This is a genomic window from Acidimicrobiia bacterium (assembly GCA_035471805.1).
Taxonomy (GTDB): Bacteria; Actinomycetota; Acidimicrobiia; order Spongiisociales; family JAHEDJ01; genus JAHEDJ01.
In genome coordinates, this window is the sequence record DATIPS010000029.1 from 1 (window position 1) to 56,058 (window position 56,058).

The window sequence follows — 56,058 nt, forward strand, 5'->3', positions numbered from 1 at the left end:
ACGCTCGGCCAATCCCACCCAACAACTCTCAAGGTGGGGCGACCGCCGGCCGAAATCTAAAGGAACCGACGAAGGATTGTGATGCGTCGACTCGTACCCATCGTTGTGCTGGCCCTTCTGATGACCGGCTGCAAAGTCAAGGTCGATCAAGGATTCGAGCTCAACAGCGACGGATCAGGAACGGCCACCGTCGTCTTCGGATTCGACGATGAGCTGACGGAGATGATCGGTTCCTTCTCCCCCGACGACGACCCCTTCGCCCAAATGGCGTCGGATCTGCCGGCCGGTTGGACCTCATCCGATTGGTCGGAAGGTGAGTTCACCGGCCTCGAGACAAGCACGAGCTTTGCAGACCTGGCCGAACTGCGGTCGATCGCCGCACTGGTGTTCAGCGGCGAGGACGGCCTCTTCGACAGCTTTCTACTGGAGGAAACGGGCGAGGGCGGATTCCGCCTCGACGCGAGGATGAGCGGACAGTCGCTCGAGGAAGGCCTTCAGGGAATGGAGGGTTTCGACCTCGGGGGATCCATTGGCGAACTGTCCGAGACTTTCTTCGATGCAAACATAACGGTGAAGTTCCCCGGTGAGGTCGTGAGCCACAATGCCGACGTTCAAGAGTCCGACGGCACGCTCGTGTGGAAGGTTCGACTAGCCGACTCCGGGCGGGCGATCACCGCGGAGTCCGCTCCCGGCGGGGGTTTGCCTCTCGTTCCCATCGCAGCGGGCGGCGCGATCGTGCTGGGGATATTGGCCGTATTCGTCCTGAGAAAACAACGACCCGGTGGGTCCGTGATCGTCAACGACGACGAAAGGTCCGCGGAGCCGATCGGCGAACCGGCAGGCGGACCGATCGACGGCGATCCGTTCGCCTAGCCGGGTTCAAACGAAGCTGAAGGAGCCCACCCATTCACCGTCTTCATAGTCGATTTCAAGGTGATGAGGAATCAACCGTGAAGTGTCGACCACGGGCATGTCGACCACGCATGGCGAACCGTCGCCTTCCTGCGGTGCACAGAGTTCGAAGAGAACGGGACGCACGATGATCGACAGTTTCTCATTGACGACGAGAGCGTCGTCCTCGTCCGTCAGGTCACGGAAATTGACCCGTTTGCGCACGAGGCAGCCGAACAGAATCTCGAGTTCGACCAGCAGCGGCACCCTGCGCCTGATCAGCCGGCTGCCGGCCCTCCCGGACAGATTGACCTCGAGCAGGCGATCGCCGACTACCAGCTGCTGTCTCGAACCGCTGGATACAGAGACTTCACGCAAAACTCCTTGCATACGTTCAATCGTATCTGTCGGTCACCGCTACGGGAGGATCGATGCCAACCGGCAGGCGACTGCACCGCCTATGCTGTCCTGGGGGGCGACGGGGTTTCCTCTCGGTAGAGCGTCTCAGGGTCGAGAGTTGAACAATGCCAACATTTGACGGATCGCTACAGATAGCCGGAGATTCCTCCACGAAGATGCCGGCCGGAATCCGCGTGGACGGCGGCCGCCTGACCATCCTGGCAGGCCCGGCGGACGAGATCGGGAGCTGGAGCCTGACCGGACTGGACATTCACAGGAAGAGCGGAGCGTTCGTCCTCAACGTCGAGGGAGAGCAGCTGATCATCTCCGTCGACGACCCCGACGGCTTCGTGCGCCTTGTTCAAATCAACGACGACGTCCCGGCTGCCGCACCTGCACAGAAGGAGCGGCGTTCGCGCAGGCAGAAGACCGGAAGGCCGGCCAAGGAACCACGGGCAAAGAAGTCTCGGAAACCCAAGGCTCCCGGACCTCCGACGGCCGAGCCGGAGCCGGCTCCGCCCGCCGCGGAACCGAAGCCGGTGCCGTCCTATCTAATCGAGCCGGATCCGGCACCCACCCCTCCCCCGCCACCTGCTGTGGAGGAACGGCAGGCCCCAAAGACCAGAGCAGAGAAGCCGCCGAAGAAGAAGCCGCGTGCACCCAAGCAGACTTCTTTGTTTGCTGCTCTCCCACTCTCGTGGAAGATCGGAGCATTGCTGGTCGTTCTTGCCGTAGTCCTGGGGCTGTTCGCCCCCGGAATACTCACCGCGGTCCTGATGCTGACCGGGATGACGACCCTCTTGCTGGCCGTTGTGGTGGGAACCGACTCAATCGTCGCCGCTCGACTCCCCTCGGCATTGACTCCGACCACCGCACTGGCGGCCGGCGTGATCCTCCTGGTCCTGAGCGCATTGATGATGGTGATCACCTAGTCGCCCGTTGCTCGTCGCGGTCGGATCATCTCTTTGGTGTGGCATTCGCCGGGTCTTGCGGCCAGTCGTGCTTGGGATACCGCCCGGCCATCTCCTTCCTGACTTCCGACCACGACCCCGCCCAGAACCCGCCCAGGTCGGTAGTGATCTGCAGCGGCCTGCCTGCCGGGGAGAGCAACTCCAGAATGACGGGCCGGCGCCCGACCATCGGCGTGGCACTCGAACCGAACATCTCCTGAACCCTCACCGCCACTCGCGGAGCTCCGTCTGCGTAGTCGACACGAGCCTTGCGGCCGCTCGGTAGTGCGATCTCTTTCGGGGCCAGCTGATCGATCTCGCCGGCGAGCGGGTATCCCAACGTGCCTCGCAGTATCGAAGCCAGATCGAGACGGTAGAAGCGATCGAATCCGGTTGGGAGGCCTATGTACGGCAGCAGCCACTCCTCGAGGGTCTCGGCCAGCGCGGCCGTCGACCAGTCGGGCCAGTGATCCCCTTCAGATCCGCGGAGAAACGCCACCCGGTCTCTCAGCCCCTGTGCAGCATCCGTCCAGGGCAGATCCTCGAGGTTGCGATCTCTCAGGCGTGCCAGGACGGCTGCCGTCGCGTCCGGTCCCGGCATGGCCCGCTGTTCGGATTCCTCGAGCACCATCCCACCCAGCCGCACCGTTCGTCGCTGCATCAAACGATCCTCAGTCCACATGAACTCACGACGCTCCTCGACCTCATGCGAGTAGACGTCCACGAGATCGTCGCCGTCGACCGGAGCGGCCAGACGAATGCGGGCGTCCTTGCGCTTGCCGTCCAGATCGGCAGCCACGACGAAACGTTCGCTTGCCAGGGAGTCGGAAGGAGCGATCCACGCCGATGTCCCCGTGCGAAGTTGAAACCGGCCGGGCGAACCACGTTGAACGGCCAGTCGATCGGGAAAGGCCAGGGCGAGAACACGGCCGCAATGATCCGGATCGGCTTCGGACATGTGGATGCCCGCTCTCCGCGCCAGATCGTCTGCGTTGCGTCGCAGCCGTTCCAAGGCCCGTCGATCGAGGTTGGGATGAGACACCGTGGAGCCGACGGCCAGCTCGATACGAACCGCGATGTCGGCCGGTATCTCCTCGGGCGACCCGCGCAAGATGTCTCGATCGTCCACTGCAGCCGCCAGGTAACAGGCCAGGGACTGGTCCTCACCGGAGTCCACCACCATTCGGGCGAGGCGCGGGTGCAGCGGCAGGTTGGCCATCAGGCGGCCCGAGTTGGTCAATCTCCCGGCGGCGTCGACGGCACCGAGCAACTCGAGCAACCGCCTGCCTTCCGTGAACGCTCGTACCGGGGGCCGATCGAGGAACTCGAGTTCCGCCGGATCGGCAGTACCCCAGGCGGCGAGTTCGAGGGCGAGCCCGGCGAGATCTACCTGCGTGATCTCGGGCTCGATGTGGGCCTTACGCGGCCCGTGCTCGACTTTGGACCACAGGCGATAGGCGACACCGGGCTGCGTCCGGCCGGCCCGGCCGGCCCGCTGATCGGCGGATGCTTTGGAGATTGGAATCGTCTTCAACCGGGTCATACCGGTTCTCGAGTCGAACCGGGGCGCCCGCGCCGACCCACCGTCGATCACGATCGTCACCCCTTCGACGGTCAGGCTCGTCTCGGCGATGTCTGTCGACAGAACGACCTTCCTCCGCAGCGAGGGCATGAGCGCGGCGTCCTGCTCCTCGACCGAAAGCGAGCCGTGCAGCCGGTGGACCTCGACATCTGATCCGCCTTCAGCCAGAAGCCGCGCCACACGGTTTATCTCGCCCATTCCCGGCAGGAATACCAGGATGTCCCCCGCCTCGGAGCGCAGAGCCTGACCGACCACGGCGGCGACGTGCGGCTCGAGCCAGGTCCGACGCGGCCGCGGCTCCCAGCGGATGTCGACCGGATGGGAACGCGCCTCGCTGCGGATCACGGGGGCCGCTTCGTCCCGGCCGAGCAAGCCGGCGATTCGATCGGAGTCGATCGTGGCGGACATGACCAGCAAGCGAAGGTCGGGCCGGAACACTCGCCGGGCATCCAGGGTCAGAGCCAGGCCCAGGTCTGTTTGGAGGTTCCTCTCGTGGAACTCATCGAACACGACCATCCCCACACCGGAAAGCTCAGGATCGCGCTGCAGCCTTCTCGTCAGGACTCCCTCGGTTACGACCTCGATGAGCGTCCCCGGCCCGATCCGCCGGTCGGTCCGGGTCACATAACCGACCGTCTCACCGGCTTCCTCTCCGAGCAGAAAGGCCATCCGCCCGGCTGCGGCGCGGGTGGCCAGTCGTCGCGGTTCGAGAACGAGAATCTTCCGACCCGCCAGCCACTGTTCGTCGAGGAGGCGAAGCGGCACGACGGTCGTCTTGCCCGAACCCGGCGGGGCGACGAGCACCGCCTGCCCATGGGCGGCCAGAGCAGAGCGAAGGGGCGGCATCGACGCTTCGACGGGAAGGTTGGTATCGGGGAGCACGCCCGGAGGATAGGTCGTCGTGGCTCAGCGCAGTCCGACGAGCGCCACGAAGACCGGTTCCGTGGTTGGCGGAGGCGACGGCAGGTGGATGACGTCGAAAACCGTGCTCAAGACGGTGAGAGCCAGCAGGGCGAGTGCCACGATGGCCGCCACCACCTGCAGGCGGCGGGTCCGCCGCCTGCGCTCCGCTATGAAGTCGTCGTCGAATAACTCGTACTGATCCAGACCAGATCCCACCTTGTGTTTCCCCATTGTGGTCGATGTCGAAAACCAACCGTTAGGTGCGTTCGACGCTGAGGGCACTAAGGTGGCGTAGCCGGCCCGACGCGCCGGAGGCTCTCCGTGACGGATCGAGCCCCCCTCTAGGAGCCCAGACCCTTTGAACCGCGAACAAGAACACCTAACCACCACCACCACCTTCGCTCAGCTCGGCGTGCCCCGGGACCTGATCGAAGTACTCGACGACCAGGGCATCACTTCGCCTTTCCCCATTCAAGCCCTGTCGATTCCCGATGCGTTGGACGGCCGCGACATCTGCGGCCGGGCGAAAACGGGCTCCGGGAAGACCCTCGCCTTCGGGCTGCCCATCGTCGAACGCCTGCACAAAGCACCCCCTCGCCGACCGATCGCGCTTGTCTTGGTGCCGACGCGGGAGCTCTGTGTACAGGTGAGCGAAGCACTCGAGCCGCTGTGCCGCGCCCGCGGGTTCACACTCCTCTCCGTCTACGGCGGAGTCTCGATGAAACACCAGATCGACACTCTCGCCGAGGGCGTGGAGGTTGTCGTCGCCACTCCCGGCCGGCTCCTCGATCTCGCAGATCGCAGAGCGCTCTCGATCGAGCAGGTGGAGATGGTCGTGATCGACGAGGCCGACCAGATGGCCGACATGGGTTTCCTCCCCCAGGTTCGATACGCGATGCGACAGATCAAGGGCAAACACCAGACTTTCCTCTTCTCAGCAACCCTCGACGGCCCGGTGGGCAATCTGATTTCCAGCTACACCGATGACCCCGTATTCCACGAAGTGACCTCAGACTCGGTCACAGTCGAAACGTCGGAACACCGCTTCCTCGAGGTGCATCACATGGACAAGGCGAAGGTGGCGGCCAGGATCGCTCAGAACGCCGATCGCATGCTGGTGTTCGTGCGAACGAAGCGTGCCTGCGATCAGGTTGCGAGAGATCTGCGCGCCCTGGACACCCATGCCCGTCCCATTCATGGAGACCTACCGCAACCGAAGCGTGAACGGACGCTGGCCGAGTTCGCCAGCGGCAAGAGCCCGGTTCTCGTCGCCACGAACGTGGCCGCCCGCGGACTTCACATCGAGGGAGTCGACATCGTCCTCCACTACGACCCGCCGGAGGACTCACGCACGTACGTCCACCGGTCGGGGCGGACCGCCCGGGCGGGCGAGGAAGGTCTCGTGGTCACAATGGTCGAATGGGACCAGATCGCCATGGTGAAACGAATTCAAGAAGAAGCGGGCCTCGTCCAACCCATAGTCAAGATGTTCTCCAACGACGACCGCCTCGACGACCTGACGGCGTTGAAGCCGCCCCGCCGGGAAGAACCCCCGGCCCCCGTGACTCCCAGGCGGAGCGGGAGGCGCCGACGCAAACAGCGTCTGCTGTAGCGGTCCTTCCCGCACCGGTTCTAGCCCGGCGTGATCCTGGGGTCGGAGGGTGGCAGGCGGTCCCGGCCTTCCTGAATCGCAATTACCGTCAGTCCGGACACAGTCACACCGGCCCCGGCGAGGACCGCCAGCGACCTGAACGCATCGGCATCGGTGAACGCTCCCCCCAGCAGGGGGCCCAGCGAGCGGCCGAGAGCCATCAGACCCTGTGCGTCACCCGCCCTCTCATCGGCGGCGAGGGACCTGGCGGCCAGCATCTGGAGAACGCCGGGCAGGCCCATCCAGAAGGCGAAACCCCACCATGCCATTCCGACGAAGAACCACACGGCGTGACCACCGGCAATCGTCAAAGCCACCGCCGGCCCGGCGCTCGCCAACCACCACCCCGGACGGCGGTGCCTGGCCGCCAGACGGGCTCCGGCCAGACCGGAAGCCGCATTGAGCGAAAAAGCCCAGGATGTGGCCACTGCGCTCATTCCCAGGGTCGCCCTTGCCGCGACGGACGCATAGACGAACAGACTCGAACCGAAGAACGTCAAGAGAAACATCGAGGCCAGCAGCACCCGATTCGAACGCGATCGGCTCACAGCCTGCCTTCGCTTCACGTCGCCGCCGGTCTCGAGCCGGGCCAACGCCCCTGGAATCGATACCAGCGTCAGCATCCCATACACCGCCTGATCGCCCCAGGACGCAATCGATGAGACGAGCGGAGCACCGACCATCGCAACCACGGGTCCCAACGCCGAGACCGCCGTCAGAGCGCGCGGCCGTCGCATTGCATCGGCCCAGGCAATCCAGGTGATCACACCGGCAGCCGCTCCGGCGAGGAATCGCAGAGAGATCAACAGCCAGAACGCTCCGGCGAGAACACTCGCAAGGTTGAGGCCGAGGAACGCCCAGGTACTCCACCGGAGGACCTTCCCCGAAGGGGCGGCGAGCCTCGGCGCGAGAACGTTCACCAGGGCGAAAGCGCCGACCTGGACAACCGAGATTCCACCGGCGATCCCGTCGGAAACGTCGAACCGGTCGGCAATCTCCGGAATCAAGAACGGTGTCGAGCCGAACATGAGCGTCACGGCTGCCAACCCTGCAAGCACGGCCCGGGGCGCATCGGAGCGGATTGAGTAGAGGGAGCGGATCGGGCCGAACATCGCCGCCGATTCTCGCAGGTCGGCCGGGTTCGTTCGGAACTCGGCAGCCAGCGAAACGCAGGTACCCTCCGGCCCATGCGCGGTCTGCTTTTCCGGAGAACAAGGACGATCGAATACCGGGACGACATCCCGGACCCAAGCATCGAACTCCCAACCGACGCGGTCATAGCCGTTACAAGGGCCGGGTTGTGCGGATCGGACCTCCACGCCTACGAGGGCCGGGAGGCGGCGCGCCCCGGCGTCGTACCGGGCCACGAGGCGGTCGGTGAGATCGTCTCGGTCGGGGACCTGGTAGCGCGATTCGCGCCGGGTGACCGGGTCCTGGTCCCTTTCACGACCAGTTGCGGCGAATGCTCGCCGTGCAAGGGCGGCCTTGCCGCCCGCTGTGAGAAAGGACAGTTGTTCGGCTGGGGCGATCCGGTCGAGGCGGCTGCTCCTGCCCTCCAGGGCGGGCAGGCGTCGATGCTGCGCGTTCCGCTGGCCGACGGCACCCTCGTGCGGATCCCCGGAGGGACGACCGACCCCCAGGCGACGCTTCTCACGGACAACCTGCCGACCGGTTGGTTCGCCGCCGAGCGGTCCGACCCAACGGCGGGCGAAGCCGCGCTGGTCGTGGGGCTGGGCTCGGTGGGGCTCTCCGCCGTCGTCTCACTCCGGGCGATGGGAGTCGACCCGGTCTTGGCGGTCGACCCCGTCGAGGACAGGCTCAACCGAGCAGCCGCTCTGGGTGCGACCCCGGTGAGCCCGGACGACCCTGACTTGCCGGCCAGCCTGAACTCGGTTGTCGAGGCAGCCGGCACATCGTCTGCTCAGGCGTTCGCCTTCAGGTCGGTGCGGCCGGGGGGAACCCTGTCGGTGATCGCCGTGCAGACGGACGACCACTTCCCGTTCACCCCGATCGAGGCATACGACCGAAACGTGACGGTCCGTTTCGGAAGAGCCCCGGCGCGGTCCGTCCTCACCCGCCTCCTACCCCTAATCCAAGAGGGGAAACTCAGAATCCCGGATGAATCCATCGTGACCCACCCCACTGTGCCGTTGGCCGAGGGTCCGGAGTTCTACAGACGTTTCGCCGCCAGAGAGCCGGGTCTCGTGAAAGCCCTCTTCATACCCTGAAACCCCGTTTTCGCGCGACATTCTGCCTCTCTGGGTTCCGAATGTCGCGCGAAAAGGGTGTTTGGAGGGGAGAGTCAGCGGCGCTTGGCGGCGAGTTTGCGGTCGCTCTCGGTGAGGTGGCGTTTTCGCACCCGGATCTCTTTGGGTGTGACCTCGACGAGTTCATCCTCGGATATCCACTCGATGGCCGTCTCGAGGGTGTGCCGTCTCGGCGGCTTCAGCTTGATCGCATCGTCGGCGCCCGAGGCGCGCACATTGGTCAGCTGCTTGGCCTTCGCCGGGTTGGCGGGCATTTCTGCCGGTCTCGAGTTCTCGCCGATGATCATGCCCTCGTAGACGTCCTCGCCGGGACCTATGAAGAGGTCCCCACGTTTCTGGAGGTTGTCGAGAGCGAATCCCGTCGATGTGCCGCGCCTGTCCGAAACAATCGCGCCGCCCGACCGCTGAGGCAGTTCCCCGGCCCACGGCATCCACCCGTCGTGGTGCTGGTGCACCAGAGCGGTTCCGCGGGTCGCCGTCATGAGCAAAGACCGAAAGCCGAGGAGACCGCGCGACGGCGCGGTCAACGTGATAATGGTCCTTCCACGATCCCCGGGGCGCATGTCCGTCACCGTCCCCTTCCGGGGTGCGGCCGCCTGGGTAACAGTACCGACGTGCTCATCGGGCACATCGATGACCGCTCGCTCCAGAGGTTCATGGGGCTTGCCGTCGATCTCCCGCAATATCACCTCCGGACGGCTCACCTGCAGCTCGAAGCCCTCCCGTCGCATCGACTCGATCAGAACGGCGAGTTGCAGTTCCCCGCGGCCGGCGACTTCGATGATCTCCGGTGAAGCAGTGGGCCCGATACGAATCGAGACGTTGCCGAGCACCTCCTTCTCCAATCGCTCCCTGATCTGGCGCGAGGTGAGGAGGGTGCCGTCCTTGCCCGCAATCGGCGAAGTATTGACTCCAAAGGTCATCCGCAGGACGGGCTCGTCTACGACCAGCCGGGGCAGAGGCTGCGGATTGTCTGCATCCGCCAGTGTGTCTCCGATCTCCACCTCCGGGAACCCGGCGACCACGAAGAGGTCGCCGGCGGTACGTTCCGAGACTTCAACCCGGTTCAGGCCGACGAAACCCATGAGGTGGGAGAGCTTGCGTTTGAGTGGGGGTTCCTCTTCGCTGGAATGACACAGAACCACCTGGTCTCCGGCCCTCAAGGTCCCCTGCATGACGCGGCCGATGGCCAAACGGCCCAGGTAATCGGACGCATCGAGGCTGGTGACGAGCGCCTGCAACGGCGCATCCGGGTCACCGGCCGCCCCGGGAATCGAATCCACTATGGCGTCGAGAAGCGGCGACAGGTCGTCGTTCTCACTTGGCATGCCCACGCCCACAGTTGCTCTGCCGAACCGGGCTATGGACGAGATGATCGGGAACTCGATGTGGTGATCGTCCGCATCGAGGTCGAAGAAGAGTTGGTAGACCTCATCCGCAACCTCACCGATCCGCGCGTCTGCGCGGTCGACCTTGTTGATCACGACGACTGCAGGCAGATGGGCGGCGAGGGCTTTCGACAGCACGTACCTGGTCTGCGGCATCGGCCCCTCGGCAGCATCGACGAGCAGCAAGACCCCATCGACGAGAGCCAGGGCACGCTCGACCTCGCCACCGAAGTCGGCGTGACCGGGAGTGTCGACGAGGTTGATGCGAACCCCCTTCCACTCGATGGAAGCGGCCTTGGCGAGGATCGTTATCCCCCGTTCGCGCTCCTGATCGTCGGAGTCCATGACTCGATCGACCAAAGCCTCGTGGTCGGCAAACACCCCGGCGGCGCGCAACATGGCATCCACCAGAGTGGTCTTGCCATGGTCGACGTGCGCGATCAACGCGACGTTGCGAAAGGGAGCGACGGACATGAGAGCAACATGGTAGGGATCAAGTCGGACTACCGCCATCCCGGGCGCCGTATGCTCAGCGGATGGACACCCAACCAGCAGCCACCGTAATCGCCGACCTCGCCGCCGAACTGGAGATACCGCAGGACGGAACCCTCAGCCGGGTTCTGTACAAAGACGACAACATCCGCCTCGTGCTGTTCGGTTTCGACACCGACCAGGAACTCACCGAGCACACGGCTTCGATGCCGGCAATCCTGCAGGTGATCAGAGGACGGGCCCGGGTGGGCCTCGACGATCAGGTGACCACCATCGTGCCGGGAGGGTGGGTCCACATGGAGGCTCATCTCCCGCACTCCGTCCTGGCACTCGAACCGACGGTGCTCCTCCTGACCCTTGTTCGCAACTGAGGGCACCGGCCGTCGATCGGCGAAGGGACCGGCTCCCGTTGGACGCGAGAGGACGGACAGAACCCCGACCCTGCCGACGGATCGGTCAGGCGGTATGGTCTCCTCATGCGTATTGCAGCAGCACAGACCGCGCCGGTTTGGGGTGACCCCGAAGCCACCGCCGAACGAGTAATCCAATGGATTCACCGGGCGGCCGAGGACGGTGTCGACCTCGTCGCCTTCGGGGAGACCTTCCTCTCCGGATATCCCTTCTGGGTTGCCCGCACCGACGGTGCTCGCTGGGATGACGACGACCAGAAGTCCGCGTACGCCTTCTACCTCAAAGCCGCGGTCGGAATCGACGGACCCGAACTCCAGGCCGTCTCGAGCGCAGTCGCCGAGACCGGTGTCTTCACCTATCTGGGAGTCACCGAACGCTCGTCCAGTCGGGGAACGATCTACGCGACACTCGTCGGCATCGATCCGTCGAACGGGATCGTATCGGCCCACCGCAAACTGACGCCGACCTACGAGGAACGCCTCGTGTGGGGAACGGGCGACGGCCACGGGCTGCAGGTCCATGATCTCGGTCGCGCCAGGGTCGGCGGCCTCAACTGCTGGGAGAACTGGGTCCCAACGGCGCGCCACGCCCTCTATGCGCAGGGGATGGACCTTCACATCGCCGCCTGGCCCGGCTCGGTCGAGCTGACCGAGGACATCACCCGCTTCATAGCGAAGGAAGGAAGGTGCTTCGTGCTGTCGGCGGGGGCGCTGCTGCGTCCCCAGGACATACCTTCCGACTTTCCACTCCGGGAAGCTGCCCTGGCCGGGGACGGGTCGTATTTCTACAACGGTGGTTCGGCCGTTGCCGGACCGGACGGGAACTGGATCCAGGAACCGGTTGCTGGTGAGGAGAGACTCGTGGTTGCCAACATCGATGTCGCCGCCGTCCGCGGTGAACGACAGAACTTCGACGCGGCCGGCCACTACTTTCGCGGGGATGTTTTCGAGGTCACGATCGATCGCCGTCGCCTCGATCCGGCGACCTTCGCCGACTGAGGGTGAACGTGTGGCTGACTGGAACGTAGCCGGCAAGCACATCCTGATCACGGGGGCCAGCGCCGGAATCGGCAAAGCCACGGCACTGGACCTTGCCCGCCGCGGCGCCATCCTCACCCTGGCGGGTCGATCGGAGTCGAGAACGCGGAAAGTCATCGACGAGATATCCGGAAACGGCGGCTCAGCCGGTTTCCTGCTCGTGGACCTTGCCACCCCCTCGTCCGTGAAGAGGGCGTCCCTGGAGTTCCTCGACCGCGCAGAACCCCTCCACGTGCTCATCAACAACGCCGGAGTCGGTGGGACCAGGGGCATCACAGCCGAAGGATTCGAACTTGCTTTCGCGACCAATCACCTAGGTCACCACCTCCTCACCAGATGGCTGGTGCCCCGTCTCATCGAGTGTTCTCCCGCCAGGTTGATCGTTGTTGCATCCTCGGTGCATCACAACGTCAAGCAGGTGAACTGGAAGAGGATCCGGAAACGGACATCTTCGTTGTTCGGTGTGCCCGAGTACCGGACTTCGAAGCTGGCCAACATCCTGGACGCCCGCCGGTGGGCTCAGCAACTCGAAGGAACCGGCGTCGACGTCCACATCGTCCACCCGGGCCTGGTTGCATCCGAGATCTGGCGGGACCTTCCCCTTCCAATGCGGAAGATGTTCGCCGGGAAGGGTCAGACCACCGAGGATGGGGCGCGTACCCCGATCTGGGCGGCCACGAGCCCCGACCTCGAGGGAGCCAGCGGCGGCTACTACGGCAATCTGACCGAAAAGCGAATCAGCGACCTGGCGGCCGACGCCGACCTGACCGACCTGCTGTGGGAAAGCACCGAGCAGTGGCTGGCCGATTGGCTGCCGCCGGGTTAAATCCGCGGCGCGCCGACTGCTCCTCCGGTAGGTTTCGGTGCTGCCCGCCCACCAACCGGTCCGGCGACCCGGGACCCCTTCCCTCGGAGGGCCTCTCGCGTGACAAAGGGTCGATGGAGACACGAAGTGACCGCACCCAACTACCGACGGACCCTGGTCCGCTACCTCCGGCCCCAAGCAGGGCGGGTCGGCCTGCTCAGCGCGGCATTGTTGAGCTCCATCGGCCTTCAAATCGCCGTACCGCTGATTCTCCGGCGTTTCATCGACTCAGCGCTATCGGGCGCTGCAATCGCCGGTCTCATGGGCGCCGGACTCGCTTATCTGGTGGCCGGAGTTGTCAACCAGTTTCTGTCTGCCGGAGCCACTTACCTCGGCGCCGACATCGGATGGACCGCCACGAACGCTCTTCGAGAAGACCTGACCGAGCACCTGCTCGGACTCGACATGGGTTATCACAACGACACCACACCCGGTGAGATGATCGAACGGATCGACGGCGACGTCACGGCCGTCTCGAACTTCCTCTCCAGATTCGTGGTCCGCCTCCTGGGCAGCGGTCTGTTGTTGATCGGTGTGCTGGTCGTGTCCTGGGTGACCGACTGGCGGATCGGCCTCTCCATCTCCGCATATGTTGCGGCCGTTCTCACCCTGATTCTGCGGATACGTCACCTGGCGGTGGAGGCATCAGAAGAGGAGCGTGCAGTCTCCGCGCGGTTGTACGGTTTCATCGAAGAGCGGCTCGCCGGAATCGACGACATCCGCGCCAACGGCGCCGGTCGGTTCATGATGCTTCGGTTCGTGGGCGTGATGCGCGACTTCTACTACAGAACGAACGCGGCCTGGAGGAAACGAACGGTCTTCTGGGTGGCCTCGAACATCGCCTTCTGGTCGGGAGACGCGGTAGCGCTGGCCGTCGGCGTGTGGCTGGTCGTCCGCGGAGAGATCACTATCGGTACGGCCTATCTGATAGTCCAGTACGTTCAGCTCGTCCGAACGCCGATAGAACAAGTAGCCCAGGAGTTTCAAGATCTCCAGAAGGCGGCAGGTGGCATCATTCGAATCGATGCGCTGCACGATCTAACCACCAATCTGGACGAGTCGGGGACGGCCGTGCTGCCGGAGGGTCCCCTATCGATCTCCTTCCGCGACGTCACCTTCGCCTACGAGCGCCGGCCCGTCCTGCGGGGCGTGTCTTTCGAACTCGAGGAAGGAAAGGTCCTCGGCCTCCTCGGACGGACGGGCGGGGGGAAGACCACGATCACAAGGCTCATCTCACGCCTCTACGACCCGACCGAGGGAACCGTTGCGCTGTCCGGAGTCGAGCTTGGCTCTGTCTCCCCTGCGTCACTCAGGAGCAGGGTCGGTGTCGTCACCCAGGATGTTCAACTCTTCCGGGCGTCGGTCAGAGAAAACCTGACATTCTTCGACCATGCCCGGCCGGACCAAGAAATTCTCTCGACCCTCCGGTCGGCCGGGCTCGGCGAATGGATTGAGACCCTGGGGCTCGACACCGTGCTGGGAGCCGGAGGAGCGGGCCTCTCGGCCGGCGAGTCACAGCTGCTGGCCTTCGCCCGCGTTTTCCTCCAGAACCCCGGCCTCGTCATACTCGACGAACCATCGTCGCGTCTCGACCCCGCCACCGAGTCGATGCTCTCGCTGGCGACCGAACGGCTCTTCCGGGGCAGAACCGTGGTGATCGTCGCCCACCGCCTCGACACTGTCCAACGGGCGGACGAAATCATGGTGGTCGACGACGGCGTCATCGTCGAGCACGACCTGCGCGTGACCCTGGCAGCCGATCCGGCCAGCCGGTACGCAGAGCTGCTGGCCGCCGGCGAGCGAAGCGACATGCTCGGCCGGGGAGCCAGCTGGAGGAGCCGGTCGCAACCGGAGGGTGCCCGATGAGCACTCTTCGTCTCGCCTGGGAGATGATCCGCTACAGGCCCTTCCTGTTCATGCTCAGCGCCTCTCTCTGGACGATCGTCCACTCGCTGCCGATCGTTTTCGGTTTGCTGATCGGCCAGGTCTTCGACCGGCTGGCGGGGCTCGGTCCGGCGGGTTCGAGTCCGTGGACTCCCGTGATCGTCTTCAGCGCGCTGGCGCTCGGTCGCAACGGTGTGCTCTGGTTCGGAGACATCGCCTGGATTTCCTACTGGAACGACCAGGCCCTGCAGTTGCGGCGAAACCTGCTGCGCTGGCTGCTGGAGGCACCCGGATCGCGGACAATCGAAGTCGACCCCTCGCAAGCCGTTTCGACGTTCCGTGACGATGTCGAGGATCTCTTGGAATACGTGGAGAACTTCGTCGACATGGGCGGCCTGCTCGTCTTCGGCGTCGGCTCTGTGTTCGTCATGGCCCAAATCGACGCCGGGTTGACCGGGATCATCCTGATCCCGCTGCTGCTGACCGCCGCCTTGACCCAGTCGCTCAGTCCGCAGATAAGGAGCCGGCGCCGGGCTATGCGCACCGCGACGGAGAACGTGACGGGGTTCGTCGGCGAGACGTTCGGTGCCGTGCAGGCGGTCAAACTGGCACACGCCGAAGAAGCACTGCTCGGCGAGTTCCGGAAGCTCAACGAGACCCGGCGAACGGCCGCCTTGCGAGACACGTTCCTGACGGAACTGCTCCGATCGATCAACTTCAACATGGCTACCGTCGGAACTGCGCTCGTGCTGATCGTCGCCGCCGGCGCGATAAGGGATGGAAGCTTCACGGTCGGCGACCTGGCGGTGTTCTTGACCTACCTCCCCCGGCTCACCGGTTACACGGCTTTCGCCGGCGACATCATTGCGCAGTACCGCAGAACCGGAGTCGCCTTCGAGCGGATAAGACGCCTGGCGGTCGATGCCCCCGATCATGCTCTGATGGACAGGACCCGGGTCCCGCTCTCGGGCGACCTTCCTGATCTGCCGCCGGTCCCGCCGGGGCCCTCCGACCGGCTCCAGCGTCTGTCGGTTCGGGACCTGACCTTCCGATATCCGGACTCTGAGGACGGCATCACCCAAGTCTCGTTCGATCTCGAGCGCAACAGCTTCACTGTGATCACCGGCAAGATCGGCTCCGGAAAGACGAGCTTGCTGAGGGCACTGCTTGGACTGGTCCCATTCGAAGGTTCGATTTCGTGGAACGGTGAGCAGATCTCCGACCCGGCCTCCTTCTTGATACCGCCTCGATCGGCCTACACGCCGCAGGTTCCGAGATTGTTCTCCGACACACTGGCGAACAACATCGCGCTGGGGCAGCACATAACTCGCGAGCGTCTCAGGGAGGCGGTGGCGCTGGCTGTGCTGGATGCCGACCTCGAACGACTGGAAGACGGGTTGAAGACGGTGGTCGGCGCCCGGGGCGTGAAACTGTCCGGAGGCCAACTCCAGCGATCGGCCGCAGCACGGATGTTCGCCACCGAAGCCGAACTCCTGGTTTTCGACGACTTGTCATCAGCTCTCGACCTCCACACGGAGGCCGAGCTGTGGACACGGCTCTTCGAGGAACGAGAGGTGACCTGCCTGGTGGTATCACACCGCCGGGTGGCTCTCAGTCGGGCCGACCAGATCCTGCTGATGGACGGCGGAATGATTGTGGACCGCGGGCCGCTGGACGAGCTGCTCGAACGGTCTCAGATCATGCGCGATCTGTGGGTGGAAGCCGACGAAGAGGAGTAGCCGGGCGATCCAGAGGTTTTCTCGGCAATACTGTCAATCCCCACGCGCAACAGTATTGCCGAGAAAATGAGCTCTCACAGTGTGAGGCGCATCACCCACTCACCGTCGTGCTCTTCGTCCGTGTCGACGAACCCGAGCCGGGCGTAGAAATCCCTGGGGCCGCCTTCGGCACGCACATAGCTCAGGACCAGCTCCTCCGCGTTCGGCTGCCGTCGCACGAAGTCGATGACCTGCTCCATCGCCCGATGGCCGAAACCGAGACCCTGGTATCGATGGTCGATCATGTACCGCCACAAGTAATACTCCGGCTTCTCGGGCTGAAGTGAAAGCATCACGAAACCGACCGGAGTGTCATCGGCATAGATGCCCCGGAACCAGGCGTCTTTGGCAAAGTGGGCCTCCGCGATCGACACCGAGTTCGGAGCGACAAAAGACTCCTGCTCGGAAGACACCGAGAGTTTCAGGATCGGACGGAGAGTCTCTTCGGTGATCTCCCGCAGACTCACAACACTGCCCTTAGTTGGGTCGGTCACCGGCACTCCTGGTCTTCTCGGCAATACTGATGATCCCCACGCGCAACAGTATTGCTGAGAAAATCGTCTTCCGATCGGATCGACGCCGCCCTGTGGAAACCACCCCAGTTCGCGCGCTAGAGTCTCTCGCGGCAGTTGCACGAAACTGCGACTCCAGTGTCTCTTTTCCGTTCTTGGCGATCGGGTTTGGGGCCTGAAGCCAGACCTGTGCCGCATGTCACGACCGGTCTTGCCGGATGGCGTGCAGTGTGGGGACGAGAAGCGAGAAAGGAGCACCCGATGCCGGTTTCCGGCGACCGGGTCACGGTTCACTACACCGGAACACTCGACGATGGGTCGGAGTTCGACTCGTCGCGAGACCGGGATCCCCTCGAGTTCGAGGTGGGTGCCGGTCAGGTGATTCCGGGTTTTGACCAGGCCGTTGAAGCTCTTTCCGTTGGCGAGTCGTCCACATTCCGCCTCGAACCGGGCGAAGCGTATGGAGATATGCGAGATGATCTCGTATTCGACGTACCGCTCGCCAACGCCCCCGACGGCCTCACCGTCGGCGACTCGGTGCAGCTGGCCACCGGGCAGCCGGCAACGGTGATCGCCGTCTCGGCCGAAACGGTGAAAGTCGATGCCAATCATCCGCTTGCCGGTCAGGCGCTCACCTTCGCGGTCGAGCTAGTGTCGGTTGTCTCAGAAGGAAATCGGTAATGAACATCTACGTAGGCAATTTGCCCTATTCATACACGTCGTCGGATCTCGAGAATCTCTTCACCCCCTACGGAGAGGTCACCTCGGCACAGGTCATCATGGATCGCGCCACCGGCCGGTCCCGCGGCTTCGGCTTCATCGAGATGGCCGACGACGCAGCGGGTCGTGAGGCTATCGAGAAGCTCGACGGCTACGACCTCGACGGCCGCCGGCTCACAGTCAACGAGGCTCGGCCCCGGCAAGAGCGTCGTGGCGGCGGAGGCGGTGGAGGCCGCTACTAGGAATACCGACTAGTCACCATACCGCTGCGCGGCCACCCTTCGGGGTGGCCGCAGCGCGTCCGGCCTTCAGTCCGTCGCCCGGGCGATATCCCTGAAGCCCAGACCGACCAGATAGAAAGCAGCGGAGAACAGGCTGATTGCCATCGCGGCCGCGATTATTGCCTCCCACGGGATCCCGGCCCGATTGGCCGGGGGCAGCGAGAGAGCGAAGAAGATGATCGTTCCCCAGTTGAGCCGCGTATCGCTGAAGCCGAGAAACGACACGAATCCATCGGCGACGATCGCCCCGCTGGCCCCGATCAGCATGTAGAGGGCGGCCACCGGCACGAGATGCGGGAGCAGGTGCTTCAGGATGATCTGCTTCGCCCCCGCGCCGGCCACGCGGGTGGCATCGATGAACGGCCTGCTCAAGATGGTGAGGGCCTGGCTGCGCAGCACAATCGCCGCGCCGGAAGCCCCCGACACCACGCCGTAGACCACGCCGAAAGCCAAAGGATTCAGTGAGTCCCTCAATGGGCCCGCACCCAGGATCACCATCAGAAGGGGCGCCGGGAGGAGTTGCAGCGTGTCGGATACCTCGGTCATCAGCATGTCGGTTGCCCCCCGCCGGTAGGCGGAGATCGTCGCGACGGCCAGACCGACGATGGCAGTGGTGACCGCCGCCGCCAGGCCCACGACGAAACTGGGCGTGCTGGCTGCCAGCACCATCGACAGCACATCCCGGCCGAGGTTGTCGACACCCAAAGGATGCCTGATCGTGAACGGCTCGGGGAGCGTCACCTCCGAAACCGTGTCCCCCACCACTACGAATGGGTTGACCATGCGGGCCCGCATCAGCTGAATCTGCGTGGCGTCGTCCGTCAGTTCCTCCACGACCGTCTTCTCGATGATGATGTCGTCGTGGCCGAATATCGGGTCGTATGTGGCTCTGTTCCAGACCGTGGCCATGAGGATGGGATGGGCGATTGCTGCCACCGCGTAGAGGATGATGAGGAACACCCCGAACATCGCGAGCTTGTTCGACCGGAATCTCCCGAGAGCCAGCCGCCACCAGGATCGCCGCCTCATATCGCCATCTCCGTTGGTCGATCAGTCTGGCCGTAGCGAGTGCGCGGATCGAGCATGGCGTGCAGCACGTCGAGGACGATGCGCGCCCCGACCGAGATCAACCCTATGAATAGGAGCCCGCCCACGACGAGCGGGTAATCCCTGGCCTGAAGTGATGCAAACAGCACCGAACTCAGTCCCGGGAAGTTGATCGAGGCACCGTAATGAGTAGGCACCGAAAAGGCATACTCGACGATCACCAGACCCGACAGGACGAAGGGCAGCGACACGACGAACCGGCTCAACGCCGGCAGGAGGGCAACGCGTGCGGCATGCCGATCGCGCACTTGCTTCTCCGACATCCCGATGGCGCGGGCCGTGTGGATGTATTCCTCCTGAGAGACTCCATCCATCGCTGCTTCGACAACCAGGATGATCTCACCGACCGTCAGGATCGCGACTGCCATGAGCGGCAGGGACAACAAGAAGAGGATGTCCAGAGCTTTGGCCCGTTCACCGAGATACTGCCAGAAAGCGAAGTTGAGGCCGACCCACGAAATGAACAGAAACCAACCGGGAATCCTCTTTCGGAACAAACGGCGAAACGGTTTCTGAATGGTCAGAATCACAATCCCCGTGACGATGAAGGCGATCGACATCTGCCAGAGCAGGGGCTCACCGCTGGTCGGCAGGATCATGAATGCCCTGCCCACCCGGAACCCTCCCTGGTCGACGTTTTCGAGGGTGGTCATCGCGCTCCGCCCATCGAGGCCGGCGAGTCTGATCCACGCAATAGCGAGCAAGAATGCAAGGAACGGCGGAAAGAGGGTGTGGGTCGTGACTGCGCCGAGGCGAATGATCCCCTTGAGGCGTCGGCTCTTCGACCAGCCGACGACCTTGCCCAGCCAGTGCCCGGAGAGAAACGCCAGCGTGACCGAGAGCGTAAAGATGAGGAGGCTCCACGGGAGCAGCGTGGCCATGAGGTCGAGGATCGGTCGACCGTCTGTGGTCTCTCCGAATCTCCCCTGAACGAAGCTTCCCATGAATCGCCACCACTGCTCGAATACCGAACGGTCGAGACCCAGCTCGGCCTGCATGGCCGCCCGGCGCTCACCGAGGCCCGGCATGAAGTTGTTGGTGAAGTCACCGGGCATCATCACTTTGGCGACGAAAAACACAAGGCTCGCGAAGAAGAACAACGTGATGATCGAGGAGATGATTCGCCGGACCAGGAAGCGCCCCATAGTCACGTGAGGCTAGCGCTCCGAACCCGCCGGCCTGCTGCCCCTGCTATCTCAACGTCGACGGTGCACGAAGGCGTATTGTCCGGATATGGAGAGAATCAAACTGATCCTCCGGCTTCTATCTGCCGTCCTCATGGCAGTTGTCGTCCGGACCATCCGCCGGATGATCCGTGGACCATTCGTTGAGACCTGGTCATGGTCCGTCGAACTGACCGTTGTCGCAGCACGCGCCTTCGTCCGGGCCAGTGCCCGCAACGGCGATCGGGCCGACCGACGCGCCCTCGAGGCCGCCTTCAATCCACGGCTCCCGAGGGCTCTCCGCGATGTGATCTCGGTTCGAGACGGCACCGTCGGAGGAATCGATGGCGAGTGGCACGAACGTCGGGGCAATCTGCATGATCGGGCAACGATGCTCTATCTGCACGGCGGCGCCTACATCTCGGGCAATCCAGCCACCCATCGACGATTCGCCGCTCAACTCACCTGGGCAACCCACACGCGGACGTTCGTCGCCGCCTACCGGATTGCCCCTGCCGACCCCTTCCCGGCCGCAGTCGATGATGCGTTGGCCGCCTACGAGGGACTGCTCGACGAGGGCGCCGATCCAGAGGAGATAATCGTGGCCGGCGACTCGGCCGGAGGGGGTTTGACTGCTGCGCTGCTACTCCGTCTGCGCGACGAGGGCAAGCAGCTGCCGGCCGGTTCGATCCTCTTCTCCCCGTACACCGACCTGGAGCACCGGGGTGGGAGCATCCGGCGCAACTCGCAAACCGACTACCTGCCCCTCGGCGAAGCAGGCGCCAATACTTACTATCTCGGATCAGCCGACCCTCACCATCCGTACGCCTCTCCTATCTACGGCGACTTCGCCGGAATCCCCCCGATGCTCATCTTCGCCGGTGGGCGAGAGATGATCCTGGATGACTCCATTCGGCTGACCGAAGCCGCCCGCCGGACGGGGGCACAGGTCGACCTGGTCGTAGAGGAAGACATGTTCCATGTGTGGCCCGCGCTGCTCCCAAATCATCCGGCGACCAAGCGCACGCTGGCGAGGTCGGCCGAGTTCATCATGGAGCTGAGGGACGAACCGTCCGAGCCGCCAAAGGCGGCCAGAACCCCGAGACCGAGGAGCGTGCCGCCGCCGACGTAACGCTGAAGCCGTCCGACCCATGCCCTGCGCCGCATGGCGGTGCCGAGCGTTCCTGCCAGCACTGCGTAGACCGCATCGCTGATCAGGCCCATCAGCACAAAGAGGAACCCGAGAGCCAACACTTGCGCCGTGATCGAACCGGTGTCCGGTGAAACGAACTGGGGCAGGAAAGCGAAGAAGAACAAGGCAATCTTCGGGTTGAGTACGTTCACCATGACCCCTTGGGTGAACACCCTGCGCAGGACGGTTGGTTCCGCTTCCGCGCCCGTCACCGCACCACCCCCCGCCAGTCGGCGGATCCCGAGGTAGATCAGATAGGCGGCGCCGACGTATTTCACCACTCGAAACGCCGTCGCCGACGACATGAGCAGAGCAGAGACTCCAAGCGCGGCCGCAACGACATGGAACAGAGATCCGAGCGCGACACCGGCCACGGATACCAGTCCCGCCGTTCGACCTTGGTCGAGGCTCCTGGCGACTATGTAGAGGACCGCCGGCCCGGGTGCCACGAGCAGCGCGATCGAGGCGACTACGAACAGGCCGAGGTTCACGGCGTCAAACATTCCGGGGACGATACCCGGAGTCCAATCCGGAGGCGGGCGCCCTACGGCGGTTGCCTACACTGCCGGCGATGCTCATCGCCGACTCCGCCGCCGTCATCGCGACCGTTCTGGCGGTGATAACGCTCATTCCGCAGATCACGAAGCTGCGGCGCACGCGCAACGCGGAAGGGGTATCGGCGACGTGGGCGGCCTTCGGAACCGTCTCCAACGGGGCGTGGGCCACCTACCTCGCTTCCCAGTCCCTCTGGCTGGCGCTGCCCTCCACCTCCGTCATGGCGATCTTCTACCTCGTCACCCTCCTACTCATCGGCCGGACCGGCAGATCCATACTGCGCGCCATCTCGCTCGGCAGCTTGTGGGCACTGGCATTGGCGGCCGCCGGACTGGTCGGCGGATGGCAGGGCCTTGGACTAGTCCTCGGAGTCTCGTTCGGCGTCCAGGCGACACCGTCTATTTGGACCGCGTTCAACACCCGGGCTCCCCGGGGGATCAGCTCAGGCACCTGGCAGCTCATCCTCATCGAGGGCGTCCTGTGGGGTGTATACGGAGTCGGCTATTCCGACCGTGCGGTCGTCCTTTACGGGATTCTGTCCACCATCGCCTCGGCGTTGATGCTCGGCCGTTACTACGGGACCCGGCATCGCTGGCTCGACCCCACCAGGCCGCCGTCGGTACCCTCTTCGACATGAAGGTTGCTCGCCGCTCAGATGTTGCCCCTTTCTACGTGATGGAGGTCATGAAGGCTGCCGCCCGCCGTGAACTCGCCGGAGGCGAGGTCCTTCACCTCGAAGTCGGCCAGCCGTCCACCCCGGCACCGGAGGGCGCTCTCTCAGCCGCCGAGGCGGCACTGCGCTCGACGCGACTGGGGTATTCCGACGCCCACGGTGTACCCGAGCTCCGTGCGCGAATAGCCGACCACTACCTCGAGCGGTACGGCATCGGTATCGACATCGAACGCATCGCAGTGACCGTAGGTGCATCCGGCGGCTTCGTACTGGCCCTGCTGGCAGCTTTCGACGAGGGGGACCGGGTTGCGATGACGTCGCCCGGCTATTCGGCCTATCGGAACATCATGCACGCTCTCGGGGTCGAGGTGGTCGAGCTTCCGGTCGGGCCCGACACCCGCTTCAACCCGACGCCGGATCGTCTCGAGGGCCTCCTCCCACTCGACGGAATCGTGACGGCCTCACCATCGAACCCGACCGGGACGATCCTCACCGGTGACGAACTATCGGGTCTCTCCAGGTTCTGCGAAGAGCACGGCATCCGCATGATCGCCGACGAGATCTACCACGGAATCACCTACGGGGAGGAACCCGCCGAGACGGCCGTCGCCCACGCAGATTCCGCAGTCGTCGTGCAGAGCTTCTCGAAGTACTTCTCGATGACGGGCTGGCGGCTGGGCTGGCTCGTGCTTCCCCCAGAGCTGATCCGTCCGGTGGAGCGCCTCGCCCAGAACCTCTTCATCTCGCCTCCGACGCTGTCGCAGCTGGCCGGAATAGCAGCCTTCGACTGCTCCGAGGAGCTCGACGCCAACGTGGCCCGGTACGCGGAGAACCGGCGAATCCTCATAGACGGACTGGCCAAGGCAGGTATCGACCGTATCGCCCCGGCCGATGGCGCCTTCTATGTGTACGCCGATGTATCCCACCTCACCGACGATTCGCAAGCACTCAGCCGCCGCTGGCTGGATGAGATCGGCGTCGCCGCGACCTCAGGGATCGACTTCGATCCGGCCGACGGCCACCGTTTCATCCGGTTCTCCTATGCGGAGTCGACTGCCGACATCGCGGAGGCCGCCGCACGCCTGGTTGAGTGGGCCGAGCACCGGGAGCCTTGAGTCGCCGAACTCGGCCGCCGGCCGGGTCGCTAGTCGAGGAGCTCTACCTCGTCGCCACGGCGGATCGTTCCGCCAATGATCACCTTTGCGTAGACCCGGCTCCATCCGGGATGGGCTGCCTGACCGATGCGAGCGGACCTCCCGTCTGAAAAGGAGCCGGAGATCTTCGAGCACGGGCTGGTGTAGCTGGTGACCTGGGCCACCGTCGATCCGATGCGAAGCCGAACGGGCGGGCTCACGAGGTCCCAATCGAGCCCCGTGATGGTCAAGTTCTCACCTGCAGTACCGGCAGAGATTGGATGACCCTCGGCCTGCAGGGCTTCGATGACTTCGAGCGAAAAGAGGCAGAGAGCCCGGTCGAACCCGCCGTGATGTTCCTTGTCGGACTGGTCATCACCAACGATCCCGTTGATGTCGATGAGAGCCTCTGAGACCGGGAGCTTCGGCACACCCCCGTCGCTCGCGTTGATCTGGAACACAGTTGCCATCGCCAACACGATACCTCCACGATCGAACTGATTTTCTCAGCAATACTGTTGCGCGTGGAGAACCACAGTATTGCGGAGAAACCCGGAGGAGTCCTCTAGCGGCCGAAGCGGTGCTGCAGGATCCAGTGGTGCATCGCTATCCCGGAAGCCACGCCCGCATTGATCGACCGCGTCGAACCGTACTGTGCGATCGAACAGACGAACGCGGCCGCTGCCCGAGCCTCCTCGGACAGACCCGGCCCTTCCTGACCGAAGAGCAGCGCACACCGGCTCGGAAGCCGGGTGGTCTCGATGGGAACCGCACCGGGCAAGTTGTCGATGCCCACGATCGGCATTTCGGCATTCGCCGCCCAATCCACGAAATCGTGAACCGTCGGATGGTGGTGAACGTGCTGGTAGCGGTCGGTGACCATCGCCCCCCGCCTATTCCACTTTCGCTTGCCGACGATGTGCACTGCTTCGGCCATGAAGGCGTTCGCATTGCGCACGACCGAGCCGATGTTGAAATCGTGTTCCCAGTTCTCGACCGCCACATGAAACGGGTGACGACGGCCGTCGAGGTCGGCCATGATCGATTCGTGTCGCCAGTAGCGATATTCGTCGACGACATTGCGCCGATCGCCGGCCTCGAGAAGCTCCGGATCGAGTCGGGGATCCTCGGGCCACGGCCGCGGGTGCGGCCCGACGCCTACCTCACGTTCACGATCCATCGACGCCGGCGCTACCGGAACCGATGATCACGCCGATGAACCCTCCCCCGAACACGCCGGTGAGGATCCCGGGCCAGATGGCCGTTGAGAAAGCTCTGCCGAGGTCCGAATCGGTGAAAATCCACATCGCGAGCACTATCAAGATGATCGAGAGCGGCGTCCCCACGGCAATGCTCGTGGCGATGGCGCGCCCGAACTTCTTCTCGTCTACTTCTCCGTGCTTTTGAGGTGGATGGGCCTCGACGGTCATCTGTGGTCTCCCCGGTTCACTTGGCCGATAGCGTAGCGTCGATGCCGGGGAGACGGCAGGGCGAGAGGTGCCGACGGAGTGCCGGGCCTTCCGCGCCTAGGATTTGCAGGACTCATCCGGAGCGATGGAGGGACCAGGCCCTGTGAGAGCGCGGCAACCGGCCCGCGGGGATTCGGTGCCAGCGCCTGAGCGATGAAGTGGCGGACGGTCCCCTCATCACGACCGACAGACATCAGGAACGCAGTGAGCGACTACGTACGGGCAGCCGAATCCAGAGTCGTGGTCTACGACGGTGCAATGGGCACCTCGATCCAACAGGCCGGTCTCGGTGAGGACGACTTCGGAGGCGCCGACCTCGAAGGCTGCAACGAGCTGCTCAACGTGACGCGACCCGACCTGATTCGCCGGATCCATGCCTCATTCCTGGATGTCGGCGTCGATGTCGTCGAGACGAACAGCTTCGGCGGGTTCTCCGTGCCGCTCGCCGAGTACCGGCTCGAGCATCGCGTTCATGAGCTCAACCTGGCGGCAGCACGACTGGCCCGAGAGGTCGCAGACGACTATTCGACCGGAGATCGCAAACGCTGGGTTGCCGGGTCGATCGGACCCGGGACGAAGTTCCCGACCCTCGGCCAGATCAGGTTCGCGGATCTCAGGGATGCCTATGAAGAGCAAGCCGCAGCTCTCCTCGAGGGCGGAGTGGACCTCTTCATCATCGAAACCCAGTTCGACCTGCTCGGCCTGAAAGCCGCCATGATCGGAGCAAGGCGTGCAATGCGATCGGCCGGGAGAGAGGTCCCGGTCCAGGCGCAGGTGACCATCGAAGCGACCGGCCGAATGCTGCCCGGCACGGAAATCGGCGCGGCACTCGCCGCTGTCGATCCTCTGCGCCCTGATGTGTTCGGCCTGAACTGCGCGACCGGCCCGGCAGAGATGGCGGAGCACATCCGCTATCTGTCGGAACGGGCGCGTATGCCGATAGCGGTCATCCCGAACGCAGGGCTTCCGGAGGTGATCGAGGGTGCCATGTGCTACAACCTCTCGCCGGAGGAGCTGGCCGATCACCACGTCCGGTTCATCACCGAGTTCGGTGTCTCGGTGGTCGGGGGATGCTGCGGCACGACGCCCGAGCATCTGCACAGGGTCGTCGAGGCAGTGTCCGACCTGGACGTCCTCCCCCGTGCGGCCCGGCACGAACCCGGCGCCGCCTCGACATACTCGTTCGCTCCCTTTCGCCAGGAGACATCGTTTCTGATCATCGGGGAGCGGACCAACGCCAACGGATCGAAGAAGTTCAGGGAAGCGCTGCTCGCCGAAGACTGGGACGGCTGCGTGCAGATGGGAAAGGAACAGGTCAAGGAGGGCGCCCATCTCGTCGACCTCTGCGTCGACTACGTCGGTCGCGATGGGAGAGCCGACATGGACCGGCTGGCCTCGCGCTTTGCCACCGAGGTGAGTGTGCCGCTGGTACTGGATTCCACCGAACCGGAGGTGATGGAGGCAGGCCTTCAACGGATCGGTGGAAGGGCGGTTCTCAACTCTGCCAACCTCGAGGACGGCGATCATCCGAATTCGCGGTTCGACAGGGTGATGTCGCTGGCTCGGGACTACGGAGCTGCCGTCGTCTGTCTGCTCATCGATGAGAACGGGCAGGCGCGAGACGTCGAATGGAAGATGCGCGTCGCCCACCGCATCCACCGCCTCGCCGTCGAACGCTACGGGCTCGAACCGGGCGATCTGATCTTCGACCCGCTCACGTTTCCGCTGACAACGGGCGACGACGCCCTGCGCCGCGACGCGATTGCAACGCTCGAGGCAGTCAGGCGAATCAAAGTCGAACTGCCCGGAACCTTCACCAGCCTCGGCATTTCCAACGTTTCGTTTGGATTGAAGCTGGCGGCCCGCCACGTACTCAACTCGGTGTTCCTCCATGAGGCACTCGGGGCCGGGCTGGACGGCGCCATCCTCCATGCGGCCCGGGTGATACCTCTCCACAGGATCCCGGAGGATCGGAGGGAAGCCGCCCTGGATCTCGTCTACGACCGCCGGCGCGCCGGATACGATCCGCTCGAGCGCGTCCTGGAGCTTTTCGCCGACGCGACCACGACGGCAGTCGAGAAGGAGGACCGCAGCGAATGGCCGATCGAGCGACGCCTCGAATACCGCATCGTCGAAGGCGACCGCGACGGACTCACCGATGACCTGGATACGGCGCTCCGGAGCCGTAGTGCAGTGGACATCATCAACAACATCCTCCTGGCCGGCATGAAGACTGTGGGTGAGCTGTTCGCGACAGGTGATATGCAGCTGCCCTTCGTGCTGCAATCGGCAGAGACTATGAAGGCGTCGGTCGGCTATCTGGAACCGCACATCGACGCAACCGGTCACACCGGCCGGGGGTCGATCGTCCTGGCAACGGTCAAGGGTGACGTGCACGACATCGGGAAGAACCTCGTCGACATCATCCTCACCAACAACGGGTACACGGTCCACAATCTCGGCATCAAGGTCGGCATCGCCGACATGATCGACAAAGCCCTCGAAGTGAACGCCGATGCAATCGGGATGAGCGGCCTTCTCGTGAAATCGACCCTGATCATGCGAGAAAACCTGATCGAACTGCACGAACGGGGATTGGCCCACCTTCCCGTCATCTTGGGTGGCGCTGCTCTGACCAGGAGCTACGTCGAACGCGATCTCCGCCAGGCCTATCCGGGACCGCTCTTCTACGGCAAGGACGCTTTCGCCGGGCTGGCGGTCATGGAGCGGATCGCAGGAGACGAACACCTGACGGATGCCGAGTTCGGCCGCAGGCCTGAGGGGCGTCGGCTGCCCGCCAGGCAGCCGAGGAAGGATGCGGAGACGCAAGCACGGACTCGCTCGCCCGAGGTGGACGGCGACAACCACATCTTCACTCCCCCGTTCCTCGGGTCGAGAGTCGTCAAGGGAATCCCCCTTGACGAAATCGGCGAATACCTGAACGAAACCGCCCTCTTCAGAAACCAGTGGCACTTCCGCCCCGAAGCCGGTGAAGACGACGCGGCTTTCAAGGACCGCATTCGCCCGGTGCTTCGTGAGCAGCTCGATCGGGCGAAACGCAACAACCTCCTGATTCCGCAAGTCGTGTACGGCTTCTTTGCAGTGAACTCAGACGGCAACGACCTCATCGTCTGGCAAGACGCCCGGCGGAACCGCGAGATGGCCAGGTTCTCGTTCCCACGTCAAACGAGCAGCCCCTTCATGTGTATCGCCGACTTCCACCGCCCGACCGACGAAGGGCTCGACTACGCGGCATTTCACATTGCAACCATCGGTGATCGAGCCTCGGTGCGAGCGGCCGAGCTGTTCGCCGCCCACCGTTATGAGGAGTACCTGTTGCTCCACGGTCTGGCCGTTGAAATGGCGGAGTCACTTGCCGAGTACTGGCACCATCGAATCAGGACCGAGTGGGGTTTCGTCGACGAGGACGGTCCCTCTCTCACGGGGCTCTTCCGGCAGAAGTATCGCGGGGGAAGGTACTCATGGGGCTACCCGGCCTGTCCCGATCTCGAAGACAATGAAACCGTCGCCCTCCTCCTGGGAGCCGACCGAATCGGGGTCTCGGTCGGGGAAGACACCGGCTGGCAATATCAGCCCGAGCAGACCACCTCGGCCATCATCTGCCACCACCCGCAGGCGAAGTACTTCATCGCCCGCTGACCTGCAGGTCCGTCAGGCGACCCGGACCGAGAATCTGAGGAGAGCCCCGACCCCGTGGGCGTCGAGCGGACTCGACACCGAGATCTGATCGGCCTGCCCGCCTCTGCGGAGCACCTGCTCCATCGCCGCGTCGATCACGTCACCGAGCACCACCATCCCAGAACCACAAGCCATGCAACTCTCGCCGCTCCGTTCCAGCCATCCGCAAGTGCCGCACATCACCCCCGGGCGGGTGAACCGACCGGCAACCACGAGACGATCGACGGCACCGTTGTTCACGGCGGTCAGCACGTCCTCGAGCCCGACAACGGCCCTTCCTCCCTCCTCGGAGGTGACACTCACCCTCGAGGCGAGGGCCTCTTCGGCTTCATACGAGGCGTCGAGCAAGAAGACATTCGCACGATCGGCGATGTCAGAGTCCGACATCGTGTGCGGGTCGATGACGAAGGAGCCGAGCAACCGAGCGCGGAGATACGGATGGAGAAACGATTCGAACCGGACCGAGGTCTCCTCGTGACCGCCGACGACCAACTTCCCGAAGCCGAGTTTGCGCTGGAGTTCGAACAACCTGTCGGCGACGTACCGGAAGTGCCGTCGATCCAAGAAGTCCGCGTGGTTTCTGGCTCCCTTCTCCTCGTATCCGGAGAACCCGCCGAAGTTACCCTTGTGCGACTCGGACTCTTCGATGAACTCGAGCAACCGCATACTCCCGCCACCGCCGCCGTATAGCCAGGCATGCCTGCGGTCGACGACCGCCACTACAACACTGTCGCGTTGCCGTATGCTCCGCAACGGACGCAGATAGGGACGATCAGCGGCGAAAGCGACATCCCACACCGGGGTCGACAGGGGAATGTACTCGAACAAGCCCCCGCCGTCACAAGCGAAGACGGCCGTGGCAGGCGAACGATCCACGTCGATGCGATCGGCCAGCCCGATCACGCTGTCGAGGTCGCTGCGGAGCGACATCTGGGCATCATGATCGAGGTTCGACAAGGACCTGAGGGGTTTCAGGAGATCGCTGAGACGCGCACGAACAGACTCGTGGAGCGGCTCGCGGTTGACATACACCGAAAGCACCGGATAGTCGGGGCTCTCGAAGCGGGAGAGGCGGTCGATGTGCATGAGCCTCCTTCGAGTTTGGGCCGGGCGCGCGCAGGCGACACGAATAGATGCGGAGCCGCGCGGCCCGAAGGGCCGGTAACCAGAGGTGTTCGAGAGATGGTCACCTCGACTTCAGGTTACCCTCGTGAACCCTGGATTGGGGCCTCTTCAGAGCTCCAGCGCCCCGGCCAGATCTGCCTCGAGATCCAGCAGGTCCTCGAGCCCCACGGAAAGGCGCACCAGCGAATCGGAGATGCCCATCGCCTGCCGCTCCTGTGGAGTGAGCCGGGAGTGGGTGGTCGTCGCCGGGTGAGTCGACAGGCTCTTCGCGTCCCCGAGGTTGTTCGATATGTCAAACAAGCGGAGCCGGTTCATGAACCGGAAGGCTGCGGCCCGACCTCCGTCTATCTCAACAGACACCATCGACCCGCCCGCCTCCATCTGACGGCGGGCCAGGTCAGCCTGTGGATGCCCGTCGGCGGTCGGGTACAAGACGCGGCTGACCACCGGCGCCCCGTCGAGGAAAGCGGCCAGCGCGGCGGCGCTCCTGGATTGCTCGCGGACGCGGAGGTCGAGAGTCTCGAGGCTCTTCGCCACCACCCAGGCATTGAATGGACTAATCGATGGGCCGGTGTGACGCTGGAACTCCTGTAGCGGGCCATCGATGAACTCGGCCGTACCCAGAACCGCTCCGCCCAGTGTGCGACCCTGCCCGTCGAGGTGCTTGGTCGTCGAGTAGACGACGATGTCGGCACCCAGTTCGAGCGGACGCTGCAAGACCGGGGTTGCGAAGACGTTATCGACGATGACCCGCGCTCCGGCGGCGTGCGCCAGTTCGGATACAGCTGCGATATCGACGAGTTCGAGCATCGGGTTGGACGGAGTCTCGAGATACACGAACTTCGGGGAACGCTCCATCGCACGCTCCCACGATTCGAGATCGCGACCGTCGACGAAAGTGGTCTCGATTCCCCAGCGTGCCAGCAGCCGTCCGAGTACCGCGACCGTAGACCCGAACAGTGCGCGAGAGGCGACGATACGATCGCCGGCGCTCGCGTCGCACGCAACGGCTGCGAAGACTGCGGCCATTCCGCTGGCGGTCGCCCGGCATGCTTCGGCCCCGTCGAGTAGCCGAAGCCGCTCTTCGAATGTCGAGATCGTCGGGTTCCCGTAGCGCGTGTAGACGTAGCCCTCGGCTTCCCCGCTGAAGACCGCGGCAGCTTCCTCCGCAGACTCATAGACGAATCCAGATGTCATGAATATGCCTTCGGCCGTCTCGCCGAAGGCCGTCCGCTCGTGCCCGCCTCGGACCTGCCGGGTCTTGGGTCTCCAGTCATCCATGAATGACAACCGTACATCGACATTGCTGCCTGTGGGTCACCGACGTAGGGTTACCTTCCCTACCCGCCGTACGCCGAGGAACCATGCTGACCGCGAATCGAGACTGGACCGTGATCGTCGAGGTCAACCCGCCCGACCTTCCGGACATGTCCCACCTCCTGCTGGAGGGTGCCTGGACCCATGTGCTGGTGACGGACAATGTCTTCGGGAAGATCCGGGTATCCCCCTATGCCTACTCCGCACGGATAACGCACGACGTACCGTCGGTTCATCCGACAGTCGTGGTTTCGACCCGTGACCGCAACATCCTGGCCATCGAGAGCGAGGTCCGAGGAGCATTGGGGAACGGAGTCAACTCTTTCCTGGTGGTCGTGGGTGACACAATGCCTCAGGTCGATCATCTGGCCGACCATCGAGAGGTGGTGAGGCATCTCCGGGATCTCCAGGGCAGGACTCCGGCGTTCGAGGTGGGGGTGCCGACCCGCTTCAAATCGTACGACTTCCACCGACAGGTCGATTCGGGAGCGGAGTTCTTCGTGGCAGGCCCACTTCTGGATCCCTCAACAGTCGGCGAGCAGATTGCGAAGTTGCAGATGCGAGACGGCGACCCGCCGCTGTACGTGATGGTGATTCCCCCGTTCTCGCCGGGTTGGGTGGAGCAGATGGAGTCGGTGGGGGCGATTCCCTGCAGTGATCGTCTCAAAGCAGATCTCGCAGGTCTACCTTCCGAAGACCGGAGGGCGTTTGGATGGAGCGTGGCCACGGCAACGGCCGCGGCCGCCCGGAGGGAAGGAGCGGCCGGGGTGGTGCTCATGGGTCTCCACTTCGACACAGTGATCGACGAGGCCGCCGAGGCCTGGCGAAGCGGTTCGCAACGGGACCCGGGCTGAACTCGCCGAACCGCCCCGGGTTCGTCGATATGCTCCGGCCGGCGGCGGTTTCGCGCATATCTCGCGAGGTCGGGTTGAATAGCGGCATGCGCTTCCGGATCCCCGTATTGCTGGCTCTTTCGATCGCCGTCGCGGCATGCTCTTCGGGCGTCACTTCGACCACCGGCGGTTCGGTCGCCCCGTCGACCTCTTCAAGCAGCTCAACCACCGGCACGGCCGACACCCAGTCGGAGTCGACGTCGGCTGCCGGTACCGATCTTCTGATTACCAACTGCGATGAGCCCACCGCCGATTTCGAGCCATTCTGCGACGCCTACAACCTGATCAGAGGGCACTTCGTGGACGATGCCGACGACGCACTGCTGGCTGCCGGTGCCCTGGAGGGGTTGGAAACGCTGGAGTCGGAAGGCACCGGCGGACCTCGCGACAGAATCACCTGCTCCGAGCCGAGTGAAGCTTTCGAGTCCTTCTGCGAGTCGCTGGTGGATGAGCTCGAGAGCGGAGATTCCAGCCTCGGCGAAGTCATCGAGGCCGCCATCGCAGGCATGGTCGCGATAGGACTCGACGACCCCTACAGCGTCTATCTCTCTCCTTCTGCGCTGGAGAACTTCAGAATCGATACCTCCGGAAGCGTTGAGGGCATCGGCGCCTTGGTCCGCGGCGAAGAGATAACCGACCCGGACGGGGAGGGCTGCTCCCTGCTATCCGATACCTGTCACATGGTCATAGTCCAGCCGCTCGACGGCAGCCCGGCGGAAGCCGCCGGCATCGAATCGGGCGACTATGTCGTTTCGGTGGACGGCGAGGGCGTCGAAGGCAAGCTTCTCGACGAGATCGTGGCCATCGTGCGAGGGCCGGCCGGGACCGAGGTGACCCTCGGCATCGAAAGGGGTGGTGAGCTGCTCGAGTTCACCGTGACCAGGGCCGCTATCACCGTGCCCAACGTTGAATTCGATGTGCTCGACTCAGGAGCTGGTTATCTCCGCCTGGTGACCTTCGCCAGCAACGCGGATGAAGCGATTCGCGAGGCGATCCGCGAGTTGCTTGCCGCCGGGGTGACCGACATCATCTTCGATCTGCGCAGCGACCCAGGCGGATCTCTGGACGCGGCCGTGAACATCGCCAGCGAGTTCCTGGAAGACGGCCTGGTTGTCGTCACCGAAGCACCGGGAGACCGGCTGGAGTATCCGGTCCAGAGCGGCGGGCTCGCAACAAGCACCGACATCGGACTGGCCGTTCTCGTCGACCGGGCCAGCGCCAGCGCGTCGGAGGTAGTTGCCGGCGTCCTCCAGGAGACGGGCCGGGCGACGATCGTTGGCGAGGTGACCTTCGGAAAGAACACGGTGCAGCAACAGTTCAACCTGGACAACGGCGGGGCTATCAAGTTGACCATCGCCCGCTGGTTGACACCCGAAGGGAAGGATCTCGGCGATGGGGTTCATCCGGACATCTTGATCGAGTTCGACACAGATGCCGAGTCGGACCCGTGGATCGACGCTGCTCTGGAAGCCCTGGGCTACTGATCCCCCGTTTTCTGAGCAATACCGCTAATCCCCACGCGCAACAGCATTGCCGAGAAAACACAGGGCAGTTTCTGAGCAATACTGTTGATGCCCACGCGCAACAGCATTGCGGAGAAAATCAGGTCAGGCCGGTCGGGCATGCAACGCCCGTGCCACCCAACCCGCAATAGCCGCCCGGGTTCTTGCCCAGGTATTGCTGGTGATACTCCTCGGCGTAATAGAACTCACCCGCGGGAGCAATCTCCGTGGTGATCTCCCCGTGTCCGTGCGCCGTGAGTTCCGCTTGATATCGATCACGTGACCGTTTGGCGGCTTCGAGTTGCTCATCGGAGGTGGCGTAGACCGCCGAGCGGTATTGGGTCCCTACATCGTTGCCCTGCCGCATACCCTGAGTCGGGTTGTGACCTTCCCAGAACACCCCGAGCAGCCGGTCGTAGCCGACCGCCGCCGGATCGAACACGACCAGCACGACTTCCGCGTGACCGGTCCGCCCCGTGCATGTCTCCTCATAGGTGGGATTTGGGGTCGATCCGCCCGCGTAGCCCGCAGCCGTCGAGTACACCCCGTCGGTCTGCCAGAAGCCGCGTTCGGCCCCCCAGAAGCATCCCATGCCGAACACGGCGGTTTCCAGCCCGTCCGGAAACGGAGGAACGATCCGGTTCCCGTTCACGTAGTGGGTCTCCGGCACACGGATCGGCTCAGAACGACCCGGAAGAGAGTTCTCGTTGTTCGGTGTTTCTTCGCGCCGGAACCAGGCCACGGCCGTACCTCCTCGTCCTGTCCGACGCTAGCGGCTATTGCTCCCTAAATGGGAGGGCGAGCCCCGAATCTCGTGAGGCTTTCAGGAGGTAGAGCCCGGCCGTCAGGCTTCCGCCGACCACGAGCCCGGCCAGCCAGGGAGTAGCCCTTCGCCACCCTTCCCTCTTGACGATCCATGCCCCGATGATGGCCAAGGCCACATACAGGTCGACGAGCGTGACCCGACCCCAGGCGAGATCCATGAGCAATCCGCCTTCCGTGGTGAATCCGTCTCCGGATACAAACCCGTAGGAGATCATGCCGAGCATCACAACGAAAGCCGCTAGGCCAATCCATTTCATCATGATCAGTACGGTACCGCGGCGCGGCCGGATGATGCCTACACGGCCGGATTGGCCAGACCGGGGACTACCACTGCGCCGGGCAATCGAACCAGATCCGCGGGTTCGATCCTCAGTTTGGCGGACCTGCTACCCGCGCCGACGATGACCCACGGTCGATCCATCACCGCGGAGTCGATGAACAGCGGCACCTCAGGTGGCAACGCGAACGGCGTGACCCCTCCGATCGCCATCCCGGTCAGCCGGGAGGTCTCCTCGGCCGGAGCGAAGCTCGCCTTCTTCCATCCCGTGGTCTCACGCACTTTTCCGTTCACGTCCAGCCTGGTCGTCGCCAGAACCAGACACGCAACGAACTCGCCGGGCGGCCGTTTCGAAGCAACCACGATCGTGTTGGCGGCCGTCTCCGGCGCATAGCCGTAGTTGAGGCAAAAGGCCGCCGTATCGGCCAGCTCGGGGTCGCAATCGAGTGCTTCAAACTCGAAGCCGAGTCGACCGAGATATGAGAGGACTTCTGGTTGAACCGGCATCAGCGGCCGTCCGTTCCGGAGCAGGAGGTGCCGGTGAGCCACCGCCACGATGTCTGCCGTCGGGGATCGGCCGCACACGCGAAGTGGACACAAGAGATCGAGCCGGTTTCGAAATGATGGACGGCTTCGCTGCGCCCGGCCAATGGTTCTCCTCTGCGCGTCGTCGGAACGAAGCTAATCGATCCGTGTTGTGTAGACGCGGCGAGGAATCATGAGGGTCCGGCAAGCCGACGAGCTCTGAAGTCGTGCCGTGGGCGGAGATCGACATGTCGCTCACGCTAGCTTCGAGTCCATGAAGCGACTGATCCTCCTCCGCCACGCCAAATCCGATTGGGAGGCCGGATTCGACTCCGATCACTCTCGCCCTCTGAGCGAACGGGGCATGCGATCTGCCAGAGCGATCGGCACGGCGCTGACACGCTCGGGGGAGATCCCGGATCTGGTGATCTCCTCATCCGCCCTGCGCGCCCAGTCGACGGCGTTCCTGGCCGCCGACACGGGCGGATGGGATTGCGAGATTCGAATAACGGAAGAGCTGTACGGCACCTCACCCGGCAACGTCCTGAGCATCGTCAAGGACACTCCAGTGGGCGTCTCCCGGCTGATGATGGTCGGACACGAGCCGACCTGGTCGACAACCTCCGGGGTGCTGATCGGAGGCGGCAGGGTGCGGGTCCGCACAGGTTGCGCAGTCGCGATCGACCTGACCTCCTGGTCGCTGGCAGAACCGGGAAGAGGCGAGCTGGCCTGGATGCTCACACCGCGGCTCTTCACGGACGGCACCTGGCAGATCTAGCTTCCGGAACCGGATCCCATCGCCGATGGCGCGAATCCGGCCCCGGGTGATGTCCGATGTTCTCATGGGGTTCTTCAGTCGACTTCACAGATTCCTAACGAGCCGGTTCGAGTCTGTCGGTGGAGAGCTCACGAGAGGAGACCATCATGCGAAAGGCTCTCGCAACACTGACAATCGGACTGGTCGCAGCCGTCGGGATCACCGCCGGCGCGGCGGCCCTCACTCCGACCGCGGCAACGGCCCAGGAGGTCGGAGTCACAGGAAAGGCCGTCGGGCCCCTCGAGAAAGCTCTGGGTGAGTTGGTGGCCGAGGGGGTCATCTCACAGGACCAGGCAGAGACGGTTGCGGAGCGTATCCGTGAAGCCGGCCCCTTCCACCGGATGAACCATCATCGGAGTGCGCACCTGGAGACCGTCGCCGGACTGCTCGGAATCGAGAAGTCCGATCTGGCTGAAGCTCTGCGCGACGGCCGGTCCATCGCCGAACTCGCAGGCGAAGACACCCAGGCGGTCATCGACGCGCTGGTGGCGGAGGCCTCCGATCGACTGACTGCGGCCGTCGACCGCGGCCGCTTCACGCAGGAAGAGGCCGCGGAGAGGCTGGCCGGTGCCGTACAGCGGATAACCGACATAGTGAACGGTGAGAGGCCCGAAGGGCCGGAACACCGACGTGGATTCGGCCTGCGAGGCGGCGATTTCTTCGGGCCCCCGAACGAAGGCGCCTTTGGAACCGGAACCAACGCCCGACGGTGAGCGGGCAACCGGAGGGCGGCGGGCGTTCCCGCCGCCCTCCGACCATTACGCGCCGGTTGCTTTACGTCCCGGCCCGGCGTGGGTTTAGGCTTCCTGCCACGCCAACAGGAGCACGACCATGAATTCGTTCCTCGAAGACAGCCTGTGGGGCGGAATCGGCCTCGTGATAGCAGGAGCGATCGTCGCCTATCTCATCATCCGCCACGCGGCCCTGCCGGCCGTGCGAATGGTGGTGAAGCGGAGCCCCGTGACCTGGGACGATTTGCTGCTCGATCGCAGGTTGCTCCATCGGGTTGCTCTCATCTTCCCGGTCGTGGTGATCCGGGCGGGAATGCCCTCTCTGCCGCCGATGCCCGACGTCTGGGCCGACTTCACGATTCGTCTCACCGAAGCGCTCTTGATCGTGCTGGGCCTCTACGCACTCAACGGACTCTTCAAGGCGATCAACAACTATTACGTGACGCTCCCCGTGTCGGCCAGCCGGCCGATCAAGGGTTACCTCCAGGTTCTGATGATCGTGGCGTCCGCGTTCGGAGCCGTGGTAGCCGTCGCCCGCCTGGCAGATCAGTCGATCGGATTCTTCCTTGGTGGTCTCGGGGCGATGACCGCGGTCGTGCTGTTGATCTTCCAGGACACGATTCTCTCGCTGGTTGCCTCGGTGCAGTTGACCCAGAACGACATGCTGCGAGTCGGCGACTGGATCGAGATCCCGGACATCGGCGTCGACGGCGACGTAATCGACATCGCCTTGCACACCGTCAAAGTGCAGAACTGGGACAAGACGATTTCCACGGTCCCGACCCATCGGCTGATCTCAAACACGTTCCGCAACTGGCGCGGTATGTCGGAAGCAGGCGGCCGCCGGATCAAACGGGCCCTGCACATCGACGCGACGAGCGTCCGTTTCCTCGACGAAGGCGAGTTGCGGCGTTTCGGCACCTTTGAACCACTCGCCGACTACATGCGTTCGAAGACCGACGAGCTGGCCGCCTGGAATGCCGAACGGCCGGTACCTGAGGGAACCTGGGGAGACCCCAGGCGTCTCACCAATCTCGGGACATTCCGGGCGTACGTTGCCACGTATCTGCACAGACACCCCGGCCTGGCGACGGACCGAATGACCGCCCTGGTCCGTCTTCTGGGGCCGACCCCCGAAGGTGTGCCGCTGGAGATCTATGTGTTCACCGCCGACACGGACTGGATCTTGTACGAGGGGATCCAATCCGACTTGCTCGATCACCTCCTGGCGATTCTTCCCGAGTTCGGATTGAGGTTGTTCCAGGCACCGAGCGGCTCCGACGTCCGCTTTCTCAGTTCGTAGTGGCGCCGCCGGGAATCGTCCAAGGGTTCTCAACCCGTCGGGACGAACAGGGCTCGCCGGCGGGTAGGTTGGTCGAATGGGCCACAGATACTTCACCCCCAAGCTATTCGGATTCCTCCGGGACCTGAACGAGAACAACGATCGGACCTGGTTCAAAGCCCACCAATCGGACTACGAACAGTATGTTCGCGAGCCCGCACTCGACTTCATAACGGATTTCGCCGGCCCGCTCGGGAAGATTTCCGAGCACTTCGTGGCCGACTCTCGGACGGTTGGAGGTTCGCTGTTCAGGATCCAGCGCGATACGCGGTTCGGCAAGGACAAGACACCCTACAAGTCGAACACCGGCATGCAGTTTCGCCACGCCACCGCCAAGGACGCCCACGCACCCGGCTTCTACCTGCACCTCCAGCCCGGAGAGTGCTACATGGGAATGGGCCTGTGGCGTCCCGAGAGCAAGGTGGCGTATGAGGTTCGTGCGCGAATCGCGAGCGATGAAACGGGCTGGACCCGAGCCTCGAGGAGCAAGCGCTTCACCGACGTCTTTGCCCTCACCGGCGATTCGTTGATACGACCGCCGAAGGGGTTCGACGACGACCACCCCCTCATCGACGACCTCAAGCGGAAGGACTTCATCGCGTCGACGCGGTTGTCCCAGAAGCAGGTCACGTCCGATCACTTCATGGAGGACTTCACCGACTACTGCAGACGGGGAGCGCCGTTCGTGAGTTTTCTCTGCGAGGCCGTCGGAGTTCCGTTCTGAGGTCGGATATCCGACCCTGCCGGTTCAAACCGATTCGGCGAGCCAGTCCGACGATCCTGCCAGAAGGAAGAGACTGATCTCATGGGCCCGGTCGAGAGCATCACACAGCTGCTCTCGACCCATGAAGGCTTCGGACAGTGACACCTCTACGCGTCCTACGATCGTCAGGCTGCGTTGAGCGGCGTCCGTGACCGAAGCGAACGAGTCGATCGCCGATACCTCCAGCGGCAAATCAGTCGCCCCAACACCCGCCAGGTCGGTGGCGAGAACGAGCAGATCCGGCGGGTGTGGGAGCGGAGGCAGTGCCCAGTTGAAATAAAGGGGAAGCTGGTGCAGGTCTTCCGGCTCGGTGAACTCCTCTTCGAGGTCCGCCAGCTGATCGTCGAAGGCGATCACTACCCGCGGATCTACTTCGAGAGCCAGATGAAGGTCGAGCGGGCCGCCACAGGCTTCCTCCGGATGGAGAACCACTTCCCATGACTGGCGCATCGAATACGTTTCGACGAAGTGCCTTTCGTCATGCACGTGGAAGTGGTGGTCGACGGCGTGATCCTTGAGATCCGCGATGAAGCCCGGAATATCGACGGCGGCCAAACGGACTCCTTTCCTCCTGCGTCCTACAGGCTCGCAGATACGCGCCGCGAACTCAACGGGAGCTTCCCGCTGACGGTTCAGGTACGGGTCTTGTCCTTGGCCGGAGTGACCGCCACCCCGCCCATGACCGTCGAGGCTTCGACGACCAGATGCGGAGCTTCCTCGGGGACCTCGTGTTTGCGAGCGCTGTTGGCGTGGCCGCCCATGAAGGCCCACCCCTTCAACTCGACATTCCACCCACGCGGGACCCGCACTTCGACGCCTCCCATCACGGTGACCAGCTTCAGATGTGCTCCGGCCGGATCCAGAGTGGCGTGGGTCAGGTCCAACTCCATGCCGCCCATGCCGGTGATCACGGAACCGGAGCGCAGTCCGGCCGCTTTGCTCACCCAGTTGCGGCCACCCGTCATCGTGACGACCTGGAACACATCACTGTTCTCGTCACCGACATCGGGGATGAACTGCTTGACGATCTGGGCGGCGACCAGCGCGGCCAGATCGAACAACAGCGCCCATTTCAGGAACTTCCAGAATGCACGTTTCATACGATCACCTCTTCAATACAGTCTTCCAGATTGAGAGATGCTGTGTGTCGTTCGAACGGGCTCCGGGGTCATCGGATGTCTTGAGGGCCGACAAACCCCTAGGATTTGATTAGAACGGAGCCCATACCGACTTTGGCGGTATGGCTACCCGACATGGAGAGAGGAAGACATGGCAGACAAGAGATGGCGGATGCTGGCGATCTTGGTGCTGGTGTTCGCTCTCGTCGCGGCCGCATGCGGCGGGGACGACGCAACAACCACCACAGCCGGTGATTCGAGTGAGACAACGGCTCCGACGGCAAGCGAGCCGATGAAGGTCGCCTTCGTGCACGTTGGGCCCGTGGCCGACAAGGGCTGGTCGTGGGCGCACGATCAGGGCGCACAGTATATGGCCGCCAACATGAACGTCGAGCTCACGACGCTGGAGAGCATCGCCGAGGGTTCCGACTCACAGCGTGTCTTCGAGGACCTGGCCGCAGCAGGCAACCAGCTGATCTTCGGCACGTCGTTCGGCTACATGGATCCGATGCTGGCGGCTGCTGAGAACTATCCGGACACCGTGTTCATGCACGCCACCGGCTTCAAGGCGTCCGACAACATGGGCAACTACTTCGGGGCAGCCGAAGAAGGGCGCTACCTGAGCGGTATGGCCGCCGGTGCCGTGACCGAGACGAATCTGATCGGCTACGTCGCCGCTTTCCCGATCCCTGAGGTTCTGCGAGGCATCAACGCGTTCACGCTCGGTGCCCGCGAGGTCAACCCGGATGCCCAGGTACAGGTCGTGTGGACCTCCACCTGGTTTGATCCTCCCAAGGAAGGAACGGCCGCCCAGTCGCTCCTCGATGCCGGCGCCGACGTCATCGCGATGCATCAGGACTCGGCCGCTCCCGGACAGGCGGCGGACGCCGCGGGCGCGAAGTGGGTCGGGTACAACACCGACATGACCGAGTTCGCTCCCGACGCGTGGCTGACTGCGGCCATTTGGGACTGGGGCCCCTTCTATTTGAAGACCGCCCAAGAAGTAGCGGATGGAACGTGGTCGTCGAGCGCCTACTACGGAAACATGGCCGACGGCATGGTCGACATCGCCCCGTTCGGCTCCTCTGTTCCGGAGGATTCGCGCACGCTGATCAACGAGCGCAAAGCGCAGATCATCGACGGATCGTTCCAGGTGTTCTCCGACCCGATCGTCGGACAGGACGGCGCCGAGCGTCCCCTGGGAGACATCTTCGGGATGGACTACTTCGTCGAAGGTGTCATCGGCAGCCCGGCAGGCTGAGCGAACGACAGGATCTACTCGAGCTCGGGGCCCCGCTTCGGCGGGGCCCCGAGCTCGTCACAGCTTCGGCATCCGTATCTTCCACTGGCTAGTGTCAGCGGATCATGATCGATGATGCGGCCACGGGAACGCTCGCAATCGAGCTTCGCAACATTGAGAAGTCCTTCTACGGAGTCAAGGCCAACGACGCCGTGGACTTCCGCCTCCGGCGCGGCGAAGTGCACGCCCTCCTCGGCGAGAACGGGGCCGGCAAGTCGACCCTTTGTTCCATCCTCGCCGGGCTCTACCGGCCCGATGGAGGCGAGATGTTCCTCGAAGGAGCCCCGGTCGCCTTCAAGAGTCCGAAGGACGCCCTCGCCGCAGGAATAGGCATGGTCTATCAGCACTTCCGGCTGGTGGCCAATCTCACGGTGGCAGAGAATCTGGCCCTCGGTCATCCCGATCTCGGGTTCCGGATCGACCAGGCGGAACTCCAGGCGGCTGCCGGAGAACTCGGCGAAACCTACGACCTGGCGGTCGATCCGGCCGCCCGGATCTGGCAGCTGTCCGTGGGCGAACAGCAGCGGGTCGAGATCTTGAAGCTGCTCTACCGCAACGTGAAGGTGCTGATCCTCGACGAACCCACCGCAGTTCTCACTCCTCAAGAGAGCCAGGCGCTCTTCAAGACCATGCGCAAGATGGCGGAGGAAGGCCGGTCGGTGATCTTCGTTTCCCACAAGCTGCAAGAGGTCAAGCAGGTATCCGATCAAGTAACCGTGCTGCGCGGCGGCCGGATCGCCGGCGGGGCCCTCACGAAAGATGCGGAGTTGCGCGACCTCGCCCGGATGATGGTCGGTCGGGATCTCGTACTGCCGACCCGCGGAGAGAGCGCCCCTCCCGGAGAACCGGTGCTGTCGGTCAAGGATCTGCACGTAGCCGGCGATCGGGGTCTCGAAGCCGTTCGGGGCGTCAGCTTCGACGTCCGGTCCGGGGAGGTCGTGGGGATCGCCGGCGTCTCCGGCAACGGGCAACGCGAACTTGCATACGGATTGACCGGATTGCGGATTCCGGCTTCCGGAACTGTGGAACTGGCCGGCAAGGACGTGACTCATGCACCGGTTCTCGACCGATTCAATCAGGGCATCGCCTACGTGCCGCAGAGCAGGCTGGGCATGGGCCTGGCGCCGGGGCTCACAACGGAAGAGAACCTGGCTTTGAAAGCCTTCCGGAGGCCTCCCTATTCGACCCGTTTTCGACTCGTCGAGTCGGCCTTCCGGGACGAGGGTGCACGCCAGATCGAGCAATACGACGTTCGAGGGGTTCGTCCCGGCTTGCCGATCCGGCTTCTCTCGGGTGGCAACCTCCAGAAGGCGCTCGTCGCCCGGGAGGTCGAGCTCAAGCCGCTCATCTTGATCGCCCGCTCCCCGACCCGCGGACTCGACGTCGGAGCAACCGGGGCCGTTCGTGAACTGATTCTGGCCGAACGGTCTCGTGGCGCCGGCGTACTGCTCATCTCGGAGGACCTCGACGAGTTGCTGGCACTCTCGGATCGCCTGCTCGTGATCTACGAGGGCCAGATCGTGGGAAGCATGCAGGCAGATGAAGCCACGGCCGAGCGGCTCGGGCTCCTGATGGCCGGCCAACGAGAGGACACCCCCGCGTGACGACCCGCCGTCTGATCGTCGAACCACGCGGCCTGGCCTCGTCGGGCCTCAAGATCATGGTGCCAGTCGCGTCAGTATTGGCGGCACTGGTGGTCGGCGGCGTCTTCCTGGCCCTGACCGGAGAGAACCCTTTCAGCGTCTACACACACCTGGTCGATGCTGCGTTCGGAACCACCCGCGGCATCAGCGAGACTCTCATCTCCTCCACACCGCTGATCCTGACCGGCCTCGCTGCCGCCGTTGCGTTCAAGATGCTCGTCTGGAACATCGGCGGTGAGGGCCAGTTCCTGGTGGGGGCGATCTTCGCCGCCGGTGCCGCCATCTGGGTGGGGGATGGGGCATCGGCCTGGGTCGCCCTGCCGGTGATCGTCATCGCCGGGGCGGTGGGAGGGGCCGTCTGGGGGGCTATCGCCGCGGTGCCGCGCGTCTATCTGGGGACGAACGAGATCATCGTCACCCTCATGCTCAACTTCATCGCCATCAAGCTGGTGGAGTACCTGATCTTCGGCAGCAACAGCCCCTGGCGAGACCCCGAGGTGCTCACATTCCCCGAGGGACGCCCCATACCGGATGCCGCCCGATTCCCGGAGTTCTTCAACCGGCTCGACTACGGGATCTTTGTTGCCGTCGCCCTGGCAATCTTCGCCTGGTACCTCATCGACAAGACCCGGTGGGGTTTTCAGGTACGCATCGTCGGCGATTCGGCCGAAACGGCTCGTTACGCAGGTATCAGCGTGCCCCGCAAGTTCCTGGCAGTCCTGCTGCTGTCGGGGGCGTTTGCCGGCGTGGCCGGCGGGCTCTACGTTGCCGGGCCCGTGGGGGCGCTGGATCCTCGTTCGCTGGTGCTGGGCCTCGGATTCACCGGGATCATCGTTGCCGCCCTGGCACGCCTGAACCCGCTGGCGATCATTCCGGTCGCAGTGCTGATGGGAGCGCTCAACAACGCCGGCCCCTCCCTCCAGTCGATCGGAGTGCCGACGGCAACCGTGGCGATGCTGCAGGGCGCCATCCTGATCTTCGCGGTGGCCGGTGAGTTCTTCATCGCCAACCGTGTGCATCGTCCGGAGCACCGTTCCCAAGCCGATGCTCCGGCAGAGAAGGGCGGTGCGACGTGAACGACACATGGCCCATCGAACTCCTCTTCGCCGCCATGGTGCTGGGAACTCCCCTGATCTTCGCCACGATTGGTGAGATCATCGCCGAGCGGTCCGGGATCCTGAACCTGGGAGTGCAGGGCATGATGCTGGTTGGGGCCGTGTCGGCCTTCTGGGCGACCTACAACACCAACAGCCTCGTGTTCGGTCTGCTGGCCGGCCTGATCGCCGCTGCGGTTCTGTCGATTCTCCATGCGTTCACCTCGGTGACCCTGCGGGTCAGTCAGATTGTGTCCGGCCTCGCTTTGACACTGTTCGGAACCGGCCTGGCGAGCTTCTTCGGGCGCGCAGGTAGCGACCCGCTCGTGGGAAATCCGTCCAAGAAGGTATTCGACCCGATACTCACCGGGGGAATCACGGAGTGGCCGATCGTCGGACCGGTGCTCTTCGGGCACGACGTCCTGGTGTACGCCGCCTGGGTCACTGCCGGAGCGGCCAGCTACTACCTGTTCCGCACGAAGGCCGGTCTGGCCCTGAGGTCGGTCGGAGAAGACCCCGCCAGTGCTGAGGCTGCCGGCGTCAACGTTGCGCTGATCAGATATGCCCACGTTATGGTCGGCGGAGCCCTGGCGGGTATCGGTGGCGCCTACTACTCACTCAAGATCGTTCCCACCTGGCAGGATGACCCGCTCGGAGAAGCAGGCTGGATCGCCATTGCCCTGGTCATCCTGGCCAGCTGGAGACCCTGGCGAGCGATATTCGCCGCCTACCTCTTCGGAGCTGCCGAGCGAGTCCAGTTCACTCTTCAGACCCTCGGTGAGCCGTGGAGCAATGTCCCCTCGACCTTGCTGGCAATGATCCCGTTCGTTCTGGCGATAATTGCGATGATTGCGCTCACGAGCGGAAAACGAGCCAGGTTCCTCGGAGCTCCTGCCGCGCTCGGCATCCCTTACTTCCGCGAGCAACGCTGATTCGACCACCGTCGCTAGAGTCCTGTCTTCTTGTCGCCGGCACGCAGCCGGCGCGAGGTCTCGGAGCCGAATCATGAACGCCTATCAACGCTTCGTTCGATGGTGGGGACGCTACCCGTCCTTCGCATGGGTCGGGCGCACGATCATCACTCGACTCGATACGCTCGCCTACGGCAAGAGAACATCGATCACGACGATGGGGACCGACTTCCCGCTCTGCTACCTGATCACCACCGGCAGAAAGACGGGTGAACCCCGTACGACGCCTCTGTTGTTCGTCGATCACGACACCGGCGTAGTCGTGACGGGCACGAATTTCGGCGCCGGCAACCATCCGGCATGGGCCCTCAACCTCGCAGCCGAGCCGCGGGCCGAACTACTTATCGATGGGACGGAGCGCCCGGTTCGGGCCCGCCTCCTCACCGAGTTCGAGAGGCTGGCCGTGTGGCCGAAGCTGACCGGCGTTTGGCCGGGCTTCGACGACTACGTCGCTCGCTCCGGACGTACGCCGATGACATTCGTGTTGGAACCCCCGACGGGCCTCTAGCCCCGGTTCGACGGTTGGCGAAACCGGCTAGTTGGTGAAAACCTTCAGAGCAGTCTCGATCTGCGCGGCGTACCCTTCGCCTTCATCCATCGTCCGCAATCGATCGAGTATCTCCGTCAACTCGTCTTCGATTGCCTTCTCGCCCGGTCGCTCGACAACGCGGACCAATGCCGCGTAGCCCTCGGCCATGGCAGACTCCACCTCGGAGCGGCCCTCGTCGGCGGACAAGCGGGCCGCCAGGAACTCGGCTATCGCCTCCTGATAGCGGCCGAGGGCCAGCAGCGCGGCTCCGACCATCCAATGACCCCGCCCGACGGCGATCGACCCCTTGTCCAGCTCGACCGCCATCCGGACATTGGTTCGCGCCGAATCGAGAGCCTCCAGGAGGTGCCGATGGTTGGGGGTAATCCCCTCCTCGGACCAGCCGGGCCAGGCAAACGAAGACAGATTGAACGCCAGCGCCTTGGCTGCACTCAACAGCTCATACTCCCTCGGGGAATCGACGGAGAGGGATATCGCGATGGTGATACCCGATCGAGCGATCGACATCGCCTGGTCGAGATCCTTGCGCTCCCAGTAGGCCTCGTTGGCCAGGGCGCGGCAAATATCCAGCGCCTCGACCGGGTCGGGCAGCGAAACGAGGAACTCGACGAGCGCCGCCGCGTCCTTCGAGCCGGCTACTTCGCGAGCCTGGTCGATGAGTGCCTTCATGGCCCGGGAGCATACCGGGAGACAGAAGCCTTTTGCCATTGGTCCGGGAGAAGGCAACAGGGCCTCTGCCGTGGGCGGTAGGGCCAAGCCGTGACTGCGGGCCCTACGGCCAGACGCCCCGCTGCATTATCGCGGTTCTGCAACGGGACAATGCCAGAACATAGGCTGCGATCCGTAGCGTCGGTACTCGCAGCTCGGGCCCGTCGGGTCGGACCCGCCGCCAGGCTGCCTCGTAGGATTCCATCCCTTCAGACAGTTTCAAACGCTCCATCAAGATCCGCTCGGTGGCTTTCCCTACACGGTCGCGCAGCCGTGTGAGGGTTTCACCGTGATCCCATACCTGGTTCTCGAGATTCTGCGCCCATTCGAAATACCCGGCGACGATACCCCCCGAGGCTGCCAGGACATCGGGGATGAGCCGCACGCCCCTCTGGTGGAGGATTTCATCTGCCCCGGGTGTCGTCGGATAGTTGGCGGCCTCGACGACGAGCCGCGCTTCTATCCGTGCTGCGTTCTCTTCGGTTATCTGGTTCTCGAGCGCGGCCGGGATGACGATGTCGGCAGGGGCTTCGAGAATCGCACGGCGGTCCCGCTGTTCTGCCCCCGGGAACCCGCTGATGCCGCCGGTCGCCTCTCGATGTTTGGCGACCGCCTCGACGTCGAACCCGTCGCGGTTGTAGATGGATCCGGAGGTATCGGCGAGGCCCACGATCAAGGCGCCCGCCTGCTGAAAGACGTTCGCTACTCCGGATCCCACATCTCCAAAACCCTGGACAACGACCCTTGCACCCGCAAGGTTCTCAATGCCCGGAACGTATCCAAAATCGAGGGTCCGCTGCGTCGCGGCCAGCACTCCATAGGCGCCGGCGTGCCTCCGCAAAGGTGAGCCGCCGAGATCGAGGGGCTTGCCCGTGACCACGGCGAGATTGTTCTCGCCCGGGTGAAGGACCGAGTATGTGTCGTATACCCAGGCCATTGTCTGCTCTCCGGTGTACAGGTCGGGACCGAGCACATCCTTGTGAGGACCGATCGTGTCTCCGATGGCCGCCACGTAACGCCTGGTGATCCGACGTCGCTCCTCTTCGGAGAGAGTCGTCGGGTCACAGCGGACGCCGCCGTGCGCACCCCCGAAGGGAACATCGGCAACGGCGGATTTCCAGGTCATGAGCGCCGCGAGCGCCCGGCAGTCGTTCTCACAGACCGAAGGGTGAAACCGAATCCCTCCTTTGGCCGGGCCCCTTGCTGCCGAGTTCAGCGCCCGGAATCCCTTGAAAACGTGCACGTACCCGTCGTCCATCACAACCGGAATCGCCACCTGGAGCACATGGTCGGGTTCTGCGAGCCACTCCGCAGTCCCGCGCCATCCCTTCAGGTCGGATGTGAAAGGTACGGCGGACTCGAAACGAATCCGCTCCGCTTCCAGGAGTTCGATCATCTCAATTACGTTTGTAATCCAAGGGAACGGATCAAGGTAGGGCCGAAGGACGTATTCGCTCTTCACGGCAGAGGGGAGAGCTGTCGCTCTAGTGTGGAGGAATCCGGAACAGGAGTACCGACCGATGACCGTACAACCGCCGGCACCGGATCCCCCGGCAGCGAAAGACGGCAGGCTGAAGAAGAAGTATTACGAATCCGAGTTGCAGCGCCTGCAGGTTGAACTCGTCAAACTGCAGGAGTGGATCAAGGAGCGCGGCCTCAAAGTCGTTGTTCTCTTCGAGGGACGAGACGCGGCGGGCAAGGGTGGCGTGATCAAGCGCATCACCGAACGCCTGAACCCGCGCGTTGCGCGAGTGGTCGCCCTGCCGAAACCGACTGAGCGAGAGCTCTCCCAGTGGTATTTCCAGCGCTATGTAGCCCACCTTCCGGCGGCCGGCGAAATGGTCTTGTTCGACCGCAGTTGGTACAACCGGGCCGGCGTGGAACGCGTGATGGGTTTCTGCACCGAGGACGAGTACCGCGAGTTCCTGCGCTCGTGTCCCGAGTTCGAGCGCATGCTCGTCCGCTCCGGCATCATCCTGCTCAAGTACTGGTTCTCGGTCAGCGATGAAGAGCAGGAACGCCGGTTCCAAGCACGGATCGAAGATCGCACCAAGCGGTGGAAGTTCTCACCGATGGACCTCGAATCACGACGCAGGTGGCTCGAATACTCGAAGGCCAAGGATGAGATGTTCGCTCATACCGACATCAAGCAGGCGCCCTGGTTCGCGGTGAACTCGGACGACAAGCGCCGGGCGAGGCTGAACACGATAAGCCACTTGCTCGAGAGCATCCCCTACGAGGATTTGACTCCCGAGCCCATCGACTTGCCTCCGCGCGACGATTCGTTCGCCTACGTCCGCCCCCCGATGGACGATCAGACGTTCGTCCCGGAGAGGTACTAGACGGCGGGGAGGCCGGCCCGCCGGCAGTGCTCGCCCCGGTGGCGAGCGCCGGGGAGCCGGCTCCGAGTCGGCTCAGCCGAGGCCTCCAATGTCTATGTCGTAGGCCCGATAGACCAGATCTGCGCCCTTCTGGCGGTGACGGGAGACCTTTCCCAGCAGAGCCAGGGTTCTCTCGCGAATGTCCTCGGTGGCGTCCTCCAACCCGTCCATCGGCATCGCGCCCAACATATGGATGATCTCGCCGATTTGCTCGTCCAGCTCCCGGTGCTCTTTCTTCAACATCTTGACCCGGTTCGACAGGCGCGGCGCTTGATGCACCAGGTCGGCCAGAAGACCGTCTTCGCCTTCGACTTCCCGGGTGTGATCCGCCAGGGCTCCCCGCAACCGGTGAAGCTCACCGTCGACGTGCTCGCGCCAGGCGGCGCCGCGCCCGATCGGAGATGCAATCGCGAACTCCAGACCGGCGGCGGCGTCCAGCAAGACTGCCCGATGTCTCCCCGCAGCGCTCAGAGCCTCGTTGCTCACGATTTCACCTCCTTCGCCGGCTCGACTTGAGCGTACTCCCAACATGCCAGAGGGCGTGGGCGCAGTCCAGGGCCAATTGTCACCGGATGGGCGCGACCATTCCGGCGATCGATTCATCGAGCGACGAAAGCGCCCGGGCAGTCCGATTCCAAGATTGCTCGAGGGCCCATCGGGTCTGGCTATCGGGAGCGGACCCGAGCTCGACCGGGATCGGGATCACCCGGAACGAACCGCGTTCTACCTTTGTGGGAATGAACCTGATCCCGCCGACTGAGAAGCCGTCATTGCCCTCGACGACGTCGAGGATCGCGATGACCCCGTCCTGGGTGGGCAGGCTGAAGAACTGGTTCGAAATGATATTGCCCAAACCGTAGAGGACGTACTTGCCGTTGATCATCTCAACGGCTTGAACGACGTGGGCATGGTGCCCGATGATGACATCGATATCGGGGGAGTCGAGCAGGGTACGGGCCGTGCTTCGCTGTCCTCTGGTGGGCGTTGATTGATACTCGTTGCCCCAATGGAGACTGACGACGACGAACTCTGCCCCGCGAGCACGCACGGCGGCGGCATCGGCGAGGATTCTCTCCTCGTCGATCAAGTTGACGAGCCAGGGCTGATCGGCGGGCAGACGAAAACCATTCAGCCAGTAGGCATAGGCCAGATGGGCCACCCGCACCCCGTTGACGTCGTAGACCCACCAGGCCGGCTCCTGCTCATGATCTGTGGTGCCTGCACGACCGAGGCCGGCTTCCTCCAGCAGGCCGAGAGTGTCGGCAACCCCTGTGCGGCGCCGGTCGAAGGAGTGATTCGAGGCGGTAGAACAGCCTTCGTAACCCGCGTTCGCAACGGCTGCGGCTATGGCTCCCGGCGACGAGAAGACCGGATATGAAGACAGATCGGCATCGTCGGCCGAGAGAGGCGTCTCGAGATGGCACAGCCCGAGGTCGGCGGCCGAGATGATCGGTTCGATCGACGCAAACATCGGACCGAAGTCGAATCCATCGTCACCGCCGTACCTTGCCGCCTGAGCCATAACGGGAATGTGGGGAAGGATGTCGCCGGTGGCGGCGATCCGGAACGATCTCCGCTCCGACACCTCGGGCAAGTCCAGATCGGCTGCCGAGGCCAGGACGAACGCAAGGGTCGCGCGATCGATGGGCATATCAACCCGCAAGGAGTGAATCGCAGCGAGGCGCGTCGACAAAGCTCCGATCACCACGGACGCCGGCACCGAGAGAGCAGAGCAGAAGGCACCAGTGCAAGCCAGGTCCGGCACCCTGCCGAGCACCTTCGACAACCCCTCTGCGACCTCACTCCACGACGCCCGAGCCGTCGGACAGAACCGATCCGGCTCGAGCCGGTCGCATCCATCCAGCAACCCGGCTGCGACCGCCGCCTCGATGTGAGCCTCTGCCGGGTGGCCGTCGTCGTCGACGAAAGATCCTCCCGGGCCCGGCGCAGGGCTTGCAGAAGCCGCGCCGGCGGGTACCGCCAGCAAGGCCGCGATCACCGAAAGAGCGACCATCAGAGTTCGCAAATGCATGGCATACCAACGATACGCCGGCTTGGAGTCCGGGGCGTGGCAGACTCCCCTCAGAGAAGAGGAAGGTCAATGCCGTACCGCACCATCATCGAACCATTCCGCATCCACAGCACCCAGGCCATCAATCTGCCCACCCGCGAAGAGAGGGAAGAAGCGCTGGGACGCGCCGGTTTCAATCTGTTCGGACTTCATGCCGATGAAGTCATCATCGACCTGCTCACCGACTCTGGTACGGGCGCTATGTCTGCCGAGCAGTGGGCGGGGATGATGGTCGGGGACGAGTCGTACGCAGGGAGTCGCTCGTTCTACCGCTTCCTCGATGTCGTGCAAGGAATCACCGGGTTGCCGGAGATCATCCCGACGCACCAGGGAAGGGCGGCCGAGAGGATTCTGTTCTCGGTCATGGTCAAGGCGGGCGATGTCGTGCCCAACAACACACACTTCGACACGACTCGCGCCAACGTTGAATACCAGGGGGCTGAGGCCCGGGATCTGGTCATCGCCGAGGGGAAGGATCCGTCGGCCGTCCACCCGTTCAAGGGCAACATGGACCTGGAGGCACTCGAGCGGACTATCGCCGAGGTCGGCGTCGAGCGGATTCCTCTGGTGATGGTGACGGTCACGAACAACTCCGGAGGCGGTCAGCCGGTCTCGATGGAGAACCTGCGCGCAGTCCGGGACGTGTGCAGCCGTCATGGGATCCCCTTCTACCTGGACGCATGTCGATTCGCAGAGAACTCATGGTTCATCAAGCTGCGCGAACCGGGCTACGAGGACCGCACGCCGCGTGAGATCGCAGCAGAGATGTTCTCGCTGGCGGACGGATGCACGATGTCTGCCAAGAAGGACGGCCTTGCCAACATCGGTGGGTTTCTGGCGATGAGGGACCCGCAGGTGGCCGCAGCCTGCCGGAACCTGCTCATCCTCACGGAAGGCTTTCCGACTTACGGGGGTCTGGCCGGATACGACCTCGAAGCAATCGCCCAGGGCCTCGAGGAGGTCCTCGACGAGGAATACCTGCGCTACCGGATCCGGTCGACCGAGTACCTGGCGGAGAAGGTGTCGGCCGCCGGCGTTCCCATCGTCCGTCCGGCCGGCGGCCACGCGGTTTATCTCGACGCAAGGGGATTCCTTCCCCACATTCCACCCTCCCAGTACCCGGCCCAGGCCCTGGCGGTCGAGCTCTACAGGGACGGCGGTGTCCGGGGAGTCGAGATCGGATCGGTGATGTTCGGAACCGTGCACGCCGATGGAACCGAAACACCGGCCGCCATGGAACTGGTCCGACTGGCGATTCCACGGCGGACCTATACACAGAGCCATATCGACTACGTCGGCGAGGTCGTCGTCTCCGTCGCAGAGCGTGCCGAGTCGATCGGCGGATACAGAATCATCGAACAAGCACCGTGGCTCCGTCACTTCACGGCGAGATTCGAACCGGTATGAATCGAGCCGGGAGCCTGGTGTCGTGCCGGCGGCCGGGTGCACTTGTGGTCGAGTATCTCGTTAGCGGACGAGACCGTTAGCCTGCCCTCGATGACGATACGGGTAATGCTCGCCGACGACCACGCGCTCGTGCGCGGTGGACTGCGCGCGCTCCTCGAAGGCGAGCCGGACATCGAGGTAGTCGGGGAAGCGGAAACCGCGGCCGGTGCGGTTGAGCTGGCCGGAGAAACCCAGCCCGATCTCGTGGTGCTCGACGTCAACCTCCCGGACGGCTCGGGTGTCGACGCCTGCCGGCAGATCCGCGATAAGTGGGACAACATTCAGGTTGTCATGCTCACGGCGTTCGCAGACGAGCAAGCATTCGTGGATGCCGTCACGGCGGGTGCTCTCGGGTTCGTCCTGAAACGCACGAAAGCGTCGGACCTCCTATCGGCGGTACGCAAGGCGGCCGCCGGTGAGACGCTGCTCGACTCCGAGCTGAAGGACCATATCTTCTCCCGAGCCCACGCCGGGCGGGACTCCGATCCGCTTCTCGCCGAGTTGTCTCCGCAGGAACGCAAGATCCTCTCGAGGATTGCCGATGGGAAGACGAACCGAGAGATCGCCGCTGAGATGTACCTGGCTCAGAAGACGGTGAAGAACTACGTCTCGAATCTCCTGCGCAAACTGCAGATGAACAATCGCGCCGAAGCCGCTGCCTACGCGGCCAGACTGGAAGCACTCCGCGAATCGGACGACTAGCCGGTTCCGGGCTCACTCGGATTGGAGAGCCGCGCCGATCCTGTCGACAAAACCTTTGACGCTGCTCTCTGCCAGGCGATGCATGAGGACCTTGTCCAAGGCGCGACCGAGAGCTCCCAGAGGAGGTTCGTAGGTGCCGCGAAACGCCAGCTGGGTGTGGTCGGGCCCGATGGCGGCCAGAATCAGGCTCCCCTCCATCTTGGGGAAGAGGCTCGTGGCCCCGGTTGCCTCCCAGACCACCGGTACCGAGGTCTCCCCCTCCTCGGTGACGGGATCACCAACACGCATACGGACGGTCTTGGCCACCGTTGCCGGACTCTTCCCGATCGAGATACTCGCCCGCAGTTCCTCGCCGTCGCGATAGGCCGACTCTGCCCATACGCCGAAGTTGGCGAAGAAGGACCGGAAGCGCGGCGCGACGGCCGTTACCGGTTTCCCGATTTGGACGTAGTAGTAGATGAACACGATGCGACCTCGACAGCACCAAACCACCGACACTCCGATCTGACCAGGGCCGAAAGTCATGGAATCCAGGGAAACGGCGATACACGAACAGGCCGGCTACCGATTGGTAACGTGGGCGGATGACCAGTCGCCTCCCCGCACACAAGCGCCGCCAGCAGATCCTGGACGTGGCTCTTCAGGAGTTCTCGGGTGCGGGTTATCACGCAACCACGATGGACGACGTCGCTGCGTCGGCCGGAGTGACGAAGCCCGTTCTCTACCAGCATTTCAGCTCCAAGCGGGCTCTGTACATTCACCTGGTAGATGACGTCGGCAAACGCATGGCGGCGGCCATAACCAACCGGACCGCATCGGCCGAATCCCCCCGCCGGCAAGTTGAAGCCGGAATCGGCGCATACTTCGACTTCGTCGCCGAGAACCGGGAGGCATTCCTCCTGCTCTTCGAGGGCGCCGACCGCAGCGACTCGGACGTAGCGGAGGCAGTGGATCGTATCGAGGACAGCATGGCCGAACTCGTTGCCCCGCTCATTGCCGCCGGGATCGAAGCCGACCAACAGCGGGCGCTCGCCTATGGGATCGTCGGCGCAGCTGAAGCCGCCGGCCGCGCCTGGGCAACGGCGAAACTCTCCGTCGAACCGGCCAGGCTGGCGGCCGAGATCTCGGAACTGGTCTGGTCGGGTCTCAGGGGCATCTCCCCGCACTAGGCCCCGGTTGCCGGCACCGTCCAACCCGCCCGATACGGACGTCCGGTCGTCTTAAACGATCCGCATGCCGGAGATCGACCGGGCGACAACGAGACGCTGGATCTCGCTGGTACCTTCGAAGATCGTGAAGATCTTGGCATCGCGGGACCATCGTTCCACCGGGTGTTCACGAACGTAGCCCGAGCCGCCGAGAATCTGAATCGCCTCTTCGGTGGTGCGGACGGCCACCTCGCCGGCCTTCAACTTGGACATCGAACCCTCACCCGCTTCGAACGGTTTGCCGTTTCGAGCCATCCAGGCGGCCCGCCAAACCAGGAGACGGGCGGCGTCGATCTCAGTGCGCATATCGGCGAGTTTGAAAGCGATTGCCTGGTTCATGATTATCGGACGACCGAACTGCACGCGTTCCTTGGCGTACTCGAGCGCGTATTCGTAGGCAGCCCTGGCGACACCAAGAGCCTGGGCGCCGACCACGGGCCGCGAGGCTTCGAAAGTCGACATAGCTCCTTGCTTCCTGGAGCTCTTCCCCTCTCGCGCTCTGGCGAGCCGCGCGTCGAGCCTCTCCTTGCCGCCGAGGAGCATTCGACCCGGGAGCCTGACATCGTCGAGTACCACTTCGGCGGTGTGCGAAGCGCGGATCCCATGTTTCTTGAACTTCGAGCCCTGGGAGAAACCGGGCGTTCCGGGCGGAATGATGAAGCTTGCCTGACCTCTGGACCGTAGCTCGGGTTCGACGGACGCCACCACAACATGAACATCGGCGATGCCCCCGTTGGTGATCCAGGTCTTGGTCCCGTTCAATACCCATTCGTCGGTCGCCTCGTCATAGACGGCTCTGGTCCTGAGAGCGGACACGTCCGACCCGGCATCGGCTTCGCTAACGGCATAGGCAGCAACCCTCGGATCATCAGCCGTTCCGAAGCATTGCGGAACCCATTCGGCAACCTGATCCGGGGTTCCGGCCGCAGTGATGCCGGCCACGGCCAGCGTGCTCCCGAAGATGGACAGACCGATACCGGCATCGCCCCAGAACATCTCCTCGGCTACGAGCGGAAGGGTCAACCCGGTGGAGTCGCTGAAAGCATTGAAGAAGAAGTCGAATGAGTAGAGGCCGATCTTGGCCGCCTCCTGGATGATCGGCCAGGGGGTCTCCTCCCGCTCATCCCACTCTGCCGCGGCCGGACGGACAACCCGTTCCGCGAAGTCGTGTACCCACTTCTGAAGTTGAATCTGATCTTCGTTCAGCTCGAGTGAAAACTCCGCCATTGGTGCTCCCAAAATCTAGTTACCACATGGTAACTTAACTTGAGGAGTGACGGGGAACCCAGTTTCTCGGCAATACTGATGATCCCCACGCGCTTCAGCATTGCCGAGAAAAAACACCGCAGAGATCAACTCAGCTGGCCCGTCGGATCCGGACGCCCCGCTTGCGGCGCAGGAGGCGGCGCTCGCGGGAAGTCAGCCCACCCCACACGCCATCCCTTTGGCCGGTCTCAACCGCATAGGAAAGGCATTCCTCCCGCACCGGACATGCCCCACAGACTGCCTTGGCGGCGCGGACCTGGGACGGTTCTGCCTCGTTGGCCGGAAAGAACAAATCGTCAGCACGACCCGAACAGGCAGCGAGTTCACGCCATTCTGATCCGAGATCCGACAATGTCTCATGTCCGAGCACGCGCGCTCCTTCCGTAAGGTAGTGATAACGCACGCCGTGGCCGGAATGTTCCCCGGTTTCGCGAATGTTCATCTGGCCGCGCAGGCCTATGGTGCATCACATGGTGTTTGA

Annotated in this window: 56 protein-coding genes, 1 pseudogene and 1 riboswitch (1 of these 58 only partly in view); of the genes and pseudogenes, 31 read left to right on the top strand and 26 right to left on the bottom strand. The window is 63.8% G+C overall.

Annotated elements, in window-relative coordinates; genetic code table 11:
- Positions 1-81: 81 nt before the first annotated feature.
- On the top strand, positions 82-873 hold the full coding sequence (locus VLT15_06480; GenBank protein HSR44859.1) for a hypothetical protein: 792 nt from the start codon (positions 82-84) through the stop codon (positions 871-873).
- Between the two features lie 6 nt (positions 874-879).
- Here the strand turns inward: VLT15_06480 and VLT15_06485 are convergent, their stop codons facing one another.
- The gene (locus VLT15_06485) at positions 880-1,281 is read right to left on the bottom strand and encodes a hypothetical protein (protein HSR44860.1); all 402 of its coding nucleotides are present in this window, start codon (positions 1,279-1,281) and stop codon (positions 880-882) included.
- A gap of 134 nt (positions 1,282-1,415) precedes the next feature.
- Here VLT15_06485 and VLT15_06490 point away from each other — a divergent pair, with 134 nt between their 5' ends.
- Positions 1,416-2,222 carry a hypothetical protein gene (locus tag VLT15_06490; GenBank protein ID HSR44861.1) on the top strand — a complete coding sequence of 269 codons (807 nt, stop codon included), beginning with the start codon at positions 1,416-1,418 and terminating at the stop codon, positions 2,220-2,222.
- A gap of 25 nt (positions 2,223-2,247) precedes the next feature.
- Here the strand turns inward: VLT15_06490 and hrpB are convergent, their stop codons facing one another.
- Together hrpB and VLT15_06500 are read right to left on the bottom strand one after the other, a co-directional pair.
- Complete coding sequence (gene hrpB / locus VLT15_06495) at positions 2,248-4,704, bottom strand: ATP-dependent helicase HrpB (protein HSR44862.1); 2,457 nt, start codon at positions 4,702-4,704, stop codon at positions 2,248-2,250.
- 24 nt (positions 4,705-4,728) lie between these two features.
- On the bottom strand, positions 4,729-4,941 hold the full coding sequence (locus tag VLT15_06500; protein HSR44863.1) for a hypothetical protein: 213 nt from the start codon (positions 4,939-4,941) through the stop codon (positions 4,729-4,731).
- 142 nt (positions 4,942-5,083) lie between these two features.
- Here VLT15_06500 and VLT15_06505 point away from each other — a divergent pair, with 142 nt between their 5' ends.
- Positions 5,084-6,337, top strand: coding sequence for a DEAD/DEAH box helicase (locus tag VLT15_06505; GenBank protein ID HSR44864.1), 1,254 nt, complete (start codon positions 5,084-5,086; stop codon positions 6,335-6,337).
- Between the two features lie 20 nt (positions 6,338-6,357).
- Here the strand turns inward: VLT15_06505 and VLT15_06510 are convergent, their stop codons facing one another.
- Positions 6,358-7,488 carry an MFS transporter gene (locus VLT15_06510; GenBank protein ID HSR44865.1) on the bottom strand — a complete coding sequence of 377 codons (1,131 nt, stop codon included), beginning with the start codon at positions 7,486-7,488 and terminating at the stop codon, positions 6,358-6,360.
- 75 nt (positions 7,489-7,563) lie between these two features.
- Here VLT15_06510 and VLT15_06515 point away from each other — a divergent pair, with 75 nt between their 5' ends.
- Positions 7,564-8,604 (top strand): alcohol dehydrogenase catalytic domain-containing protein, encoded by a 1,041-nt coding sequence (locus VLT15_06515; protein ID HSR44866.1) that lies wholly within the window; start codon positions 7,564-7,566, stop codon positions 8,602-8,604.
- A 74-nt stretch (positions 8,605-8,678) separates the two neighbouring features.
- Here the strand turns inward: VLT15_06515 and typA are convergent, their stop codons facing one another.
- Complete coding sequence (gene typA / locus VLT15_06520) at positions 8,679-10,505, bottom strand: translational GTPase TypA (GenBank protein ID HSR44867.1); 1,827 nt, start codon at positions 10,503-10,505, stop codon at positions 8,679-8,681.
- Between the two features lie 62 nt (positions 10,506-10,567).
- On the opposite strand from typA, the gene VLT15_06525 reads away from it, so the two are divergent.
- The 5 genes from VLT15_06525 to VLT15_06545 all read left to right on the top strand — a co-directional run bounded on the left by VLT15_06525 (position 10,568) and on the right by VLT15_06545 (position 16,459).
- Complete coding sequence (locus VLT15_06525) at positions 10,568-10,894, top strand: cupin domain-containing protein (protein HSR44868.1); 327 nt, start codon at positions 10,568-10,570, stop codon at positions 10,892-10,894.
- A 105-nt stretch (positions 10,895-10,999) separates the two neighbouring features.
- Positions 11,000-11,932 (top strand): carbon-nitrogen hydrolase family protein, encoded by a 933-nt coding sequence (locus VLT15_06530; protein HSR44869.1) that lies wholly within the window; start codon positions 11,000-11,002, stop codon positions 11,930-11,932.
- 10 nt (positions 11,933-11,942) lie between these two features.
- Positions 11,943-12,797, top strand: a complete 855-nt coding sequence (locus VLT15_06535) for an SDR family NAD(P)-dependent oxidoreductase (protein HSR44870.1) — start codon at positions 11,943-11,945, stop codon at positions 12,795-12,797.
- Positions 12,798-12,923: 126 nt separating this feature from the next.
- Positions 12,924-14,702 carry an ABC transporter ATP-binding protein gene (locus VLT15_06540; protein HSR44871.1) on the top strand — a complete coding sequence of 593 codons (1,779 nt, stop codon included), beginning with the start codon at positions 12,924-12,926 and terminating at the stop codon, positions 14,700-14,702.
- On the top strand, positions 14,699-16,459 hold the full coding sequence (locus VLT15_06545; protein ID HSR44872.1) for an ABC transporter ATP-binding protein: 1,761 nt from the start codon (positions 14,699-14,701) through the stop codon (positions 16,457-16,459). The genes VLT15_06540 and VLT15_06545 overlap by 4 nt, the downstream gene beginning before the upstream one ends.
- A 74-nt stretch (positions 16,460-16,533) precedes the next feature.
- Here the strand turns inward: VLT15_06545 and VLT15_06550 are convergent, their stop codons facing one another.
- Positions 16,534-16,992, bottom strand: coding sequence for a GNAT family N-acetyltransferase (locus VLT15_06550; protein ID HSR44873.1), 459 nt, complete (start codon positions 16,990-16,992; stop codon positions 16,534-16,536).
- A 279-nt stretch (positions 16,993-17,271) separates the two neighbouring features.
- On the opposite strand from VLT15_06550, the gene VLT15_06555 reads away from it, so the two are divergent.
- Positions 17,272-17,691, top strand: coding sequence for an FKBP-type peptidyl-prolyl cis-trans isomerase (locus tag VLT15_06555; GenBank protein ID HSR44874.1), 420 nt, complete (start codon positions 17,272-17,274; stop codon positions 17,689-17,691).
- Complete coding sequence (locus VLT15_06560) at positions 17,691-17,972, top strand: RNA-binding protein (protein ID HSR44875.1); 282 nt, start codon at positions 17,691-17,693, stop codon at positions 17,970-17,972. Before VLT15_06555 ends, VLT15_06560 begins: the two co-directional genes overlap by 1 nt.
- Before the next feature lie 66 nt (positions 17,973-18,038).
- On the opposite strand, the gene VLT15_06565 is transcribed toward VLT15_06560, so the two are convergent.
- Both VLT15_06565 and VLT15_06570 read right to left on the bottom strand, forming a co-directional pair.
- Positions 18,039-19,040, bottom strand: coding sequence for an ABC transporter permease subunit (locus VLT15_06565; GenBank protein HSR44876.1), 1,002 nt, complete (start codon positions 19,038-19,040; stop codon positions 18,039-18,041).
- Positions 19,037-20,263 carry an ABC transporter permease gene (locus tag VLT15_06570; protein ID HSR44877.1) on the bottom strand — a complete coding sequence of 409 codons (1,227 nt, stop codon included), beginning with the start codon at positions 20,261-20,263 and terminating at the stop codon, positions 19,037-19,039. Before VLT15_06570 ends, VLT15_06565 begins: the two co-directional genes overlap by 4 nt.
- 409 nt (positions 20,264-20,672) lie before the next feature.
- Between VLT15_06570 and VLT15_06575 the strand changes: the two are divergent.
- Positions 20,673-21,257: pseudogene (locus tag VLT15_06575) on the top strand (alpha/beta hydrolase).
- A 29-nt stretch (positions 21,258-21,286) separates the two neighbouring features.
- On the opposite strand, the gene VLT15_06580 reads toward VLT15_06575, so the two are convergent.
- Positions 21,287-21,976, bottom strand: coding sequence for a LysE family translocator (locus VLT15_06580; GenBank protein ID HSR44878.1), 690 nt, complete (start codon positions 21,974-21,976; stop codon positions 21,287-21,289).
- A gap of 68 nt (positions 21,977-22,044) precedes the next feature.
- Here VLT15_06580 and VLT15_06585 point away from each other — a divergent pair, with 68 nt between their 5' ends.
- Both VLT15_06585 and VLT15_06590 read left to right on the top strand, forming a co-directional pair.
- The gene (locus VLT15_06585; protein ID HSR44879.1) at positions 22,045-22,665 is read left to right on the top strand and encodes a PQ-loop domain-containing transporter; all 621 of its coding nucleotides are present in this window, start codon (positions 22,045-22,047) and stop codon (positions 22,663-22,665) included.
- Entirely contained in the window at positions 22,662-23,816 is a 1,155-nt protein-coding gene (locus tag VLT15_06590; GenBank protein HSR44880.1) for an aminotransferase class I/II-fold pyridoxal phosphate-dependent enzyme, read from the top strand. Before VLT15_06585 ends, VLT15_06590 begins: the two co-directional genes overlap by 4 nt.
- A gap of 29 nt (positions 23,817-23,845) precedes the next feature.
- Here VLT15_06590 and VLT15_06595 read toward each other — a convergent pair whose 3' ends face one another.
- The 3 genes from VLT15_06595 to VLT15_06605 all read right to left on the bottom strand — a co-directional run bounded on the left by VLT15_06595 (position 23,846) and on the right by VLT15_06605 (position 25,264).
- The gene (locus VLT15_06595; GenBank protein HSR44881.1) at positions 23,846-24,304 is read right to left on the bottom strand and encodes an MOSC domain-containing protein; all 459 of its coding nucleotides are present in this window, start codon (positions 24,302-24,304) and stop codon (positions 23,846-23,848) included.
- Positions 24,305-24,399: 95 nt separating this feature from the next.
- On the bottom strand, positions 24,400-25,014 hold the full coding sequence (locus VLT15_06600) for an RNA methyltransferase (protein ID HSR44882.1): 615 nt from the start codon (positions 25,012-25,014) through the stop codon (positions 24,400-24,402).
- Positions 25,004-25,264, bottom strand: coding sequence for a hypothetical protein (locus tag VLT15_06605; protein ID HSR44883.1), 261 nt, complete (start codon positions 25,262-25,264; stop codon positions 25,004-25,006). The genes VLT15_06600 and VLT15_06605 overlap by 11 nt, the downstream gene beginning before the upstream one ends.
- A 109-nt stretch (positions 25,265-25,373) precedes the next feature.
- A riboswitch (SAM riboswitch) is annotated at positions 25,374-25,463 on the top strand.
- A 44-nt stretch (positions 25,464-25,507) separates the two neighbouring features.
- On the opposite strand from VLT15_06605, the gene metH reads away from it, so the two are divergent.
- On the top strand, positions 25,508-28,963 hold the full coding sequence (gene metH, locus VLT15_06610; GenBank protein HSR44884.1) for a methionine synthase: 3,456 nt from the start codon (positions 25,508-25,510) through the stop codon (positions 28,961-28,963).
- A gap of 12 nt (positions 28,964-28,975) precedes the next feature.
- Here metH and VLT15_06615 read toward each other — a convergent pair whose 3' ends face one another.
- Positions 28,976-30,088 (bottom strand): hypothetical protein, encoded by a 1,113-nt coding sequence (locus VLT15_06615; GenBank protein HSR44885.1) that lies wholly within the window; start codon positions 30,086-30,088, stop codon positions 28,976-28,978.
- 147 nt (positions 30,089-30,235) lie between these two features.
- On the bottom strand, positions 30,236-31,408 hold the full coding sequence (gene metZ, locus VLT15_06620) for an O-succinylhomoserine sulfhydrylase (GenBank protein HSR44886.1): 1,173 nt from the start codon (positions 31,406-31,408) through the stop codon (positions 30,236-30,238).
- An 83-nt stretch (positions 31,409-31,491) separates the two neighbouring features.
- Here metZ and VLT15_06625 point away from each other — a divergent pair, with 83 nt between their 5' ends.
- Positions 31,492-32,298, top strand: coding sequence for a hypothetical protein (locus VLT15_06625; GenBank protein HSR44887.1), 807 nt, complete (start codon positions 31,492-31,494; stop codon positions 32,296-32,298).
- Positions 32,299-32,384: 86 nt separating this feature from the next.
- Positions 32,385-33,821 (top strand): S41 family peptidase, encoded by a 1,437-nt coding sequence (locus tag VLT15_06630; GenBank protein ID HSR44888.1) that lies wholly within the window; start codon positions 32,385-32,387, stop codon positions 33,819-33,821.
- A 118-nt stretch (positions 33,822-33,939) separates the two neighbouring features.
- On the opposite strand, the gene msrA is transcribed toward VLT15_06630, so the two are convergent.
- From msrA to VLT15_06645, 3 genes are read right to left on the bottom strand one after another with little or no spacing between them, the layout of a single operon-like run.
- Positions 33,940-34,581, bottom strand: coding sequence for a peptide-methionine (S)-S-oxide reductase MsrA (msrA, locus tag VLT15_06635; protein ID HSR44889.1), 642 nt, complete (start codon positions 34,579-34,581; stop codon positions 33,940-33,942).
- A 34-nt stretch (positions 34,582-34,615) separates the two neighbouring features.
- A complete protein-coding gene (locus VLT15_06640; GenBank protein ID HSR44890.1) occupies positions 34,616-34,924 on the bottom strand; it encodes a DUF1475 family protein in 309 nt (102 codons plus the stop codon).
- Positions 34,925-34,959: 35 nt separating this feature from the next.
- Positions 34,960-35,448 (bottom strand): YbaK/EbsC family protein, encoded by a 489-nt coding sequence (locus tag VLT15_06645; GenBank protein ID HSR44891.1) that lies wholly within the window; start codon positions 35,446-35,448, stop codon positions 34,960-34,962.
- A gap of 292 nt (positions 35,449-35,740) precedes the next feature.
- Here VLT15_06645 and VLT15_06650 point away from each other — a divergent pair, with 292 nt between their 5' ends.
- The 4 genes from VLT15_06650 to VLT15_06665 all read left to right on the top strand — a co-directional run bounded on the left by VLT15_06650 (position 35,741) and on the right by VLT15_06665 (position 39,080).
- On the top strand, positions 35,741-36,244 hold the full coding sequence (locus VLT15_06650) for a histidine phosphatase family protein (protein ID HSR44892.1): 504 nt from the start codon (positions 35,741-35,743) through the stop codon (positions 36,242-36,244).
- Between the two features lie 146 nt (positions 36,245-36,390).
- Positions 36,391-36,996 (top strand): hypothetical protein, encoded by a 606-nt coding sequence (locus tag VLT15_06655; GenBank protein ID HSR44893.1) that lies wholly within the window; start codon positions 36,391-36,393, stop codon positions 36,994-36,996.
- Positions 36,997-37,114: 118 nt separating this feature from the next.
- Entirely contained in the window at positions 37,115-38,317 is a 1,203-nt protein-coding gene (locus VLT15_06660; protein ID HSR44894.1) for a mechanosensitive ion channel family protein, read from the top strand.
- 76 nt (positions 38,318-38,393) lie between these two features.
- Positions 38,394-39,080 carry a DUF2461 domain-containing protein gene (locus tag VLT15_06665; GenBank protein HSR44895.1) on the top strand — a complete coding sequence of 229 codons (687 nt, stop codon included), beginning with the start codon at positions 38,394-38,396 and terminating at the stop codon, positions 39,078-39,080.
- A 24-nt stretch (positions 39,081-39,104) separates the two neighbouring features.
- On the opposite strand, the gene VLT15_06670 is transcribed toward VLT15_06665, so the two are convergent.
- Positions 39,105-39,674 (bottom strand): hypothetical protein, encoded by a 570-nt coding sequence (locus tag VLT15_06670; GenBank protein ID HSR44896.1) that lies wholly within the window; start codon positions 39,672-39,674, stop codon positions 39,105-39,107.
- Between the two features lie 77 nt (positions 39,675-39,751).
- Positions 39,752-40,219 (bottom strand): LiaF domain-containing protein, encoded by a 468-nt coding sequence (locus VLT15_06675; GenBank protein ID HSR44897.1) that lies wholly within the window; start codon positions 40,217-40,219, stop codon positions 39,752-39,754.
- A 169-nt stretch (positions 40,220-40,388) separates the two neighbouring features.
- Here VLT15_06675 and VLT15_06680 point away from each other — a divergent pair, with 169 nt between their 5' ends.
- From VLT15_06680 to VLT15_06700, 5 genes are all read left to right on the top strand, one after another.
- Positions 40,389-41,498: a BMP family ABC transporter substrate-binding protein gene (locus VLT15_06680; GenBank protein ID HSR44898.1), complete on the top strand. Its 1,110-nt coding sequence runs from the start codon at positions 40,389-40,391 to the stop codon at positions 41,496-41,498.
- A gap of 104 nt (positions 41,499-41,602) precedes the next feature.
- The gene (locus VLT15_06685; GenBank protein HSR44899.1) at positions 41,603-43,141 is read left to right on the top strand and encodes an ABC transporter ATP-binding protein; all 1,539 of its coding nucleotides are present in this window, start codon (positions 41,603-41,605) and stop codon (positions 43,139-43,141) included.
- Positions 43,138-44,256 (top strand): ABC transporter permease, encoded by a 1,119-nt coding sequence (locus VLT15_06690; GenBank protein HSR44900.1) that lies wholly within the window; start codon positions 43,138-43,140, stop codon positions 44,254-44,256. The genes VLT15_06685 and VLT15_06690 overlap by 4 nt, the downstream gene beginning before the upstream one ends.
- Complete coding sequence (locus tag VLT15_06695; GenBank protein HSR44901.1) at positions 44,253-45,206, top strand: ABC transporter permease; 954 nt, start codon at positions 44,253-44,255, stop codon at positions 45,204-45,206. Before VLT15_06690 ends, VLT15_06695 begins: the two co-directional genes overlap by 4 nt.
- 73 nt (positions 45,207-45,279) lie before the next feature.
- Positions 45,280-45,753 carry a nitroreductase family deazaflavin-dependent oxidoreductase gene (locus tag VLT15_06700; GenBank protein HSR44902.1) on the top strand — a complete coding sequence of 158 codons (474 nt, stop codon included), beginning with the start codon at positions 45,280-45,282 and terminating at the stop codon, positions 45,751-45,753.
- 27 nt (positions 45,754-45,780) lie between these two features.
- On the opposite strand, the gene VLT15_06705 is transcribed toward VLT15_06700, so the two are convergent.
- Together VLT15_06705 and VLT15_06710 are read right to left on the bottom strand one after the other, a co-directional pair.
- A complete protein-coding gene (locus VLT15_06705; GenBank protein HSR44903.1) occupies positions 45,781-46,464 on the bottom strand; it encodes a hypothetical protein in 684 nt (227 codons plus the stop codon).
- A 103-nt stretch (positions 46,465-46,567) separates the two neighbouring features.
- Positions 46,568-47,899, bottom strand: a complete 1,332-nt coding sequence (locus tag VLT15_06710; protein ID HSR44904.1) for a Glu/Leu/Phe/Val dehydrogenase — start codon at positions 47,897-47,899, stop codon at positions 46,568-46,570.
- 124 nt (positions 47,900-48,023) lie between these two features.
- Here VLT15_06710 and ppk2 point away from each other — a divergent pair, with 124 nt between their 5' ends.
- Entirely contained in the window at positions 48,024-48,845 is an 822-nt protein-coding gene (gene ppk2 / locus VLT15_06715) for a polyphosphate kinase 2 (protein HSR44905.1), read from the top strand.
- Positions 48,846-48,917: 72 nt separating this feature from the next.
- Here the strand turns inward: ppk2 and VLT15_06720 are convergent, their stop codons facing one another.
- Complete coding sequence (locus VLT15_06720; GenBank protein ID HSR44906.1) at positions 48,918-49,370, bottom strand: hypothetical protein; 453 nt, start codon at positions 49,368-49,370, stop codon at positions 48,918-48,920.
- A gap of 79 nt (positions 49,371-49,449) precedes the next feature.
- Positions 49,450-50,916, bottom strand: a complete 1,467-nt coding sequence (locus VLT15_06725; GenBank protein ID HSR44907.1) for a CapA family protein — start codon at positions 50,914-50,916, stop codon at positions 49,450-49,452.
- Between the two features lie 69 nt (positions 50,917-50,985).
- Between VLT15_06725 and VLT15_06730 the strand changes: the two genes are divergently transcribed.
- Positions 50,986-52,362 (top strand): tryptophanase, encoded by a 1,377-nt coding sequence (locus VLT15_06730; GenBank protein HSR44908.1) that lies wholly within the window; start codon positions 50,986-50,988, stop codon positions 52,360-52,362.
- A 90-nt stretch (positions 52,363-52,452) separates the two neighbouring features.
- Positions 52,453-53,103: a response regulator transcription factor gene (locus tag VLT15_06735; GenBank protein HSR44909.1), complete on the top strand. Its 651-nt coding sequence runs from the start codon at positions 52,453-52,455 to the stop codon at positions 53,101-53,103.
- Between the two features lie 12 nt (positions 53,104-53,115).
- Here the strand turns inward: VLT15_06735 and VLT15_06740 are convergent, their stop codons facing one another.
- On the bottom strand, positions 53,116-53,628 hold the full coding sequence (locus tag VLT15_06740; protein ID HSR44910.1) for a hypothetical protein: 513 nt from the start codon (positions 53,626-53,628) through the stop codon (positions 53,116-53,118).
- Positions 53,629-53,687: 59 nt separating this feature from the next.
- On the opposite strand from VLT15_06740, the gene VLT15_06745 reads away from it, so the two are divergent.
- Positions 53,688-54,272 carry a TetR/AcrR family transcriptional regulator gene (locus VLT15_06745; protein ID HSR44911.1) on the top strand — a complete coding sequence of 195 codons (585 nt, stop codon included), beginning with the start codon at positions 53,688-53,690 and terminating at the stop codon, positions 54,270-54,272.
- 51 nt (positions 54,273-54,323) lie between these two features.
- On the opposite strand, the gene VLT15_06750 is transcribed toward VLT15_06745, so the two are convergent.
- Together VLT15_06750 and VLT15_06755 are read right to left on the bottom strand one after the other, a co-directional pair.
- A complete protein-coding gene (locus tag VLT15_06750) occupies positions 54,324-55,538 on the bottom strand; it encodes an acyl-CoA dehydrogenase family protein (protein HSR44912.1) in 1,215 nt (404 codons plus the stop codon).
- A gap of 130 nt (positions 55,539-55,668) precedes the next feature.
- The gene (locus VLT15_06755) at positions 55,669-55,929 is read right to left on the bottom strand and encodes a WhiB family transcriptional regulator (protein ID HSR44913.1); all 261 of its coding nucleotides are present in this window, start codon (positions 55,927-55,929) and stop codon (positions 55,669-55,671) included.
- Positions 55,930-56,047: 118 nt separating this feature from the next.
- On the opposite strand from VLT15_06755, the gene VLT15_06760 reads away from it, so the two are divergent.
- A protein-coding gene (locus VLT15_06760; protein HSR44914.1) for an ATP-binding cassette domain-containing protein crosses the window boundary here: on the top strand, positions 56,048-56,058 show its beginning. 691 nt of this gene lie beyond the right edge of the window; 11 of the gene's 702 nt are visible here — the first part of the coding sequence; the start codon lies at positions 56,048-56,050; the stop codon falls past the right edge of the window.

What these genes read in the sequence shown, in the direction of transcription:
- VLT15_06590 (HSR44880.1), top strand. Translation starts at nt 22,662, where the DNA reads ATGAAGGTTGCTCGCCGCTCAGATGTTGCCCCTTTCTACGTGATGGAG.
- VLT15_06665 (HSR44895.1), top strand. Translation starts at nt 38,394, where the DNA reads ATGGGCCACAGATACTTCACCCCCAAGCTATTCGGATTCCTCCGGGAC.
- VLT15_06655 (HSR44893.1), top strand. Translation starts at nt 36,391, where the DNA reads ATGCGAAAGGCTCTCGCAACACTGACAATCGGACTGGTCGCAGCCGTC.
- VLT15_06560 (HSR44875.1), top strand. Translation starts at nt 17,691, where the DNA reads ATGAACATCTACGTAGGCAATTTGCCCTATTCATACACGTCGTCGGAT.
- VLT15_06600 (HSR44882.1), bottom strand. Translation starts at nt 25,014, where the DNA reads ATGGATCGTGAACGTGAGGTAGGCGTCGGGCCGCACCCGCGGCCGTGG.
- VLT15_06605 (HSR44883.1), bottom strand. Translation starts at nt 25,264, where the DNA reads ATGACCGTCGAGGCCCATCCACCTCAAAAGCACGGAGAAGTAGACGAG.
- VLT15_06510 (HSR44865.1), bottom strand. Translation starts at nt 7,488, where the DNA reads ATGTTCGGCCCGATCCGCTCCCTCTACTCAATCCGCTCCGATGCGCCC.
- VLT15_06630 (HSR44888.1), top strand. Translation starts at nt 32,385, where the DNA reads ATGCGCTTCCGGATCCCCGTATTGCTGGCTCTTTCGATCGCCGTCGCG.
- VLT15_06480 (HSR44859.1), top strand. Translation starts at nt 82, where the DNA reads ATGCGTCGACTCGTACCCATCGTTGTGCTGGCCCTTCTGATGACCGGC.
- VLT15_06625 (HSR44887.1), top strand. Translation starts at nt 31,492, where the DNA reads ATGCTGACCGCGAATCGAGACTGGACCGTGATCGTCGAGGTCAACCCG.
- VLT15_06735 (HSR44909.1), top strand. Translation starts at nt 52,453, where the DNA reads ATGACGATACGGGTAATGCTCGCCGACGACCACGCGCTCGTGCGCGGT.
- VLT15_06730 (HSR44908.1), top strand. Translation starts at nt 50,986, where the DNA reads ATGCCGTACCGCACCATCATCGAACCATTCCGCATCCACAGCACCCAG.
- VLT15_06645 (HSR44891.1), bottom strand. Translation starts at nt 35,448, where the DNA reads ATGCCGGTTCAACCAGAAGTCCTCTCATATCTCGGTCGACTCGGCTTC.
- VLT15_06705 (HSR44903.1), bottom strand. Translation starts at nt 46,464, where the DNA reads ATGAAGGCACTCATCGACCAGGCTCGCGAAGTAGCCGGCTCGAAGGAC.
- VLT15_06680 (HSR44898.1), top strand. Translation starts at nt 40,389, where the DNA reads ATGGCAGACAAGAGATGGCGGATGCTGGCGATCTTGGTGCTGGTGTTC.
- VLT15_06615 (HSR44885.1), bottom strand. Translation starts at nt 30,088, where the DNA reads ATGCACATCGACCGCCTCTCCCGCTTCGAGAGCCCCGACTATCCGGTG.
- VLT15_06745 (HSR44911.1), top strand. Translation starts at nt 53,688, where the DNA reads ATGACCAGTCGCCTCCCCGCACACAAGCGCCGCCAGCAGATCCTGGAC.
- VLT15_06700 (HSR44902.1), top strand. Translation starts at nt 45,280, where the DNA reads ATGAACGCCTATCAACGCTTCGTTCGATGGTGGGGACGCTACCCGTCC.
- VLT15_06740 (HSR44910.1), bottom strand. Translation starts at nt 53,628, where the DNA reads ATGACTTTCGGCCCTGGTCAGATCGGAGTGTCGGTGGTTTGGTGCTGT.
- VLT15_06485 (HSR44860.1), bottom strand. Translation starts at nt 1,281, where the DNA reads ATGCAAGGAGTTTTGCGTGAAGTCTCTGTATCCAGCGGTTCGAGACAG.
- VLT15_06650 (HSR44892.1), top strand. Translation starts at nt 35,741, where the DNA reads ATGAAGCGACTGATCCTCCTCCGCCACGCCAAATCCGATTGGGAGGCC.
- metZ (HSR44886.1), bottom strand. Translation starts at nt 31,408, where the DNA reads ATGGATGACTGGAGACCCAAGACCCGGCAGGTCCGAGGCGGGCACGAG.
- VLT15_06660 (HSR44894.1), top strand. Translation starts at nt 37,115, where the DNA reads ATGAATTCGTTCCTCGAAGACAGCCTGTGGGGCGGAATCGGCCTCGTG.
- VLT15_06545 (HSR44872.1), top strand. Translation starts at nt 14,699, where the DNA reads ATGAGCACTCTTCGTCTCGCCTGGGAGATGATCCGCTACAGGCCCTTC.
- VLT15_06640 (HSR44890.1), bottom strand. Translation starts at nt 34,924, where the DNA reads ATGATGAAATGGATTGGCCTAGCGGCTTTCGTTGTGATGCTCGGCATG.
- VLT15_06725 (HSR44907.1), bottom strand. Translation starts at nt 50,916, where the DNA reads ATGCATTTGCGAACTCTGATGGTCGCTCTTTCGGTGATCGCGGCCTTG.
- VLT15_06530 (HSR44869.1), top strand. Translation starts at nt 11,000, where the DNA reads ATGCGTATTGCAGCAGCACAGACCGCGCCGGTTTGGGGTGACCCCGAA.
- VLT15_06585 (HSR44879.1), top strand. Translation starts at nt 22,045, where the DNA reads ATGCTCATCGCCGACTCCGCCGCCGTCATCGCGACCGTTCTGGCGGTG.
- VLT15_06580 (HSR44878.1), bottom strand. Translation starts at nt 21,976, where the DNA reads ATGTTTGACGCCGTGAACCTCGGCCTGTTCGTAGTCGCCTCGATCGCG.
- VLT15_06750 (HSR44912.1), bottom strand. Translation starts at nt 55,538, where the DNA reads ATGGCGGAGTTTTCACTCGAGCTGAACGAAGATCAGATTCAACTTCAG.
- VLT15_06515 (HSR44866.1), top strand. Translation starts at nt 7,564, where the DNA reads ATGCGCGGTCTGCTTTTCCGGAGAACAAGGACGATCGAATACCGGGAC.
- VLT15_06685 (HSR44899.1), top strand. Translation starts at nt 41,603, where the DNA reads ATGATCGATGATGCGGCCACGGGAACGCTCGCAATCGAGCTTCGCAAC.
- typA (HSR44867.1), bottom strand. Translation starts at nt 10,505, where the DNA reads ATGTCCGTCGCTCCCTTTCGCAACGTCGCGTTGATCGCGCACGTCGAC.
- VLT15_06525 (HSR44868.1), top strand. Translation starts at nt 10,568, where the DNA reads ATGGACACCCAACCAGCAGCCACCGTAATCGCCGACCTCGCCGCCGAA.
- VLT15_06555 (HSR44874.1), top strand. Translation starts at nt 17,272, where the DNA reads ATGCCGGTTTCCGGCGACCGGGTCACGGTTCACTACACCGGAACACTC.
- VLT15_06570 (HSR44877.1), bottom strand. Translation starts at nt 20,263, where the DNA reads ATGGGGCGCTTCCTGGTCCGGCGAATCATCTCCTCGATCATCACGTTG.
- VLT15_06675 (HSR44897.1), bottom strand. Translation starts at nt 40,219, where the DNA reads ATGAAACGTGCATTCTGGAAGTTCCTGAAATGGGCGCTGTTGTTCGAT.
- ppk2 (HSR44905.1), top strand. Translation starts at nt 48,024, where the DNA reads ATGACCGTACAACCGCCGGCACCGGATCCCCCGGCAGCGAAAGACGGC.
- VLT15_06710 (HSR44904.1), bottom strand. Translation starts at nt 47,899, where the DNA reads ATGATCGAACTCCTGGAAGCGGAGCGGATTCGTTTCGAGTCCGCCGTA.
- VLT15_06490 (HSR44861.1), top strand. Translation starts at nt 1,416, where the DNA reads ATGCCAACATTTGACGGATCGCTACAGATAGCCGGAGATTCCTCCACG.
- VLT15_06565 (HSR44876.1), bottom strand. Translation starts at nt 19,040, where the DNA reads ATGAGGCGGCGATCCTGGTGGCGGCTGGCTCTCGGGAGATTCCGGTCG.
- VLT15_06595 (HSR44881.1), bottom strand. Translation starts at nt 24,304, where the DNA reads ATGGCAACTGTGTTCCAGATCAACGCGAGCGACGGGGGTGTGCCGAAG.